The organism is Amycolatopsis sp. NPDC049252 (genome assembly GCF_043197175.1).
Taxonomy (GTDB): Bacteria; Actinomycetota; Actinomycetes; order Mycobacteriales; family Pseudonocardiaceae; genus Amycolatopsis.
The window spans coordinates 1-43,826 of record NZ_JBICSQ010000072.1 but is presented as its reverse complement, the minus strand read 5'-3'; the positions used below and the strand labels follow the sequence as shown (position 1 = coordinate 43,826).

The following is a 43,826-nucleotide window of genomic DNA, read 5'->3' as shown; positions in this document are numbered from 1 at the left end:
TACCGGTTTTTTTTTTGTTTTATGGGGGTCCGGGGCGGGGGGGTGGGCGTGGCCGGGGTCGGCGCGGGGGGGGGGGGGGGGCAAACCGGCCCGGGCCCCACGGCGAGAGCCGGCGCGGGTCCGATGGGGCGATCGGTCGGCCGCGCTCGCCGGACTGGGGGTGGATCAGGCCGTGACCGCGCGACGCGGGTTGACCAGGGCGTGGCGCCCGGTGGTTTCAGCCGGGCTGGCGGCGGGGACCGGACGGCCCTGCGCCGGCACCGGGCTCGTGCGCCGGCCCTGCAGCCCGCGGGCCGCCGGGGCCTGCTGCGGGGCGAGCCCGCCGGCCACCAGGTGCTCGTGCGCGACCTGCCAGACCGAGCACGGCGCCTTGCAGCGGTGCCACCGGGTCGAGCAGGTGGGGCAGTCGCCGCGCTCGTCGGGCTCGTGCATCTTCAGCATCGCGCGCCACGCCTCGGTCAGGCGAGGGAGTTCGGAGCGCGCGACCGAGACGAGCGACTGGGCGTCGGCGCGGTTCGCCAGGTCGGTCAGCATGTCGAGGCGCTCCCAGACCGCATTGCGGAGGACCTGCCCGAGTACCTGATCCATGATCAGCTCACCGTTACCTTTCCGCCATCTTGGCGGCTTCGTTGAGCGCGGCGCGCAGCTGTCCGAGCTGGCCGGACGTCAACCGCGCGGTCTCGCCGGGGGGCGAGACCAGTACCACCTGGTTGTCCTCGACGAAGACCGTCACCGCGCGCTCGCGCTCGATGAGGTCTCCGCACTGCACCCGCCACACGAGCTGTCCGCCTTCGTAGTGGCGGACGGCCGCGGTGCGGGGGTCCACCGCGGCGGCGGGGGTGACCGGACGGACGGCGGAGATGGGAGAGACCACCGGCCGCACGGCGCGAGTGGCCGTACCGGCATGTCCCCCTGCGAACGAGTCCACGAACTCCACGCCCTTCTCCGCTCTGTCGTCCTCTTCGAACTGCCTTCTGCAACATCGCACCTTGCACAACGCTGCGGTTTTCGTAGCTCTCCGTGATCGCTACCGGTGTTCGGGCGGTGACGGAGATCTGACAACTACAGTGAGGTGAAACCGGGTGCGATAGAAGGTCGAAATGGCGTCATAGCGGTGACCGGACTCGGTTCCACGGTAAGCGGTCAACGGACTTCGCCCGGACCGATCAGGGCGTCGTTCGCTCGGTTCACATGGTTCGACAGCTTTGCTTACGCTGTTTCACAGACGCCCGACCGGACAGTGGAGGGGGCGCGATGGACGCCAGTAACGGTGGCGGTGCCGAAGCCCGGCAGAGCCACGCCGTTCCCGCCGACGCGTGGGAGCAGCCCGAGATGAGAGCTGCTCTCGCCACTCGCGAGATCAGCGCCGTCTACCGGCTCCTTCGCAAGCACGGTGTCTCGCAGCGCCAGATCGCCGCGATGACCGGCCAGTCCCAGTCCGAGGTGTCGGAGATCCTCAAGGGTCGCCAGGTCATGGCCTACGACGTCCTCACGCGGATCGCCGACGGCCTGGGTGTCCAACGTGGATACATGGGCCTCGCCTACGACGAGGCCACGGCGATACGCGTCGTCGGCTCCGCCGACGGCCAGCAGGCTGAGGAGGACGAGTCCGTGAAGCGACGGAGGTTCCTCGCGCACGCCGCCCAGGTCACGATGGGTGCGGCGGTGTTCGGTCCGGAATCGGGCACGTGGTCGGCGGGACCGGCGCGGACGCCGGCTCCCGGGCGCATCGGCATGACCGACGTGCGCCAGGTGGAAGCCGCGACGCGCGCCCTGCGCGCCCTGGACTACCAGTACGGCGGCGGGTTCTGCCGCGACGCCGTCGTGGCGCAGCTGTCCTGGGGGCAGCAGATGCTCGAGTCCAACGGCACCGACGTGGTGAAGAACCGGCTGTACGTCGCGCTCGCCGACCTGCACTCGCTGGCCGGCTGGACCTCGTTCGACACCGGGCTGATGGACTCCGCCCGCGGCCACTTCGCGAACGCGCTGGACCTGGCCAAGCAGGGGGACAACCACCCGCTGGTGGCCAACGTGCTGTACCGCATGGGCCGCGTCTACCTGCACCAGGACGCCCCGAACGACGCGCTGAAGCTGTTCCAGCTCGGCCAGATCGCCGCCCAGGAATCCGGCTCCGAGCTGGCCGTCTCCGTGCTCTGCGCGAACGAGGCCTGGGCCTACGCGATGATGGGCAACGAGGAGCAGGCGGTGAAGCTGCTCGGCCGGAGCAAGGACGAGTTCGAGCGCGCCAACCTGGCCGAAGCCGAGTCCTGGGTGAAGTTCTTCACCGAGACCGACGTCTACGCCATGGTCGGCACCGTCCACACCGTCCTCGCGCAAAAGAACGCCGAGCACACCAAGTTCGCCATTCCGGCGCTGACCAGGGCCGTCGACTCCTACGACGACGAGATGGCCCGCTCCAAGACCTTCATGTTGAGCGCGCTGGCCACGAACCACCTGCTGGACGGCGACCTCGACCACGGTTCCAAGGTCGGCGGCAAGGCCATCGACTGCGCCGAGGGCATCAAGTCCGAGCGCGTCAAGGACCGGATGCGGCCCCTCCAGGAGGAGGCCGAGCGCCGCCGCAACAACGCCGACGCGCGTGACCTCGCCGACCGCCTCCACGCTTTCTACGCCGCGTAACGCCGGAACCGTCTTGGACGGACGGTTCACCCCCGGCAAGTTGCGAGGCGTGCTGGCCGAGACCTGCGCGCTGCTCGACCTCGACCCGGCCGGCGCGCGGCTGTTGCGGTTCACCAACAACGCGGTGTACGCGCTGGTCACGGCCCCGGTAGTGGTCCGGATCGTCGGCTCGACCCAGCTCCGGCACCGCGTCGGGACCGTGGTCCGCGTCGCCCGCCACTTCGAAGAGCACGGTGTCCCGGCGATCCGGCTGCTCGACCGCGTCGAGCAGCCGATGGAGGTCGGCGAACACCTCGTGACCGTGTGGCACCAGGTGCCGACCATCGGCCGCCCGGCGACGACCGCCGACCTGGCCCGGCTGCTGCGCCAGGTGCACGCGCTCCCCGCCCCGGAGGGCCTGGCCGAGTGGGCGCCGTTCGCCGCGGTGCGGGCCCGGGTGTCCGACGCCGAGGAGATCAGCGCCGAGGACCGCGCGTTCCTGCTGGAGCGCTGCGCCGAGCTCGAGGCCGCACTGTCCGAACTGGAGTTCCCGCTGCCCCGGGGCCTCGTCCACGGCGACGCGTACCCCGGCAACGTCATCCCCGGCCCGGACGGCCCGGTGCTCTGCGACTTCGACTCCTCGTGCGTCGGCCCGCCGGAATGGGACCTGACGCCGCTGGCCGTCGGCCGTGAGCGGTTCGGGGACCCGCCGGTGCAGTACCGGACGTTCGCCGCGGCGTACGGCTTCGACGTGACCTCCTGGCCCGGCTTCGCGGTGCTCCGGGGGATCCGCGAACTGAAGCTGACGACCAGCGTGCTGCCGATCCTGCGCAGCCGGCCCCAGGTGCGGCCGGAGCTGTTCCGCCGTCTGGACGACCTCCGCAACGGCCGAACGGACGTCCGGTGGACGCGTTACCGCTGAGCCGGAACTGTCACTTCGTGTGACGGGCACCACATTCTGCACGTGCATTCGACGGCTGCGAAAGACCGTTCGTCGCTTCAGGAATAGGGCCTGCTCTGGGTAGAAAGTTCTGCCCGACCGGTCACCTCCAATGGATGCCCAGTCATTCCAATGCGCAAGTTGCAGCTACACGCCGTGACTCCGCACCCGGTTCTACCTGCGTGGACGTGCGATCAGGAGGCGACTACCGGCGCCCGCGTCAGCACGACGGCGAAGCCGAACGCCAATCCCATGACGGTCAGCTCGAGCGTCGCCCACGACGCGAGCGCCGTGCGGTTGTGCCGGACGATCTGCGGCATCAGCCGCCAGCGGAGGTTCGCGCCGAGCAGCGCGATCGCGCCGGTGCAGACGAGCTTGAGGATGAGCAGCTGCCCGTACGGCGTCGTGAAGATCGCCGCCCAGAACCCGATGGTCGGGTTGAGCGAGATCTCGATCAGGCCGTTGAACAGCCCGGTCGCCGCGGAGATGACCAGGCAGAGCGTCGCGAGCTTCGAGAACCGGGGCATCGCGTGCGCGAGCAGCGTCCGGTTCGCCACGAGGAGCACGGTCATCGCGCCGAGGCCGCCGGTCCAGGCGACCGCGCTCATGACGTGCAGCTCCATCGAGATCATCGTGTAGTCGTGGTAGCTCCAGTTCGACGCGTGGCCGGTGACCGGCAGCGGCAGCAGCGCGAACAGCCCGAGCCCGACGCGGACCTCGGCCGGGATCTTCTCGCCGTACCGCAGGGCGAGCGCGCCGATCCCGGCGTGCGCGAGGGACAGCGCGGCGACGATGACGAGTGCCTTCCCCGCGCCGACGTTCGCGATGTAGTCGCCGATGTCGGCCGCCGAGAGCGTCGAGGAGCCGGGTTTGTACTCCGCGGTCTGCAGGATCAGCGCGACGACCGACGTGGTGGCCCAGACGAGCGCGGCCGCGACGCCGGCCGGGCGGGCCAGCCGCATGATCGGCTCGGTGAGCTTCGGCCGGTCGTAGCCGACCAGGACCGAGAGCAGGGACAGGCCGATCGTGGTGACCGCGGCCAGGTCGAGCAGCACCCGGACGATCGGGATGCCGGCCGAGACCACCGCGGCGGGCTGCACCACACCGGGGACCGGGGTGGTGGCGGTGAGCGCGACGCCGATGAGGGCGCCCAGCAGCCCCGCGGTCACGACGCAGAGCAGCGTCGCGTAGCGGGGCTTCGTGGTGGTCTCGGCCTGCGTCATCGTGCTACTTCTTCTCTTCCACGGCCTTGGCTTCCGAACCGCCCGCGCGCAGGGCGACGGTCAGCCCGATCGCCAGCAGGACGACCGCGCCGGCGATCCACACCCAGATCGGCACCCCGGTCGAGGACGACTGCGACGTCGCCTGCGCACCGGAGCCGCCGGGTGACTTCGCCGCGTCCACGGTCGCCGGCGTGCCGGAGCCCGCGGTGGTGAGGGTGAACGAGAGCTCACCCGTCACGGGGTGGCCGTCTGCGGACAGCACCCGGTAGCCGATGGTGTACTTCCCGGCCGGTCCGAGCGGCCGCAGCGGCGCGCTGATGACGTTGTCGACCACGCTGATCGGCCCCTCGGCCCACTGGCCGCCGCCGGGTCCGGTCACCGCGATCTGGTTGACGTCCGCGCCCTGCACGTACTGGTCGAACGTCAAGCTGATCTTCGGCGGCCCGGCCGCGACGGACGAGCCGTTCGCCGGGTCGGCGGAGATCAGCACGTTGTGCGCGAGCGCCGGGGTGGCCGTGCCGAGCACGGCCACCACCGTCAACGCCAGCGCGACGAGCGCCTTGCGCATTTAGCTGGCGCCTCCAGACTTCGCCGTGGCCTTGCGGGCGCGGATGGTCGCGCCGGCACCGACGCCGACGCCGATCGCGCCGACGAGCAGCCCGGCACCGCCGAGCCAGCGCGCCGTGTTGTCGGATGTCGCCGCCGCGGCTTCAGTGTGCTCTCCGGTGGTCGCCGCGGTGTTCGCGCCCATGGCGGCGTGGTCGTCGCCTTCCGCGGCCTTCGCGGCCAGCTTGACGACCGGCGCCGGGTGCTCCGGCTCCTCGCCACCCGCCGGGGTCGGCTGGTTCCAGTCGACGACCTTGCCGTCGCTGTAGGTCTGGTGGGCCGGGAACTCGACCTCGTCCACGTTGGACGGCAACGGGCCGAAGCTGACCTCGAACTCCTGGTAATTGGTGGACTTGAGCTCGCTGCCCGGGGCCGCGGTCCACGTCACCGCGGTGACGGCCTCGGTGATCTGGGTGCCGTTGTCCTTGGTGATCGGGGCCGGCAGCTTCGACTTGGTGACGTCGGCGGTCCAGCCGGGGATCGGCTTGGTCCGCACGCTGCCGATGCCGTAGTCGGCCTTGAAGTCGACGGCGACCTTGGTGGTCATGGTCGTCGGCTCTTCACTCGGCACGCGGAACACGATCGCCGCGTAGCCGCCCTTCGTCGGCTGGGCGCCGTAGACGTTGGCCGTGACGTGCGCGGAGGCGACGCCGGTGCCGAGGAGACCGGCGACACCGATGGTGGCGGCGAGGAAACCGGCGCGCTTGAAGACGTGCTGGGACATGGGTTCACTCCTGATGAACTCAAAAAAGGGGACGGCACGGTTCGGGGACCGGGCCGTGAAGGGGAAAAGTTCGAGGTCAGGAGTGGGCGGGCGGGCCGCGCCGCCCGCGGATCCGGCGCAGGTCGACGCCGACGAGGTGGCTCGGCGCCGCGGTGCGGGCCGGGACGAGGGCGGCGGGCGCGACCGGCACCGGCAGCGGGCCGAGCAGCCGCGGCAGGATCGCGCGCAACGCGGCGAGCAGGGCGAGCAGCGTCTCGTCCGCGCGGGAGAGCAGGAGCGCGGTGAGCACGGTCGCGACGGCGTGCGCGGCGACCATGCCGAGGCCTTCACCCGGCATCGTGTACATGTCGTGGTGCCCGGCGAGCGTCGTGAGCAGCAGGTGCATCACCAGCTGGGCGGCACCCAGGAGAGTGATCGTGGCGACCGGGCCGCGGGCCTTGCGGGCCAGCGCGGTCGCCGTCCAGCCGAACAGCGCGCTCAGCAGCACGGTCATCGCCGGGTCCGGCAGCCCGCCGTCGGCGAGCCGGTGCGCGGTGACGGAAAGCGCTCCCGCGCTCACGCCGAGTGACACTCCGCGCATAGCACCTAGCACGGCGGGACGCCGTCCTGAAGTGCTCATGCCGAGCAGCCTAAGTGACGCCCCGACGGGTGATCTTCCGATCCCGTCAAGTGAGCACACACGAAGTTCACGGTTCCCGGTCGGGATCGGTTCAGGGTTTTTGTTGCCGATCACGCGCGGATACGGAACGGTGTCGGAATCAATGAGGCCTGGGACGGGGGTTTGGCTTCGGAGCACGGTGGGTACTGAGCCGTCGGTCAGGAGCTAGCCCGTTCGGGTGAAGCCTCACGGACGCGGGCGGGAGTGCGGACACGGATGAATCTCTTCGAGTACATCTCGGACCGGGCGAGCAAGTTGTGGCTGGAGGCCTACCTGCACACCAGCCTGGTGGTGCAGTGCACGATCCTGGCGGCGGTCATCGGCGTGCTGATCGGGGTGGCGGTCTACCGCAGCCCGATCGGGTCGGCCGTGGCCACCGCGCTGGCCAGCACGATCCTCACGGTTCCGTCGTTCGCCCTCCTGGGCCTGCTGATCCCGATCTCCGGGCTCGGTCCGACGACGGCCGTCATCGCGCTGGTGCTGTACGGCCTCCTGCCGATCGTCCGGAACACCATCGTGGGGCTCGACGGCGTCGACCCGGCGATCACGGACGCCGCGCGCGGCATCGGGATGAGCCGCTTCGGTGTGCTCACCCGGGTCGAGCTGCGGCTGGCCTGGCCGGCGATCCTCACCGGCATGCGGGTCGCGACGCAGATGCTGATGGGCATCGCGGTGATCTCCGCCTACGCGAAGGGCCCGGGCTTCGGCGCCGAGGTCTTCTCCGGGCTCACGAACGCGGGGAGCACGAACTCCCTCAACCAAGCCGTCACCGGCACGGTCGGGGTGGTCATCCTCGCCCTGATCCTCGACGGCGTCTACGTCCTGATCAAGCGCTTCACCATTTCGAGGGGTGTCCGTGGCTGAGAACGCTGTGACAGAAGAAGACGGGGTCTCCGGCGTCGAGATCGAACTGGAACACGTCACGAAGAAGTACCCCGGCACCCGCGAAGCGGCCGTCGAGGACTTCTCGATGGTCGTGCCCGCCGGGAAGATCGTCGTCTTCGTCGGCCCCTCCGGCTGCGGCAAGACCACCACGATGCGGATGATCAACCGGCTGGTGCAGCCGACGTCGGGCCGGATCACCATCGGCGGCGACGACGCGCTCAAGCTGGACGTCGACACCCTGCGCCGCCGGACCGGCTACGCGATCCAGCAGGCCGGGCTCTTCCCCCACTTCACCGTCGCGCAGAACATCGCGGTCGTGCCGGGCCTGCTCGGCTGGGACAAGAAGCGGGTCAACGACCGGGTCGAAGAGATGATGGACCTGGTCGGCCTCGACCCGTCGGACTTCCGCGAGCGCTTCCCGCGGCAGCTCTCCGGTGGTCAGCAGCAGCGGGTCGGCGTCGCCCGCGCGCTGGCGGCGGACCCGCCGGTGCTGCTGATGGACGAGCCGTTCGGCGCGGTCGACCCGATCACCCGCGGCAACCTGCAGGACGAGCTCCTGCGGCTGCAGACGGAGCTGAAGAAGACGATCGTCTTCGTCACGCACGACTTCGACGAGGCAGTGAAGCTCGGCGACAAGATCGCGGTGCTGGGCAACCAGTCGACGATCCTGCAGTACGACACCCCCGAAGCGATCCTGGCGAACCCGGCCAACGACACGGTCGCCGGCTTCGTCGGGGCGGGCGCGTCGCTGAAGCAGCTGACCCTGCTGCGGGTCCGCGACGTCGAGCTCCAGCAGGACGCGCTGACCGCGACGGTCGACGACGACCCGGCCGAGGTCCGCAAGAAGCTCGAAGACCAGCGCAAGCACTTCGCCCTGGTGCTCGACCAGCGCAAGCGGCCGATCCGCTGGGCGCACGTGCGTGAGCTGACGGCGGGGTCGTCGCTGGCGACCGCCGGACGGCCCCTGCGCGACCTCGTCAGCCTGCAGTCGACGCTGCAGGACGCGCTCGAGGCGATGCTCGCCGAGGGCGGTTCGGTGCCGGTGACCGGCGCGCGCGGCGAGTACGCGGGCACCATCCAGCTGGACACCGTGATCGCGACCATCCAGCACCTGCGTGAAGAGCACACGAACGGTGAGGAGGTGTCCGCATGACGGCTGCCGTCGATACCGGCTTTTCCACCGAATCCGGCTCCAAGCGCGCGGAACGCGTCCGGCTGTTCGCGCAGCCCGTGGTCGTACTGGTGATCGTCGCCGTGACGCTGATCTGGGTGTTCTCGAGCGGCCTGAACGCCACCGAGAAGGAGACGCTCAACGCCACGTCGCTGTTCACGGCGCTGGGCGACCACGTGCTGATGACGCTGGTGGTGACCGCGATCGTCGTACTGGTCGCGGTGCCGCTCGGGGTGATCGTGACGCGGCCGTGGGCGCGGTTCCTCGCGCCGGTCTTCCTGGCGATCGCGAACATCGGCCAGGCCGCGCCCGCGCTCGGTGTGCTGGTGCTGTGGTTCATCGTCACCGGCGCGACCGGCGGGCTGTGGGTGGCGGCGCTGCCGCTGGCCTTCTACTCGCTGCTGCCGGTGCTGCGGAACACGATGGTCGGCATCCAGCAGGTCGACGAGTCGCTCATCGACGCGGGCCGCGGCATCGGGATGTCGGCGGCCGCCGTCCTGTGGCGGGTCGAGATGCCGCTGGCCGTCCCGCTGATCCTGGCCGGTCTCCGCACCTCCCTGGTGCTGGCGGTCGGCACCGCGACGTTCGGCATGTTCGTCAACGCCGGCGGGTTCGGGCTGCTCATCGACACCGGGTACAAGCTGAACCTGACCTCGGTGCTCGTCACCGGTTCGGTGCTGGCCGTGGCGCTCGCGCTGCTGGTCGACTGGCTCGGCGCGGTCGCCGAACAGTTCTTCGGACCGAAGGGGCTGCGATGAAACTCCGCCGATTGAAAGCCCTCTTCGGGGTGGCGGTGCTGGGCGCGACGCTCTCGGCCTGCGGGCTGACCGTCAACCAGGCGGTGCCCTACGACATCCAGCCGGGCACGATCCAGCCGATCCCGTCGCTGCAGGGGCTGAAGGTCACGGTGGGGTCGAAGGACTTCACCGAGAACATCATCCTGGCCTACATGGCCGAGATGGCCCTGACCGCGGCGGGCGCGGACGTCGTCGACCTGTCGGACATCAAGGGGTCCAACTCCTCGCGGCAGGCGCTGCTCACCGGGCAGACCGACGTGACGTGGGAGTACACCGGCACGGGCTGGATCAACTACCAGGGCAACGAGCTCCCGGTGCCCGGTGGTGAGAAGGCCCAGTACGAAGCCACGGCCAAGGCGGACGAAGAGAAGTTCGGCGTCACCTGGCTGAACTACTCGCCGCTCAACGACCAGTACGCCTTCGCCGTCACCGAGGCGTACGGCGCGAAGAACAACCTGAAGACGACGTCGGACCTCGCGGCGTTCCTCAAGCAGAAGCCGGACCAGAACGTGTTCTGCCTGGAGACGGAGTTCACCAGCCGCCAGGACGGGTTCCCGGCCGCGGTGAAGGCCTACGGCTTCCAGAACCCGAAGATCGAGAACTTCGGCATCGGCACGATCTACTCGGCGGTCGCGGGTGGCACGTGCCCGGTCGGCGAGGTGTTCACCACCGACGGCCGGATCTCCGGGCTCAACCTGCGGGTGCTCGAGGACGACAAGAAGGCGTTCCCGCAGTACAACGCGGTCGCGACGCTGCGCACGGACTTCATCAAGGCGCACCCGGACCTGCGCGGCCCGCTGGAGAAGATCAGCGCGGCGATCGACAACGAGCAGATGGTCCAGCTCTGCAAGCAGGTCGACGTCGACGGCCAGGACGCGGGCAAGGTGGCCCACGACTGGATGGTCAAGAAGGGCTTCGTGAAGTAGCCCGCCACGACGGGGAACGGCCGGGCAGCGCACGCTGCCCGGCCGTTTCGCTGTCTCAGGCGGCCGCGCCCGGACCGGGCAGCGGGTCGACGTCGCGGGCGTGCATCGGCTCGCCGCAGTGCGTGCACCGCAGGCCGGCCGCGCTGATCTCGCCGCACCCGTGGTGGCGGTAGACCACCGGCGGTCCCGCCTCGCCGGCGAGCCACTTGTCACCCCAGCCGGCCAGCACCATGAGCAGGTCGACGAGGTCGGTGCCGCGTTCCGTCAGGACGTACTCGTAGCGCGGCCGCTGGTCGTAGGGCCGCCGTTCGAGCACGTCATGCTCCACGAGGTGGTTGAGCCGCTCGGTCAGGACCTTGCGCGAGATGCCGAGGTCCGCCTGGAGCTGCTCGAACCGGGTGAAGCCGACCCAGACGTCGCGCAGGATCAGCGGCGACCAGGGCTCCCCGATGACGTCGAGCGTGCGCGCGATCGAGCACGCCATCCCGCCGAAGTTCGTGCGCTGCATGAACCCAGTCTACCCCTCTGGGTTCCCTTAGGGAACTCTGGCTGCTACGGTTCTGGAGTCTCTTGAAGGAACTCTGGGAGGATGACGAGATGGGCAAGGTCTTCGGCGCTCACGCGGTGTCGGTCGACGGGTACATCACCGGCACCGGGCCGCGCCCCGGCCAGGGGCTCGGCGACGGCGGGACGCTCTTCGACTGGTACTTCGGCGGGGACACGCCCAGTGCGGTGTTCGACGGCTTCAAGCTGAGCGAGCCCAGCGCCCGGGTCTTCGACGCGGCCGCCGGGCGGGTGGGCGCGATCGTCGCGGGCCGGAACACCTACGAGGATTCCGAGCACTTCGGCGGCGGCAGCCCGCACCCGGCGGCTCCGCTCGTCCTGCTCAGCCACCGCCCGGCGCCCGAACTGACCGCCCGGCAGACCCTCGTCACCACCGGCGTCGAGGACGCGATCGCGGCGGCGCGTGAGATCGCGGGCGCCAAGGACGTCGGCCTGATGGGCGGCGGTGTCCTGACCGAGGCGCTCAAGGCGGGTCTGGTCGACGAGGTCGTGCTGCACCAGGTGCCGATCCTGCTCGGCGGCGGCCGCCCGTTCTTCCAGGCGCTGCCCGCGCACGTGGGTCTGCGCCTCCTGGAAGTTGTCCCGGCGCCCGGCGTGACCCATCTTCACTACGCAGTCGAAAACTGAAGGAGCCCAGCACCATGATCAACGACGACGTCCGCGAAATCCTCGATGGCACCCCGATCGCCCACCTCGCGAGCGTGCTGCCCGACGGCGGCCCGCACGCCGTTCCGCTCTGGATCGGCACCCACGGCGACCACATCGCCGTGTTCACCGGCCCGGACTCCCGCAAGGCGCGCAACCTGCGCCGCGACCCGCGGGTCGCGATCTCCCTGACACCGGACGGCAACCCGTTCCAGCCGGTCATCATCCGCGGCAAGGTCGTCGAATGGGTCGACGGCGACGCCGGCTGGGCGATCATCGACCGGATCTCGGAGAAGTACACCGGCGGCCCGTACCCGCGCGAGCAGAACCGGCACGTCGCGCTCATCGAGCCCGAGTACCAGCAGGTGGGGATGCGCTGAGGCCTAGATGCCCAGGCGGTGCAGCAGCTGGCCCTCCAACCGCTCCAGCTCGCCGGCCACCGCGCGGTGCGCCGACTTCCGGCGCGCCGCCGGCATCCGCTCGGCCGCGCGGACCGTCGCCGACAGCTGTTCCAGCGTCCCGAGCGAGTCCTTCGCGAACTCGACGTCCGCGGGCGTGGCCTTTTCGGACTTCTGCAGCTCCCGGCAGCCCTCGGCGATGCCCGCGATCCGGGCGTGCAGGGCCGCGCCACGGCCCGTGTAGTTGCCGAGCTGGTCGACCGCGACCCCGAGCTTGCGTGCCTGGTAGCGGTCGTACACCTCCCGGGCCGCGCCCGCCGCGCGCACGGCGTACGGCGCGACCACGGGGATCACGACCGGCCCGAGCACCTTGGCCACCGCGACCGCGTTCTTCGCCTTCTTGGGGGTGAATCGGCCTTCACCCTCGACCTTGGCCTTGCGCGCCATGGCACCTCCTGCGACGTGTCGAAGTCGAACTTACTGGTCGCCCGGGTGGCGGGCATGTCGGCTCGGCGGTGGGAATCTAGAGTGATCTCCATGAAGGGCGAGGTGGTACTCGACGCGGGAGCGGTCAGCCGCTGCCGGCGGCGCGTGCACCTCGAACACGATCCTTCGATGCGCGAGGTCCCGCTGTCGCCGCCGGACCCGACGGCCCAGCAGCGGATCGCCGACGCCACAGCGCATCGCGAGGACATCGTGCAGCGGCTGATGGCCGCGACCGGTGGTCCGGAACAGTGGGTGAAGATCGACCGCGACCTCTCCGCGGGCGAGCGTGTCGAACGCACCGAGCAGGCCTTCGCCGCCGGGGCGCGCTACATCTGGGGCGCGCTGCTGCCGGTCGATCCGGCCGGGCACCGGCGTGGCGGCATCGACCTGCTCGTCCGGACCGAGCGCGGGTACACCCCGGTGCTCGTGGTGCGCCACCGGATCACCGACCGCGGCACCGGCGCGATCGTCACGGAGATGACCGACCTCGACCCGGCCCACCGCGCGTCCGACGGCGGTCGCAAGGTGCGCTCGCAGCCGCGGGACCAGCTCCGGCTCGTGCACATCCGCCGGATGCTGCAGACGCTCGGGCAGGCCGACGAAAGCCTCGTCCTCGGCGGCGTGATCGGCCTCGACGCCGACGTCGTCGTCTGGCACGACCTCACCGCGGGCACCTGGCCGAACGGGCGCAGCGCGATCACCGAGTACCAGGCCCGGTTCGCCGACCGGCTCGCCATCGCCAACGCCGCCGCGAACGGCGAGGAGCCGCTGGCCGAGCCGTCGCGGGTGCTGGAGTGCCGCCGCTGCCCGTGGTGGCCGACGTGCGAGGCGATGCTCACCGAGACCCGGGACGTCAGTCTTGTGGTGCGCGGCGAGGACGCGATGGAGCTGCGCCGGGCCGGCGTGTCCACTGTGGACAACCTGGCCGCGCTCGACCCGGCGGGCGAAGCGCCGGTGATCAACTGGACCGGCGTGACGTTCCCGGACGCCGTGGTGCTCGCCCGCGCCTGGCTGGCCGGCCTCACGCTCGTCCGCCGCGTCGACCGGGTCGACGTGCCGCGCGGCGACGTCGAGGTCGACGTCGACATGGAGAGCTTCGGCGACGCCGGCGCGTACCTCTGGGGCTGCCTGCTCACCGGCGCGGACATCGGCCTGGAGCCGGGTTACCGCGCGTTCGCGACGTGGGACCCGCTGCCGACCGGCGACGAGGCCCGCTCCTTCGCCGAGTTCTGGGCCTGGCTGACCGACGTCCGCGAGCGCACCGAAGCGGCGGGGCTGACGTTCCGCGCCTACTGCTACAACGCGCTCGCCGAGAACCGCTGGCTCTTCGGTTCGGTCGAGCGCTTCGGCGACCACCTGGGCATTCCCACGAAGAAGGAAGTCCAGTCCTTTGTGGACTCCGAGGAGTGGGTCGACCTCTTCCGCAGCGTCACCGACCAGTTCCTGTGCTCCCAGGGCAAGGGCCTGAAGGTGATCGCGCCGGCCGCCGGGTTCTCCTGGCGTGATCCGGAGGCGGGCGGTGAGGCGTCGATGCGCTGGTACCGCGACGCCGTCGGCATGGACGGCGAGGTACCGGACGACAGCCAGCGCGAGCGGCTCCTGCGTTACAACGAGGACGACGTCCTCGCGACCCGGGCCCTGCGCGAGTGGATCAGCGAGCGCGCCCAGGCCGAGATCCCGTACATGTTCGACATCTGATTGTTTCGTCTACTAAGACACTTGCCTGCTGGCGCGTCTTGCGTATATTCGTCCACGAGTATTCGTTGACGAGGAGGCAGCGTGAAGCGGCGGAAGGTCGGCAACATGCTCGGGCTGGCCGTGCTGTCCGTCGTGCTCGAACGCCCGATGCACCCGTACGAGATGGCGGCCGTGCTGAAGCACCGCGGCAAGGACGCCGACATGCCGATCAAGTGGGGCTCGCTCTACACGGTCGTCGCGAACCTGGAGAAACACGGCTTCCTCGAGACCGTCGAGAGCGTCAAGGACGGTGGGCGGCCCGAGCGGACCGTCTACGGCATCACCGACGCCGGGCGCGCGGAGTTCGAGGACTGGGTCCGCGAGCTCGTCGGCACGGTCGAGCCGGAGCCCCCGCGGTTCCAGGCCGGCCTGTCGATGCTGGGGGCGCTCGGCCCGGACCAGACGATCAGCCTGCTGCGGCAGCGGATCGCGCAGCTCGACGACCACGTCGAGGCCCAGCGGACGACGCTCGAGCAGCTGCGCCCGACGATGCCCCGGCTGTTCCTGGTGGAGGTCGAGTACAACCTGGCCATGACGCTCGCCGAGGTGGACTGGACGCGAGCCTTCCTGGCCGACCTGACCGGCGGCGCCCTGCCCGGCATCGACGCCTGGCGGCGCTTCTACGAGACCGGCGAACTCCCCGACGACCTGGGGGAGCTCGTGGAAAAAGAGAAGTAGCACGGACCCCGGGAGGTGCTGGCACACCGCCCGGGGTCCTCGACCCCGAACCGAGCACGCCCGGTCACGAGGTGGCACCGGCAAGGATAACCGGGCGGCTCTTCGGTTCGGCTCAACCGAAGAGGAGAGATCCATGGAGACGACCCGCAAGCACAAAGTGCCCGAGATGGAGGGCTTCCAGGCCCGCTGGTACGCGAAGAACCGGGGGACCGACGCCCAGCTGAAGCAGTACCGGCGGCAGGCGGCCGAGGTCACGGCCGGGCTGGCGGCCGGCGCCGAGATCCTGGAGGTGGCGCCCGGACCCGGGTTCTTCGCCGTCGAACTGGCGAAGCTCGGCTACCGCGTCACCGGGCTCGACATCAGCCACACGATGGTCGAGATCGCCCTCGAAGAGGCACGGAAAGCCGGCGTGGAGATCGCTTTCCGGCAGGGGGACGTCACGACGGCGCCGTTCGCCGACGAGTCGTTCGACCTGCTGGTCTGCCAGGCCGCGTTCAAGAACTTCCGGCAGCCGGTGACGGCGTTGAACGAGATGCGCCGGGTGCTGCGGCCGGGTGGGTTCGCGGTGATCCACGACCTCAACCACGAGGCCACGAGCGCGGACATCAACCGTGAGGTCGACTCGATGAACGTGGGCGTGATCAGCGGCTTCACCGTGCGCCAGACGCTCGGCTGGCTGCGGCGCCGCGCGTTCACCCCGGCGCAGTTCGAGGCGCTGGCCGCGGAAAGCGATTTCGGCGGCTGTTCCGTCACGCAGGCGGGGGTCGGCCTGGAGGTCCGTCTCACCCGCTGACCACGACCGCCGGGGCACCCAGCGTGCCCCGGCGGGGCAGGTCAGCGCGGGGCCATGCGGAGCGAGCCGTCCATGCGGACGACCTCGCCGTTCAGGTAGTCGTGGTCGATCAGCGACAGCGCGAGCTGCGCGTACTCGTCCGGGCGCGCGAGGCGCTTCGGGAACGGGACGCCGGCGGCGAGCGACGCGCGGAAGTCGTCGCTGACCGTGGCGAGCATCGGGGTGTCGACGATGCCGGGCGCGATGGTCAGCACGCGGATGCCGTGCGAGGCCAGGTCGCGGGCCGCGGGCAGCGTCATGCCGACGATGCCGCCCTTGGACGACGAGTAGGCGACCTGCCCGATCTGGCCGTCGAAGGCGGCGATGGACGCGGTGTTGACGATGACGCCGCGGGCGCCCTCGTCGAGGGGCTCGGTCTGCGCGATCGCCTCGGCCGCGATCGTCAGCACGTTGAACGAGCCGATCAGGTTGATCTGCACGACCTTCGCGTAGAGCGCCAGGTCGTGGCGGCCCTTCTTGGACAGGATCCGCGCGGACGGCCCGATGCCGGCGCAGTTCACCACGGTCCGCAGCGGCACCCCCGACCCGGCCGCGGTCGCGACGGCGGCCTCGACCTGCTCGACGTCGGTGACGTCAGCTTCGACGTAGGTGATGCCGTCGACCTGCTCGGCTTTCTCGATCGACGGCGCCAGGTCGAGCGCGAACACCCGCGCGCCCTTGGCCGCGAGGGCCTTCGCCGTCGCCCCGCCGAGGCCGGACGCGCCCCCGGTGACAAGTGCGGCCGTGTCCGTGATCTGCATGTATGCGGTCCCTTCGTCCTTCGATTCGCCCAAGGTTAACGCTCGTTCGCATCGCGGGGGTTCGTGTCTTCGCTCACCGCTCCCGAGGGCGACCGGTTCCGTTAGCGCGGTGGTCAACTCCGGCTGTCACCTTCAGCAGCATGACGCCTGCTCGGATCGTGGTGGTGGGAACGGGTTACGTCGGACTGACCACGGGCGCTTGCCTGGCCAGTCTTGGTCATTACGTCACCTGTGTGGACGTCGACCGCGCGAAGGTGTCGAGGCTGCGCGCCGGCCGCGTGGACATTCTCGAACCGGGGCTGGCGGAGCTGGTCGGCCGCGGTGTCGCCGCCGGGCGCCTCCAGTTCGTCGTCGGCGCGCGGGACGCGGTCCGCGCCGCGGAAGCCGTCTTCCTCTGCGTGCCGACGCCGATGGGCGCCGGCGGCTCCGCCGACCTGCGCGCGGTGGAGGCGGTGGCCGCCGAGATCGGTGACGTCCTGCCCGCCGGCTGCGCGCTGGTCACCAAGTCGACCGTGCCGGTCGGCACGTCGAAGCGGATCGAACGGATGCTCGGCCGCACCGACGTCCCGGTGGTGTCGAACCCCGAATTCCTGCGCGAGGGCACCGCGGTCGCGGACTTCCTGGGCCCGGACCGGATCGTCGTCGGCTCGGACGACCTCGCGGCCGCCCGCTGGGTCGGCGACCTGTACGCGGACCTCGCGGCGCCGGTCGTCGTCTCCGACGCGGCGAGCGCGGAGCTGGTGAAGTACGCCGCGAACTGCTACCTCGCGCTGAAGCTGTCCTACGTGAACTCGATCGCCGAGCTGTGCGAGCGGCTGGGCGCGGACATCAACCTCGTCACCGAGGGCATGGGCTACGACCGGCGGATCGGGCGGACGTTCCTCAAGCCCGGCCCGGGCTGGGGCGGTTCGTGCCTGCCGAAGGACACAAGTGCGCTGGTCAAGGTCGCGGAGTCGGTGAACTACGACTTCAAGATGCTGACCTCGGCCATCGACGAGAACATCGCCCAGCGCGACCGGATCGTCGCGAAGATCGCCGGCGCGGTCGGCGGCACGCTGGCCGGCGCCCGGATCGGCGTGCTGGGCCTGGCCTTCAAGGCCGGCACGAACGACCTGCGCGACTCGCCCGCGCTCGCCGTGTCCTCGGTGCTGTGCGCGCTCGGCGCGGAGCTGGTCGCCTACGACCCGGCGGTGGACAGCGAACTGCCCGGGATGACCGTGGTCGACGACGCCTACCAGGTCGCGAAGGACGCCGACGTGGTCGTCGTGCTGACCGAATGGGACGAGTTCAAGCGCCTCGACTGGACCGCGATGGCCGAGCTGATGGACGGCATCGACGTCGTCGACACGCGCAACCTGCTGGACCCGCGGGTGATCGTCGAGGCCGGGCTGTCCTGGCAGGGTGTCGGGCGGCCGCGGGCGGCGGCGCGAATCAAGGTCGCCTGAGCGCGTCTCGCTGGCTAAGATCGTCGGCACGGCATCGCGTGTCGGTCACCGGCTGGGTGAGGCATGGAGGTGGCGGGAGTGCCCCGGAGGCATTTCAACCGTGTCAGTATCCGTTTCCGTTGAATTGAACCATCTGATCGTCCCGTCCCGGAACAACCGGAAATCCGCCGAATTCCTGGCGAACCTGCTCGGCCTCGAGGTCGGGGAGGAATGGGGCCCGTTCATCCCGGTCGAGGTCCGCAACGGCGTCCGTCTGGACTTCGCGACCATCCCTGAGCAGGACCTTCGCCTGCAGCACTACTGTTTCCTGGTTCCCGAGGACGCTTTCGACGCCGTCTTCGCGCGGCTCGTCGAAACCGGTGTGACCTACCACGCCGATCCGCAGGGGAAGCAGGTCGGCGAAATCAACCACAACCACGGCGGCCGTGGCGTCTACTTCCTCGATCCCGGCGGCAACGGGATGGAGATCATCACGCAGCCGTACGAGCCGGAGCGGCGTCGTCCAGCCTCTTGGTAATTCGTTAGCAGTGCGTACTATCGGGGCATGTTCACGACGAGGCCCGAGCTGGCCGGCACCTTCGGGATGGTGGCATCAACCCACTGGCTGGCTTCGGCCACCGGGATGGCGGTGCTGGAAGACGGCGGCAACGCGTTCGACGCGGCGGTCGCCGCCGGGTTCGTCCTGCAGGTCGCCGAGCCGCACCTCTGCGGACCGGCGGGCCAGGTACCCGGCCTCTTCGTGACCGCGGACGACCCGACCCCGCGGGCGCTGGCCAGTCAAGGCCCGTCGCCCGCGGGGGCCACGCCGGAGCACTTCGCCTCGCTCGGGCTGGACCTCATCCCCGGCAGCGGCCTGCTCCCGGCGACCGTCCCGGGGGCCTGGGACGGCTGGCTCCTGCTGCTGCGCGACTACGGCACGAAGTCGCTTCGCACGGTGCTGTCGTACGCGATCGGCTACGCGCGCAACGGCGTCCCGCTGGTCCCGCGGGTCGGGGACACGATCCGCGCCGTCGAGCGGCTGTTCGTCGAGCACTGGCCGACGTCGGCGGAGCTGTGGCTGCCGGGCGGCAAACCGGCGTCCGGGCTGCACCGCAACCCGGCGCTGGCGGACACCTGGGAGCGTCTGCTGCGCGAGGCCGAGGCCGTCTCCGGCCGTGAGGCGCAGCTCGACGCGGGCCGGCGTGCCTGGTCACAGGGTTTTGTCGCCGAGGAGATCGACGCGTTCAGCCGTCAGGCGTTCCGCGACGACTCCGGCCGCGACCACGCGGGCCTGCTCACCGGCGACGACCTGGCGTCGTGGTCGGCCGGTTACGAGGACCCGGTCTCGGTCGACGTCGACGACTGGCGGCTGGTGAAGATGGGCGGCTGGACGCAGGGGCCGGCTTTGTTGCAGCAGGCCCTGCTGATGCACGGCTTCCGCGACGAGCTGTCCTTTGTGGATGGCGTGGCGTCGGAGCGCACCGTGCACCTGGCCGTCGAAGCGGCGAAGCTCGCCTTCGCGGACCGCGAGGCCTGGTACGGCGACACGGACGTCCCGCTGGACGTGCTGCTTTCCGCGTCCTACACGGATTCCCGGCGCGCGCTGATCACCGACGAGGCGTCCCCTGCGCTTCGACCCGGTGACGCCCGTGGACCCGCGCGTCTCCCGGCGATCCTGGACTCGCTGCAGGGCCTTCGCGCGGAAGGCGGCGCGACGGGCGAGCCGACGGTCGGCCCCCAGGGCGAGACGCGCGGCGACACGGTCCACCTGGACGTCGTCGACGCGGCGGGCAACCTGGTGTCGCTGACGCCGTCCGGCGGCTGGCTGCAGTCGAGCCCGGCGATCCCGTCGCTGGGCTTCTGCCTGGATTCGCGCGGGCAGATGTTCTGGCTGGAGCAGGGCCTCCCGAACTCCCTGGCGCCGCGCAAGCGCCCGCGCATCACGCTGTCGCCGTCCCTGGCCCTGCGCGACGGCGTCCCGACGCTCGCCTTCGGCACCCCGGGCGGCGACCAGCAGGACCAGTGGCAGCTGTGCTTCTGGCTGGCACACGTCTACGGCGGCCTGAACCTCCAGGAGTCGATCGATTCGCCGGCCTGGCACACGACGGCGTTCCCGAGCTCGTTCTACCCACGTTCCTGGAACCCGCGCGAGCTGGTGGTGGAGTCCCGGCTCGGAGCGTCCACATTGGACGGCCTGCGCGCCCGCGGTCACCAGCTCGTGGACGCGGGCGACTGGTCCCTCGGCCGCCTGTCGGCGGTCTCCCGCGCGGACGGCCTGCTCCACGCGGCGGCCAACGCCCGCGGCATGCAGGGCTACGCGGCGGGTCGTTAGTGGCGCGCGTCTTCCACGCGGGAACGTCCGCACCCCGCCGGCGAGGTCGGCGAACCCGGCGAGATCGCCGTGCAGCAGGGCGAGCCGCTCCCCGTCGAGGGGCGCGGGTGGGCGCTGGGTAGGTGACCCAGACAGGCCTCCCCGGCGGGAACCCGCGGCGGGAATCGTCAGCTGGCCGGCTGCTCCCAGAGCCAGAACTCGATGCCCTGGTTGTCGGTGCAGTCCGCCGTGAAGCCGTACGGGTGGTTCTCGATCTCGCCCGCCTGGCCGCCCTGCTCGCGGACCCGCGTCAGGGCCGCTTCCAGGTTGTCCACCGCGAACATCAGCTTCCAGCCGACCTGGCGGCCCGGGCCGCCCCACAGGCCGCCCGGGCGGCCGTGGCCTTCGATGCCCCACGCTCCTTCGACCGAGCCCGGGGTGAACTGCCAGCCCAGCACCGCGCCGTAGAACGTCTTCGCGGGCTCGGCGTCCGGGACCTGGAACGTGAAGTACATCGATTCGCCCGGCTTCGGCTGCGGCTCGGGCTTCGCCACCGCCTGAGACACCAGCCAGCGCTGGCCGAACGGGTCGCGGAACGCACCGCCGCGGCCGTACGGCGAGTCGCTCACCGCGCGGATCAGCGTCGCGCCCAGTTCCAGCGCCCGCGTCACGCTGACGTCCGCGTCCGGCACCTCGACCCGCACCGACGCCCCACCCTCGGCCGCGACGTGCCCGATCTCCGGGTACTCCTCGGCGAGCATCAACACCGCGTCGCCGATGGCCAGCTCGGCGTGCCCGATGCGGCCGTCGTCCATCAGGATCGGCTCACCGCGCCGGGTCGCGCCGAAGACGTCGACGTAGAAGTCGAGCGCGGCGCGGGCGTCGGACACGGCCAGGTAGGGCGTCAGCGAACGTAGTTCGGCGTTCGAAACCGGTGTTTCGGTGGTGGTCATGTCGGCTCCGTTCAAGATCGCGCGACGCAGGTTGTCGCGCAGTTCGTCGGCGAAGTCCGGGTCGGGGTCGACCCGCTCGGAGGGCCGGCGGAGCGCGTCGAACGGCTCAGGCATCGCGACCCTCCTTCTCCTGGTAGACGCGCCGGAACGCGGCGCGGGCCCGCGTGAGCAACGCCTCGGTGGCGTGCACGCTGCGACCCAGGTGGCCGGCGACCTCGGGCACCCCGAGGCCGTCGACGTAGCGCAGGGTCAGCGCCGCTTGGTGGTGCGGCCCGAGGGATTCGAGCACCTGTCTCGCGCGCAGGGCGTCGAGCCGCTCGTCCCACGGGTCCTCGACGTCCGGTTCACTGTCGTGAACCAGCCGCAACCCGCGTTCCTCACGTTCTCTGCGCCGCCAGTGGTCGGCGAGCTTGTGCCGGGCGACGCCGATCAGCCACCCGGTGCTCACTGGAGGTGCGTACTCCTTGCGACAGGCGGCGACCGCCCCGAGGAACGTCTCGGACGTCAGTTCCTCGGCGAGCGTGCGGTCGCCGCACCGGGACAGCAGGTACCCGTAGACCTCCGGCAGCGCGGTCTCGTAGAGCCCGAGCAGCGCGAAGGCCGGGTCCGGTCGTACCCGAGGTTCCGTCACACCCTCATCGTCGCTCGGGAGCGCACTTTTCCGACGGGTGAATTTGCGACGGCCTCAGACCCGCGGGTCCGGCAGGCGCCGCGCGGTGATCGCGACGACCGCCGCCAGGACCGCCACCAGGCCGATGACCAGCGCGAACGCGTCACGCACGCCCATCGCGCCCGGTGCCGAGAGCGCCGCGTACAAGCTCCCGAGAACAGCCACGCCCAGTGCCAGTGACGTCTGCTGGGTCGTCGTCATCACGCCGGAGCCGACCCCGGCCAGGTCCGTCGGCACGTGGGACAGCACGATCCGGAACAAGGTCGTCATCGCCAGCGCGTTGCCGACACCGATCGCGACCATGGCCGGCGCCAGGTCGAGGATCGTCAGGTTCGGCCACTGCGCCAGCGACGTGCACAGCAGCGTCACCATGCCGACCGCCGTGATCAGGCCGCCGACCGCGACGACCTTCTGGCCGTAGCGCGTCACCAGCCGGCTGCTCAGCATCGACACGACGAAGTACACGACCGCCAGCGGCGTCAGCACGGCGCCCGCGCCCAGCGGCCCGAAGTGCAGGCCCTCCTGCAGCGTCATCGCGAACACGAACATGAACGCGCCGAACGCGCCGAAGAACGGGACGCCCACCGTCAGGCCGCGGCGGACACTCGGCAGGCGCATCACCGACGGCGGCAGCAGCGGCGTCCCGCCCCGCCGTTCCAGCCGCCGCTCGACGTGCACGAACGCCGCCGCGGCGAACGGCGAAAGCGCCAGCAGCACGATGGTCCACACCGGCCAGCCCAGCGCGCGGCCTTCCATCAGCGGCACCAGGAACGACAGCAGCGTCACGGCCAGCAGCGCCGTCCCGAGCCGGTCGACGCCCAGCGGGTTGTGCGCGCGGCTCTCCGGCAGCCGGCGCGCCAGCACCAGCACGACCAGCCCGATCGGGACGTTCACCAGGAAGATCGGCCGCCAGCCCGTGCCGAACAGGTTCGCCGCCACCAGCGCGCCGCCGGCGAGCTGGCCGACGACCGTCGAGAGGCCGCCCGTCGCGCCGAACAGGCCGAGCGCACGGGATCGCTCTTCGCCGGACGTCGTCGCCTGGATGATCGAGAGCACCTGCGGCAGCAGCAGGGCCGACGCCGCTCCCTGCGCCGCGCGGGCGATCACCAGCGTCGTCGCCGTCGGGGCGATTCCGCAGGCCAGGGACGTCAGGGTGAACAGCCAGAGGCCGGCGAGGAACAGCCGCCGCCTGCCGAACGAGTCGCCGAGGCGGCCGCCGACCACCAGCAGCACCGCGTACGCGATGCCGTAGGCGGCGACGACCAGCTCCAGCGTCGCCGTCGACGCGTGGAGATCGGCGTCGATCGTCGGGAGCGCGACGTTGACGATGAAGAAGTCGATGATCGGGAGTGCCGCCCCCAGCAGCACGGTGACCAGGCCGGCGGGGGTCAGTCCCGGCCGGGAGGGGACGCCGGTGGTGTTCGGCGCGAGTTCGGTCGTGGTCATGAGTACTACGATCGACCTCGATTTAACCTGGTACCAGTTGTTGTTTATCCGGGTACTGTCAGTACCTGGTACCAGGTTCGAGCGCGTGTCATCCTGGCACCATGACCGCCGCCGTCGAATCCGAACTCCGCCGCCAGGAGCTGGCGAGGTTCCTGCGCAGCCGGCGTGAGCGGATCACGCCCGAGCAGGTCGGCCTGCCGCTCGTGGGCCGCCGCCGGACGCCGGGGCTGCGCCGCGAAGAGGTCGCACAGCTCGCCGGGGTCGGTGTCACCTGGTACACGTGGCTCGAGCAGGGCCGCGACATCAACGCGTCCGAGCAGGTGCTGCTGGCGATCGCGCGCACGCTGCGCCTCGACCCGCACGAGCACACCCACCTCTTCCGGCTGGCCGGCGCCCCGGAGCCGGACGGCGAGAAGGACTGCCAGGTCCTCTCGCCGCAGCTGGAGCTGATGCTGAAGAAGCTCGAGCCGTACCCGGTCGCGGTGCGCAACGCCCGCTGTGACCTGCTGGGCTACAACCGCGGCTACAGCTGGCTGATGGGCGACGTCGACGCGATCCCGTTCGAGGACCGCAACACCCTCGTCCAGTGCCTGCTCAACCCGGAGTGGCGCAGGCGGATGCTGGACTGGGACACGAACATCCCGCGCGTCATCGCGTCGTTCCGCGCGGCGATGGCCGAGCACGTCGCCGAGCCGGCGTGGAAGCAGCTGGTCAAGCGGCTGAAGGCGGAGTCGCCGCTGTTCGCCGAGCTCTGGCCGCACCACGACGTCAACTCCGAGCCGATCCGCACGAAGCGGTACCTGCACCCCGAGGCCGGGTTGCTGTGCTTCAACTTCACCTACCTCTACTACGGCCGCCGCTCGGAGATCACCGTGTCGACCTACACCCCGGCCGACGAGGAGACGGCGTCCAAGCTGCCGCTCATGTTCGGCTGACTACGGCGCCGGACGTACGCGGAGAGTCGCTTCAGGACGGACGCGCCGCGGCCGGGCGACCGGTAGTTTTCGCAGCATGAGATGGCCGCCGCAGACACGCGTGTCCCCGTGGGTGGGGCGCGTCGTGCGCACGGTCGTCGTCACCGGCTTCGTGCTCGGCGCGACCAGTGGCGCGTCGCGGTGGCAGCCCGGGGGACCGCAGATGACGCCGGCCGCCGGCGCCTGGCTCGTCGCCACCACGCTGACGCTGCTGCTCGTCCACCGCTTCCCGCTGACGCTCTTCCTGGTCACGACGGCGTCCGCGTTCGGCTACTACGCCTCGGGGTTCCCCGGCGGGCCCGTCATCATCGTGCCGACGATCGCCCTGTTCGTGCTCACCCGGCAGCGCGGCCCGCTCGTCGCCGGGATCACCGGCGCCAGTGCGCTGGCCGCGCTCTACCTGGGACACATCGTCACGTCGGGGTCGTTCGCGCTGGAGTTCGGCGCCGGGTTCCTCGTCGTCTGGCTGACGGCGGTGGTCGGGATCGGCACGGCCGTGCGCTACCAGCTCGACGCGCTCGCCGCCCGGCGCGAGCAGGCCGACGAGCACCGCCACCGGCTCGCCGAACAGGAACGGCTGCGGATCGCCCGCGAGGTGCACGACGTCGTCGCGCACAGCCTCGCCATGATCAACGTCCAGGCCGGCGTCGCCGCGCACGTCGCCGACCGGCGGCCCGAGCAGGCGAAGGAGGCGCTGCTCAACATCAAGGAGGCCAGCGCGTCCGCCCTCAAGGACCTGCGCGCGACCCTGGCCGTGCTGCGGTCCGGGGAGGACAAGGCGCCCGCGCCGAGCCTCGCCCAGGCCGCCGAGCTGCTGGCCCACGCGCGTGATGCGGGGCTGACCGTCGACGTCCAAGGCGAGCCGGGCGAGCTCCCGGCACCGGTCGACGCCGCCGGGTACCGGATCCTGCAGGAGTCGCTGACCAACGTGGTGCGGCATGCCGACCAGGCGACCCACGTCGACGTCCGGTTCGAGCGCCGGCCGGGTGCCTTCACGCTGCGGGTGCGCGACGACGGCCGCGGCGCCGCCCAGCCGACGCCGGGCCACGGCCTGCGCGGCATGTCGGAACGCGCCGCGGCGCTCGGCGGGCGCTTCACGGCCCAGCCGGCCGGAACCGGCTTCGAAGTGTTCGTCGAACTGCCGATCGAGGGAGAAGCATGATCCGCGTCCTGCTGGCCGACGACCAGGTGCTGGTCCGCGCCGGGTTCCGGGTGCTGCTGGAGACCGAGGACGGTTTCGACGTCTGCGGCGAGGCGGGTGACGGCGAGCAGGCCGTCGCGCTCGCCGTCGAGCACAAACCCGACATCGTCGTGATGGACATCCGGATGCCCGGTGTCGACGGCCTCGAAGCCACTCGCCGGATCTCCGCGAACCCCGAGCTGGCCGCGACGAAGGTGCTGGTACTGACCACTTTCGACATCGACGAGTACGTCTACGAGGCGCTGCGCGCGGGCGCCAGCGGGTTCCTCCTCAAGGACACCGAGCCGGTCGAGCTGCTGCGCGCGCTGCGGGTCGTCGCCAGCGGGGAGGCCCTGCTGGCGCCGACGGTGACGCGCCGGCTGATCCAGGAGTTCGTCGGCCGCCCGGAGAACCGGCGGATCGACACCAGCGCCGTCCGGGAGATCACCGATCGCGAACGCGAGGTGCTCGGCCTGGTCGCGGGCGGCATGTCGAACGACGAGATCGCCGCCCACCTGGTGATTTCGACGGCGACCGCGCGCACCCACGTCAGCCGCATCATGACGAAGATCGGCGCCCGCGACCGCGCCCAGCTGGTCGTGCTCGCCTACGAGTCCGGGCTGGTCACTCCACGTCGGCCGTGACGCGGGAGCGGCGCAGCGCGACGAAGACGTTCAGCAGGAAGACCAGCAGCAGCAAGCTCACCGACAGCCAGAAGCCGAGCCGCAGCTCGACGGCGGCGACGGCCTCGTCCTCGGCGTTGGTGCCCTGTCCCGAAGACAGCGACGAGACGGTGGCCGAGATCAGGCGCGCGTTGTCGGTGAGGTTCCCCAGCGCGAACACCTCGGTCACCACGAGCAGCACGGCGCCCGCCCCGGACACGACGACCGCCGTCAACGCCCGGGCCTTCGGGGTCCGCAGCAACGCCGTCCCCAGCCCGAGGACCAGCAGCACCCCGGCGACGATGGCCAGGACCTGGACCAGAGCGGGCATGTCGAACTTGTCCGCCACGGCCGTTCGCTGCGCCGGGGTCAGGCCGAGGCCGTCGACACCGGTGATCTTCTGCTGGCCGGTGACCAGGTCGGCGCCGGAGTAGCTGACCTCGGTCCGGGTGCCGTCCGGCGTGTCGCAGGACGCGGCCAGGCACGGCAGGAAGAGGAAGAGCAGCAGGGCGAGCAGGAAACCGGCCGGCGTGATCCGGCGCGTCACGAGCTGGGGCACGCGGTCGACCCAACCACAGATCAGCCGCGCCGGACCCGTCGCACCACGCGGAACGCCCGCACCAGGAACACGACGGCGAGGACGGCGACCAGGCAGATCCAGATCACGGCGCCTCCTTCCCGGCCGATGCTCTGCTCAGTAGGCGTCCGGGGGTGGGACGACGTTCACCGACACGGCGGACGTCACACCTTCGGGCTAACGACCGCCCGATGTCCGGTTACCCGCTGGGAGTCTCCACAAAGGCCGCTTCTTCCGCTACGTTGCGGATCAACCACAAACCGCAATCTCGCAGGTCGGCCCTCCGTGCCAGACTGATGCCCCGAACGGTGGATGGGGGTCGAACATGAGCTGGCAGGAAGATCTGCGCCGACTCGACGCGGACCTGGCAGCCGGGCGGATCGAGCCGTCCGCGCACCGCAAGCAGCGTGACGAGCTCCTCGCCGCCGCCTCCGGCGCCACCGTGCCGTCACCGGTGCCTTCGCCGTTGCGCCGGCCGACGGAACGCACCTGGCAGAGCGCGAATCCCGGGTTCGGCAGGCTCTCCGAGCCGACCTCGGAGCCGCGTCCGGTGCCGAAGCCGCCGACGCCCGCCGAACGGCCGTGGATGCGCACCCAGCAGCCGGGCGCGAAGACGCACCCGCCGATCCCGGCGCTGCCGGACCACATGACCACCGCGCCGAGCCCGGCCGACATCACCCCGACCCGCTACCTGCGCGTCGACGGGCCGAGCGCGCACCACACCACACCGAGCCGGTTCCCGCCCGTCGTGTCGGAGGGCTCGGCGCCACCGCTGGATCCTCCGGAACCGGACGCCCGCGGCAAACACCGGTGGGAGCACCTGGGAGCCGACGACGCCGAGGGGTCGTCGCGCCGGCCGACCTGGCTCTTCCTGACCCTCGGTGTCGTGCTGGTGCTCGCCCTGATCGTCGGCGGTACCTACTGGCTGGGCACCCGGTCCGACGAACCCTCCGAAGCCGCGCTGCCACCGACGACGCCGCCGCCGGTGCCGTCGTTGACGTTGCCGTCGGCGACGAACGGCGCGATCGATCCCTCCGTCTCGCTCGAGCAGCGGTTGCCCGCACTGCCCGGCAAGCCGAACGCCGACAACTCGACGATGTCGATCGACAAGGCGCTCGAGGCGAAGGTGATCACCGAGGCCGACGCGGCGCAGATCCGGAACAACAACGCCAAGGAGATCATCTTCCGGGCGTCGTCCGACACCGGGAAGCCCCGTGACGGCAACCTGATGATGGCGATCCCGACGTTGTCGGTCTTCGACGCGAAACACCTCGCGGCGGGCCTGCGGCAGAACCTCTCCGGCGCGAAGCTGGCCGCGACCCGGCTCGGGCCCACGGAGGACGACCTGATGTACACCCAGCGCGGGAACGACAACTGGGTCGGCATCCTCTGGTACTCCTCGGGAGCGGTGGTCGTCGGCATCGGCGTGTCCCAGGCGGGCACCGCCGATTCGACCGGTCTGCGGTCCCGGCTCAAGGCGATCCAGGAGAGCGTCGTGGCCGTTCTGCCGCCCGGCTGAGCGGTTGCTTGCGAAGGTCAGGTGACAATCCGACCCGCGGGGCGGCCGGGCACCTCAGAAGTGCACAATGTGCATGTCAGTTGAACAGGCGAGGCCGTGTCGGTCGGCTCGTGGCCGATCGATCAGACTGGAAAAAGGGGGCTCCTGGTGTCCTGGCAGGAGGAGCTGCGTCGGCTGGACGAGGAGCTCGCGGCGGGACAGCTGTCCGCCGACGAGTATCGGACCCGACGTGACCAGGTGCTTTCGTCAGCGGTGGGCGTGCAGGACCCGCAACCGCAGCAACCGCCGTCACCCGGCGCCGACGAGACGCAGGTGATCGCGCCGGTCAGCCCGCCCGGCGGGATCCCGCAGCCGCACCAGCAGCAGCCGGGTGACGCCGAGCGCACGCAGGCCGTTTCGTGGCAGGCACAGCAGCCCCACGCCGGCGCGACCGCGTTCGTGCCGCCGGCGCAGCCGTTCTCACCGCCCGGCGGGTTCGCGTCGCCGCCGCAGCCGGTCGACGACAACCCGGAGCGCACCCAGGTTGTGCGCAACACCGGGGAGTACCAGCCGAACTACCAGGGCTACTCGCAGCAGCCCCCGCCCCCGCAGGCCGGCTGGAACCAGGTGCCGCCCGGCGCCGCCGCGCCGCCGTGGGGTGCCGACGACGCCACACCGCAGCACGACGCGAACTGGATGCGCCAGGGACCCGAGTCCTACTTCGAGACCAAGAAGAGCTCTGGCAAGAAAAAGGGCATCACCATCGTCGCGGCGGTGCTGGTGGTCCTGCTCGCCGGCTTCGCGATCTGGTGGTTCGGCCTGCGCGGCGACTCGAACAACAACGTCGCGGACCCGACGTCGTCCGGCAGCCCCACGTCGGCGGCGCCGAGCACCACGCCGCCCCCGCCGAGCGTCGCGCCCACCCGCGTGCCGCCGATGCCGGGCAAGGCCAGCTCCAAGAACGGCACGATGAGTATCGACGAGGCCGTGCAGAACGAGTTCCTGGTCGCCGCCGAGGCCACCGCGGTCAAGGCCGCCGGCTCCGCGTACATAACGTGTCAGGCGTCGACGAACTCCCCGTTCGACTACACGGTGCTGCTCGTCAACACCCCGAGCGTCGCGGACGCCAACCGGCTGGCGCAGTCCCTGCAGAAGCCCGCCGGCAGCACCGGTCTCCAGCCGGTCGCCGACCACTCCGGGCTCCCGCAGTCGGTCTCGGTCTTCAAGGCGGTCCAATCCGACCACACGACCTACCGCGCGGTGTACGTCTCGGGTGTCGCCGTGGTGCGCGTCGACGTCAACCAGGCCCCGGCCACCGACACGGCCGTGACCAAGGAGTTCGAGGGCGTCATGAAGGCGATGCTGGAGAACGTTCCGAACTCGTGACCGGAGCCCAGGTGACCACGCCACTCCGGTCCCGGGTCGACCAGGACGAGTACGGCTGCACGGTGTTGTCCACCGGCGTCTCCGACTACGCGGACGGCGCCGAGGATCTGGTCACCGCCCTGCTGGAAAACGCGCAGGACCGCGGGTCGCTCAGTGACGAGCTGACCCTCGCCGCGCGGACCTGGCCCGAGCGCTACCACCTCGACCACGGCCGCGCGAACGTGCTGCGGACGCTGCGGCTGCCGCCCGAAGCGGCGGTGCTGGAGATCGGCTGCGGCACCGGCGCGGTGACGAGCTACCTCGCCGAACGCTGCCGGTCCGTGGACGCCGTCGAGCCGGTGGCGAGCCGTGCGCGCGGGGCGCGGGCCCGCACCCGCGACCTCGGTGACGTCGAGGTCTTCGTCGGCGGGATCGACGACGTCCCGGCGGTCGAGGCGTACGACGTCGTGGTCGTCATCGGCGTGCTCGAGTACGTCGGTGCCGGCGGTGACGAAGACGAGGTCTACACCGGCTTCCTGCGTGCCGCGCACGCCCGGCTGCGCCCGGGCGGGACGCTGGTGCTCGCGATCGAAAACCAGCTGGGCGTCAAGTACCTCTGCGGTGCCGCGGAAGACCACACCGGGATCCCGTGGGACGGCGTCACCGGGTACCCGGCGGGCGGGGTCGCCCGGACGTTCTCCCGCAAGCGGCTCCTCGGTCTGGTGGGCAGCGCCGGGTTCGCCGGGACGACCGTGCTCGGCGCCTTCCCGGACTACAAGCTCACGCGGGCCCTGCTTTCCGACGAACTGCTCGCGACGCGGCCGCGGCTGGCCGCCCAGCTCCCCAGCTTCCCCAGCCCGGACTGGGCGGGCGCGGGGGAACGCGTGGCGGACGAGCACCGCGTGTGGACCGAGCTGGTCGACGCCGGCCTGGCCGCGCACCACAGCAACTCGTTCCTCGTGCTGGCCGCGAAAGACGGCGACCAGCGGCTGTGGCCGGACGGCGTGCTGGCGTCGTTCTTCAGCACCGACCGCGCCGCCGACTTCTGCACCCAGTCCGTTGTGGAGCGTGAAGGCGACACCCTGCGCGTGCGCCGGGCGCCGCTGGCCGCGCACCCCGCGCCGGCACACGGCGTCCGCATCGTGTCCACTGTGGACGACGTCGTCGACGCGCCGACCCTGCTCGGGCTCGCGCGGAAACACCCCGAGCGGCTGACCGAGCTGCTCGGGCGCTGGCGTGCTCTCGTGGTCGCCCGCGCCGGGGAGTTCGGCCCGCGGCTGTGGGACCTGACGCCGCAGAACGTCCTCGTGACGACGTCCGGGCTCGTCCCGATCGACCTCGAATGGCACGTCGACGGCTGCACGGCGGACGACGTCGTGCACCGCGGAGTGCTGATCACCGCCGACGAACTCGCTCGCGGTGGCCACCCGGTGGGGCCGACCGTCGCCGACGTCGTGCGCGACCTGTGCGGCAGGCTGGGCGTCGAGGAAGCGGCGGTGCTGCGGGGCGTGACGGCGGAGGCCCGTTTCCAAGCCGTCCGCCAGGCGGGCCGCAGTGACCCCGAATACCTGGCCGAGCGGACCGCCGAGCTGGAGCGGGCCTGGACGGTCCGGCTGGCCGAACCGTCCCAGGGCTGACGGCCCTCAGGCCCGCATCGACTCCGGCAGCATCCGCCGCATCGCGCGCCGGGTCGGCTCCTCGAAGAAGCGGTGCAGGACGTGGGCGATCAGCACCGTCAGGGCGAGGAAGCCGAGCACGATCAGCCGGTACTCCCAGCTCGTCGGCATGTCCGTGATGTGCAGCTTGGTCTGGATGACGTGCCGCATCACGTCGATGCAGAGCCAGTGCACGAGGTACAGCGCGAACGAGATCTTCCCGCCCCAGATCAGGAGCTTCGTCCGGAGCAGCCACGCCATCGGTTCCCGGGTGCTGATGGCCAGCGAGCCGATCAGCAGCAGGAACAACGGCACCACGATCACCGTCTCGGCCGAGCCCCACATCAGGTGCCCGTTGATGCGCCAGTCGAGTCCCATGTTGTAGCGGCGGAACGGGTCGAAGTGCTGCACCAGGAAGATCACCGCGACGATCACCACGAAGACCACCGTCGGGCGCAGGAACCACGGCAGCCGCGCGGCGCGGCCGCAGCGCATCACGATCAGCGCCGTGAACGCGCCGCCGAAGAACTCCGTCAGGACGCGCAGCGGGATCATCCCCGGCACCAGCGCGTTGTGGAACAGCAGCAGGTCGCTGCCGTCCTCCATGGTCACCCCGATCGCGACGACCGGGAACACCGAGACCAGCGCGCACAGGATCAGCGAGCGCAGGCGCACGGTCTGCAGCATCTTCGCGAGCACCGCGATCGCGACGCTGAAGACCAGGTACGCCAGCCACTCCGCGCTCAGCGACCAGTCCACCGGGTTCCACTGGTCCGGTTCGATGAACCAGCCCTGGATCAGGAGCACGTGCTCGAGGAACCGGGCCGGGCTGGCCGCGGCCTGGATGCTCGCGTCGGCGTTGGCCTGCAGCGAGTACGCGCGGTACAGCGCCCAGCCCAGCAGCACCAGAAACATCACCGGCCAGATCCGGCTCAGCCGCAGCCAGAGGAACCCGAGCGCCTTGCGCGGGGTCCACGGCTCGGTCATCCGGTCGAGGTGGGTGTAGGTCATGATGAAGCCGCTGAGCACGAAGAACAGGTCCACGCCGAGGTGCCCGGCGTCGAACAGGGGCGCCAGCCGGCCGAGGAACGGGAACGACGAAACCAGCTCCGGGCGGAAGTGGAACGCCAGCACCCACAGCGCCGCCAGGGCGCGGACGCCGGTCAGCTGCGGGATGAACGACGGCAGCGGCCCGCTTTCCCGGGTTTCCGCGGCCGCCGGCTTGGCGGGTGCCTCCGGCGGGCGGTGCCCGGGCGTGATCGCCGGGAGCACGTCCGTGGTCTCGGTGCTGTCCATGTCCTACCGTTTCGCGTTCGTCGCGGCCCAGGCGCGCTGGGGATCGAGGTCGACCGGCCGGGCCGGCGGGTCGGGCACCACGCGGGACAGCAGGACCTGCTGCACCAGTTCCGTGCGGTCGCCCCGGTCGGCCACCCCGAGCCAGAAGCCGTGGTGTTCCAGGCCTTCCGACCACGGGTCTTCCGGCCAGCCGCCGAGCTCCTCGAGCACGGTCCGCCGCACCAGGTAGCCACTCCCGAGGTAGGGCAGCCGCGCCAGCCGCCGCGCCTCCGGGGGAAGTGCGCCGACGAGCCCCAGCTGGGCGTCCGCGACCGGGCAGTGGGCCAGGTCCGCGCCCGCCCGCACCGCGGTGAGCAGGCGTGCCACGAGGTGGGGGGAGCATCGCATACCGGCGTCGAGCACCAGCAGCAGGTCGGCCCGTGACCCGGCCAGGAGCCGGTTGTACGCGTGGCCGGCGCCGCGGGGGACCGGGTGGTGGAGCACGTCGTAGGGCTTCGGGCCGGCGGGCTCGACGGTGCCGTCTTCGCAGACGAACACCCCCGCGGGCACCGTCGTCCCGCGGGCGAGGTCGTCGACCAGCGCGGCGACCCCGGGGTCGCCGATCCGCCGCACGATCAGCGCGTCCACGTCGTCCGCCCGCGGGCCGCCGCTCGGCGCGAGCGGCAGCGCGGCCGGGGGGCGGACCACGCGGTCCGTGCGCCGCGCGGTTTCCGTGCGTTCCACGGTGAGCCGGGCGGCGAGCCGCCGGTCGGCCCCGGGGTCGGCGCCGAGGGACTCCGCACCGCGGAACCGGGGGTCCCAGCTCGGGGTGTCGACGGCCAGCGGCCCGTCGGCCGGGACGGCGACGGCGGCCGTTGTCCGCACCGGGCGGTCGGAGCGGGCCGGCGCCGGGTGCCGCTCCGCCAGCTCGGCCGCCAGGTCCACCAGCGCGTGGGCCGACGGGGTCATGTCCAGCTCTTCGCGGACGAAGCGGTAGGCCTCGGCGCGGATCGAGCGTTCGAGCTCGCCGTCGCGCAGCATCGCCGCGGTGGCCGCGCCGACAACGGTCTCCCGGGCCACCAGCAGGTGCTGCCCGGCGGTGAACGGCGCGAGGTCGCGGCTGGGCTCGGTGACCACGACGCAGCCGTTGCAGGCCGCTTCCAGCACCCGCACCCATTCGAGGGCCTTCGAGGCTTCGCGGTGCAGGTTCAGCAGCACGCGGCTGCGGGCCAGGTGCTCGTGCTTCGCCCGGCCCATCAGGAAGTCCGGGCGCGGCTTCACCATCGGTTCGTGCGGCGGGGTGAGCAGCCGCACCTCGAGACCGTCGAGGTCGCGGGCGGCCCGGGCCAGCAACGCCGAGCGCCGGTGCTCGGCCGTGCCCAGGTACGTGACGTCGATGTCACGCGGGCTGTCGAGGTCACCGCCCCACCGGTCCCACAGCGGGGTGTAGCCGAGCTGGAACCGGCGGACGTCGTGGCCGCGCCGCACCAGCTCGTCGGTGGAGTCGGCGTTGATGTCCACCACGCCGCCGAACCGCGGCAGCAGGCCGGCGCTCGTGTCGAAGGTGCGCGTGCCGGGGTGCTCGACGCAGAACGCGATGGTCCGGCGCAGCTGGTCCGGGCGCGGGCGCTGCTTCTCGGGCAGCACCACCAGGTACTCGTGCGGGACGACGACGAACACCGTGTCGTCGTCGTCCTCGGGCAGCGGCCCGGTGTGCGTCTCGGCCCGGCCGCCCACCGAACGCACCGCGTCGGCGACGACCTCGAAGAGCTCCTCCATGAAGGCGCTGCCACCCGGCGCGGACGCCAGCACCAGTCGGGGTGCGGCCACCGTCAGCGGGTCTTACGGCGGACGGTGCGCAGGGGCGCGGTGACCTTCCAGCTGAGGGTCTGGCGGTGCGCGTCGAGCTCCTGCGAGAGGTCGGCGACCTGGCGGCGCAGCTGCTCCGCCTCCCGGTGGTCGTGCTCGACGACCTCGGGCAGGTCGGCGCCGTGCAGGGCGAGCTCGGCCTGCAGCAGGTCCATCCGCAGCTGGTCGCGCTCGGTGCGGGTGCGTTCCAGCTCCTGGCGGGCGAGGTCGCGGTCGCGGCGCAGGGCGTCCAGCTCGACGCGGGCCTCCGAGGCCTCGTCGACCTGACGGCGCAGGTCGTCGTTGGCGCGGGCGTCCTCGACGAGCCGCTCCTGCACGCGAAGGGCTTCGCGCAGGTCCGCGTCGGCGCCGCGGAGCCGGCCCAGTAGCCGCTCGCGCTCGGCCATCAGCACCGAGCGCTCGGCCCGCAGCTGCAGCAGCTCGGCCCGCACCGACGCCGGAACGGCGTACTCGACCGGCTCGCCCGGTTCGTCGTCGCGCGGGGCCGGGTTCTTCGGGCCTTCTTCGGAGCTCATGCGTCCCGTTCCTCGGTACCGGTGCCTCGGGCGAGGCCTTTCAGGATGGTGGAGAACTCCTGCCCGTAGTGCGTGGAGTCCAGGAAGGCGCCGACGCCGGCCAGCGCCCGCTCGGCGATCCGCTCGCGGGCCGCGGGCGGGGTGTCCAGGGCCCGCAGCAGCCCGACCGTGAGGGCGCTGAGGTCGTTGGGCACGAACAGCCAGCCGCTCTCGCTGTCGCTGATGATCTCGCGGGTGCCGAACACGTCGGCGGCGACGACCGGCACCCGGAACGCCATCGCTTCGAGGATCGAGCGCGGCAGCGACTCGATGTCCGAGCTGTTGACGAACAAGTCCGCCGCGCGCAGCCACCGCAGCGGGTCGCGGACGATCGGCACCAGGCTGACCGAGCCGGTCAGCCCGGCCGCCTCGACGTAGTCCTCGAGGGCGTCGCAGTACGGCGACTCGTGCATCCCGACGATCACCAGGTGGGCGTCCGGGTGCGTCGAGCGCACCTGCTCGAAGGCCAGCAGCAGCGGGGCGTGGCCCTTGCGCGGCTCGCTGACGCCGATGTTGAGCAGCACGGTCGCGTCTTCCGGCAGGCCCAGCTCGCGCCGGACCGCTTCCTTCGAGTCGTACTGCGCCTGCTTGACCGGGACGAGGTCGATGCCGTACCGGACGGTGACGCACCGCCGCGACCGCGACCGCGGCAGGAACATCTCGCGCGTGGCGTCGGCGACGAACACGAGCTGGTCCGCGTCCGCCAGGCAGTGCTCCCAGCGCTCCCGCACCAGCGGGTCGAGGCCGTCCATGCCCCAGTTCAGGTAGGCGAAGTCCTCGAGGCTGAAGCTCTCGTGGATCACCCACGCCACCGGCAGCCCCGCGCGCATCGCCGCGTCGACCCCGGCGAACATGCCGAGCGTGTTCACCAGCACGACCCCGGCGCCGGTCGCGGTGGCCAGCATGGCCAGCTCCCCGACGTAGGCGGCGTACTGCACCGCGTCCTGGACCCGGTGGTGGCCGGTGACGTGCACGGTGACGCCCAGGTCCTCCAGCTCCGCGCGCAGCGGGCCGTCCTCGGGCGAGACCAGGGTGACCTTGTGGCCGTGCGGGCCCGACAGGTGGCGCAGCAGCTCGCTGAGCCAGAACTGGCCGCCGCCGACACGCAGGCTGTGCGTGACGACCAGGACGTGGTCGGTGTCCACGGCGGCCTTGACCCGGGCCAGCAGCTCGTCGGTGAACGCCGACGCGCGGGCGGCGGCTTCGGCGTCGCGCCGGTCGGCCGGGCGCCGCCGCAACGTCGCGTACCGGGTCGGCGAGCTCCACTCGCGGCCGTCGCGGGTCCAGGCCCGCACCCGGAAGGTGATCTTCCGCCGGTCGCCCGGCGCCATCGGCAGGGGCACGCGGGCTTCGTAGCCGCTCAGCCCGGCCTGCCGGATCGAGCCGGGCAGCGCGCTGGTGACGTCCGGCCGAGGCAGCATCAGCCGGGCGCGCTGCGGCGCGGCGCCGTCGATCTCCACCTCGATCCGGCTGGGCAGCTTGCCGTCGAGCAGCAGCCAGCCCGAAACGACCATGAGGTCACCGGTGAGCTCGGCGTCCACGGCCGGGAAGTCGATCTCGCCCAGCGGCGACGGCTCCCGGAAGGTGCTCTCCGGCCAGACCGCGGTGCGGCCGAGCTCGGTGCCGTCGGGCGCGGTGATCGTCACCTCCGCGCCGACCGGCTGGTCCACCTCGGCCTCCGCCCGCCACACCCAGGTCGGCCAGTCCGGCGGCACCCCGGGCACGGCGGTGGTGCCGCGCTCCCAGTGCACCCTGGCGACCTGCCCGCCGAGCCGGACGGTGCTGCCGTCCGGGCCGGTCGGGGAGACGAGCCAGCCGCCGACCGAGATCCGGTCGGCCGTGACCGAGGCACTGCCGGCGTCCACACCGGCGAGCCACGGCAGCTCCCGCACGATCATCCGATTCCTTCGTTTCTGCGCTGTGACGCGCTCATCGCCTGGGGTGTTTCGCGAGCTGCTCGCTCAGCGTCTTCACCACGGCCGGGGCCAGGATAGGGCTTTGCCCGCCGATGAGGTTGCGTTCCGCGATTTCGAGGACGATCACGTCGCTGCCGGCGAGCTTCGCGGCGGCCGCGTCCGTGTCCTGCTGGACGTAGTCCGAGTGCATGATCGTCATGTCGGTGAACGTGGCGGCGAGGTACATGTTGGCGAAACCGGTGAACGAGTCGCCGATCATCGCGACCTTGTCGGGGACGGTGCCGACGGTCGCGCCGCCGTGCAGCTCGATCGGCACGGTGTTCGGTTGGCCGAAGAACGTGCGGGTCCGGTCGGCGCCGCCGTCCGGGGCCAGGCTCTCCAGCTCGGCGGGCTCGCTGCCGGTGCGCCCGATCAGCGGCGGCAGGTCGGTCTGCTTGTCGAACTTCTCCTTGGGCGCGGTCCGCCAGGTGCTCGTCACGCCGGGCCGCAGGTCTTCGGCCAGGGCCCGGACCATCGTCAGGCCGCCGTGGAACTGCCAGTGCGTGTCCTGCTTGAAGTAGATCGGCGAACCCTGCCGCTGCGACTCGGCGAGCAGCGGCTGCCGCAGGTCCAGGTAGCCGACGTCGGTGTTCAGCCGCTGCCACATCGTCCGGGCGGCGACCGGCGCGCAGTCCTTCCCGGCGTACTGGTCCGGCAGGAACTGCGGGAAGATGTCCGACTTGTCCGGCGGCACGATCAGCACCAGCCGCCGCCCCGACGCCTCGACGGCCTTGCGGAACCCGATCAGCTCGTCGATCACGGTCGCGGCCGGGATCATCGGGTTGCACTTGGCGTACAGGTCGTTGCCCAGGTACAGCCAGCCGTCGCGGCCTTCGACCACCGGCGGGTAGTTGCTGTTCGTCTGGCCTTGGGACTGGCCGGTTTCCGGGAGGGCGGGCGGCTGGCCGGTCACCGGTCCGACGCCGGGTTGGGCCGGTTTCGCGCCGAGCGCGGGCGGCTCGCCGAAGACGCCGCGGCTGATCCCGTCCTCGGCCTGCACCGCGGCCTGGCGGCCGGGCAGCCAGTCGGTGGCCCACTGACTGAGCCCGGCGAAGAAGCCCCAGCCCTCGGACAGGCTCGGGAAGTCGTGGAGCTGGTGGTTTTCGAACTCCGCGGGACGGCCGAACAGGCCGAGCGACACCACCGGCGTCAGGAAGAAGGCGACCGCGCAGATCAGGGCGGCCCGCTGGCGGCCGTGGCGCGGGCGGTACATCGAGTGGTCCCGGGGCAGCCAGGCCTCGTGGACCGTGAGGGGCTGGGGCGGTTTCTCCGGCTTCTCCGGTTTCCCGTCCCTCAAGTGCACCGACACCCGTTCACCATAGCCGACCCCCGGTTGGCCGACCCCTCACCACCGCGGCCGGCGGCTGTCACCCGTCAAGCCCCCGAAAACTGTCGTACATATGTTCTAAAATGGGCGTTGTACAGGGGAGATGCCGCCCGCGACCGCGGGCGGTGTGATGGAGGAAGGCAGGGCCATGGCCTACATCACCCTGCCCACGTTCGTGGGCTACAGCGCCAGCACCGGACCGTCGCGGTCGTCGTTCGTCCGGCGGCAGCGCCGGTTGTACGAGGACCCGGCGCGGGCCGCGTTCAACTACTACCGGCGGGCGGCCAACGCCGTGCGCTCCGGACGGGCGGCGAACCAGGACGAAGTGGCGCTCCGGGCGCTCGTCAACGCGGCGGACGAAAGGACGAAACCGCACTACAGCGCCATCGCCGAAGGCTGGCTGCGCTACCTCGGCCGCAAGTCGCCGCGGCTGGTCGAGGTCGGCCGCGGCCGGTGCCGGCTCGGCGACCTCGAGATCGGCGTCAGCCCGCAGCTCGGCCTGCGCAAGAGCGACGGCCGCCGCTACGCGACCTGGCTCTACTTCAAGGAGGAGCCGCTGAGCAAGGCGTCGGCCCAGCTCGCGCTGTGGGTGCTGGAACAGGCGATGCCGGACATCCTCCCGGGCGGCGAGGCGCTGGTGATCGACGTCCGCCGCGCGAAGGAGTACCAGCTCTCGGCGCGTGACCGCGAACGGCTGCGGCCCTGGGCCCGCAGTGAGGCCTCGGCGTTCCTGACCCTCTGGGACGCCGCCTGAGACCGGGGAGGCGCCGGGCCCTCTCCCGGCGCCTCCTTGGTCGTCTTCTACCATCGCCCCCCGAGCGCTCAGGGGGGCGACGATGAGACTGATCGCTGGCAGGTACGCGATTTCGGCCGAGCTGGGCCGGGGCGGGATGGGCGTCGTCTGGCGCGGCGAGGACCAGTTCCTCGGGCGGCCGGTGGCCCTGAAGGAGCTGGCCACGCCGCCGGGCGCCTCGCCGGTGCACCTCGAGCGCGTCCTGCGCGAAGCCCGCACCGCGGGGCGGCTCAACCACCCCGGCGTCGTCACGGTGTACGACGTCGTCAGCGAGCACGGCGCCACGTTCATCGTGATGGAGCTGGTGGTCGCGCCGACGCTCGCCGACGTCGTCGGGCGTGAGGGGCCGCTGTCGGGCGATCGCGTCGCCGAGATCGGCCTGCAGGTGCTGAGCGCGCTGGAGAACGCGCACGCGGCCGGGATCGTGCACCGGGACGTCAAGCCCAGCAACATCATGGTGCTGCCCGGCGACCGGGTGAAGCTCGCCGACTTCGGCATCGCGCGGGCGATGGACGACCCGGGCCTGACCCAGACCGGTGGCGTCATGGGCTCACCCGGCTACATGCCGCCCGAGCTGTTCGCCGGGGCCGGCCCGTCACCCGCGTCCGACCTCTGGTCGCTCGGCGCGACCCTGTTCCACGCCGCCGAAGGCCGGGCGCCGTTCCAGCGGACGACGACGGCCGCGACGCTGCACGCGATCATGTACGACCGCCCGGTGCCGGAGCGCTGCCGCGGCCCCCTCGCCGACGCCGTACTCGGGCTGCTGACCCAGTCCACTTCGGACCGTCTCGACGCGGCCGGACTGCGGCCGCTGCTGGAAACCGCGCGCACCACGATCACCGACGCCCCGACGCGGGCCGTCGACCCGGGCGACCTTCCGACAATCGTCTTGGAGCCGGTGACGGCGAAGGTCGCCGCGCCGTCACCGACCACAGTGGACTGGGAGCGGCCGCGGAAGCGGCGCCTGCCGTGGGTGCTGTCGGGCGCCGCGGTGGTGGTGGTCGCCGCGCTGGCCGCGGTCTTCCTGCTCAAGCCGGACGCCACGACCCCGGTCGCCGCGGGTGCGCCGGGTCCCACGCCGACGTCTTCCACGAAGCCGGCGACCACCAAGCACAGCAGCAAGAAGCCCACGCCGTCGCCGAGCACGTCCCCGGGTTCCACCGCGCCGACGTCGACCGCGGGGAAACCGGATCCGGCCAAGGTGCCGCTGGTCCGCTTCCACCACCCGGACGGCGGGCACTTCAGCGGGACGAAGAAGGTCGGGCCGCCGGCCGGCTTCAAGCTGGAGGGCCTCTTCGGCGAGCTGGTCGCGACGGCCGAGCCCGGCACGCGGAAGCTGTTCGCCTGCAGGGTGAAGGACCAGAAGGACTGGTTCACCTCGCCCGACCAGAGCGGCAAGTGCGAGGGCCAGCAGCCGCTCGGCTTCCTCGGCTACATCTACGCCGACCCGCCGGGCTGGTCCGGTTCGCGGGCGCTCTACCGCTGCAACGCCGGGGCGAGCCACTTCGACTCGCTCGACGGCCGCTGCGAGGGCAAGACGAAGGAGTTCGTGCTGGGCTACGTCGTCGTCTGAGCCAGCAGGACGCCGGCCACCAGGTCCGGCCGCGTGACGAACGGGTGGTGCGGCACGTCCAGCTCGACGACGTCGGTCGCGCGTGCCGCGTGCTTCCGCTGCGTTTCGGGCCGGGTCGCGAGGTCGCCGGCGCAGAGGACGTACGTCGACGGGATCTCCCGCCAGGCCGCCGCCGTCGCCGGCTGGCCGAACACCGCCTCGTTCTGGGCGGTGAGCCGGGCGGCGGCTCCACCGTAGGTGGCGTCGTCGAAGTCCTGCGCGAACCGCGGCCGGACGAACTCCTCCCGGACGCTTGCCGTGCCGTCACCGTGGCTGACGTGCCACGGCGGTGGCTCGCCGGTGCCGAAGTCCGCGAGCGCCTCGCCGGCGTCGGGCAGGAACGACGTCACGTAGAAGAGGCGGTGCACCGCGGGGTGCCCGGCGGCGGCCTCGGAGATCACCATTCCGCCGTACGAGTGACCGACGAGCAGCGCAGGTTCGTCCGACGCGTCGAGCAGGGCGCGGACCGCCGCGGCGTCGTCGTGGAGGTCACCGCGCGGGTCGGCTTCGCAGCTCGGCAACACCGCCGCCGAGCTGCGCAAACCGTGCTCGGCGACGACGTCGGCCGTCGGTTGCCACCACCAGGCGCCGTCGCGGACGAAGGCCCCGTGGACGAAGATGATCCGCATGGTGACAACCTGACAGAACCCACCCGGTCGAGTGACACAGTTCGCGCGGAGCGGACGAGGACTGGACAAACCGGAGACCGAACACGAAGCTTTCGCGTGTTCTTTCGTGCCTGGCCAAGTCAGAGGTCGAAACAGTGAATGCAGCCTGGGAAGCCGTCTCCCGCGTCGCCGACGAGCCCGCCTGGTACTGGGTGTACGACAAGCTGGCGTTCTGGCCGAGCACGTACGCCCACGCCTGGCCCGGGTTCCGCGAGCCGGCGCCGTCGCGCACCTGGGACCTCTCGCCCGGCGACCTCGACCGCTCGTCGGCCGAGTTCCGCCTGGGCCCGTGGGCGGTCGACGAGCACCAGGTCGCGTCGGTCGCGCAGGCCGCGTTCCGCGAGGTCTGCGGCCCGGACGACTGGCTGTGGGCGCTGCACTGGCAGCACCAGTCCTACCGCGTCCGGCCGCACCTGATGACCGAAGGCGCCCGCTGGCCGGTGCCGGTGTTCCCGCGTGCGGACTACCACCTGTTCCTGGCCAGGGACTTCTCGTTCGGCACCCTCGGGCACCCGTGGGAGCGCACGCTCTGCGTGTTCGGCGAGCCGCTCGTGTCGGCGTTCGAGCGTCTCGGCGAAGGGGTGCTGAGCAACGTCCTGCGCCGCGACGGGAAGCCCTCCGCGCTGGCCCGCTGAGCCCGGCATCTGCGCTGGTTGATCTCTTGCTACCGTTCTCCGGGTGTTCGAATACCACGGCTGGGTGACCATCCAGGCGACCGCGAGCGGCGATGACGACGCGGCGCTCCTGGAGCGCCTGGTCGACCGCGTGCACCGCGCGATCCGCGATGCGGGCGACTTCGACCTGGTCGATCTCCGCTGGAGCGCGGGCATGCCGATGCTGCACTTCGGCGGCTTCGACAAGCACGGCGGCGAACTCGCCCCGGACCTGCTGGAGATGTTCACCAGGGTCGGCGAGCTGGCCGCGGGTTCGTACGGCCTGCTGTACGTCTGGGACGACCAGGACACCGAGCACGACAACGACTTCCGCGTCTACCGCATGGCCCGAGGCCAGGTGACGGAGCGCGAAGACCCGCACCTGACCCCGGTGGCCCCCACGGTCCTGGACGTCTACGAGCTGTAGCCGCATCGCAATCCGGGCTGAGTAGTACTGCTCAAGACATCCGTGGGCGATCGGCGAGACCGTGGTCACATGACCAAGTCCGGTTCGTCCGCAGCTTCCCCCACCACCACCGCGTTCTACGCGCAGGCCGCCCTCTCCTTCGGGCTCGCCCTCGTCGCGGTCACCGCCGGGATCGTGTATCTGCCCGTCAACGGCTGGGTTCGCGGGTTCCTCGCGCTCGGCATGCTCTACCTGGTCACCTCGGCGTTCACGCTCGCCAAGTGCGTGCGGGACAGACAGGAGGAGACGTCCGTGGTCTCCCGCGTCGACCAGGCCCGGCTCGACAAGCTGCTCGCCGAGCACGACCCCTTCAAAACCACCACTGGCTGAGGAAAGACGGCCACCAGCACGAACCAGCTCAGAAAGTGACGTCCGAGCACTGGTAGAACGCGTTGGCCGTGTCGGCGATGTCCCAGACGGCGAGAATCATGTGCCGTCCGCTCTTGCCGGACGGCAGCTTGCCGCTGTGCGACACCGTCGTGCCGGGTCGCTGCCCGTTGAACGGCACGGTCAGGAACGGCGTGGTGTCCAGCTGTGCCCGGGTGAGCGGCGCCGAGGGGTTCCAGCCGTTCTTGGTGACGAAGTAGCGGAACGACGTCGTCGCGTGCGCGGCCGTCAGGGTCCAGGTGAAGGTGTAGGTCGCGCCACTGGTCAGCTTGGTGGCCGGCCAGGTGCCACCGCGTTGGTCGTCGAGCTCGGCGAAGCGGGCGACACCGGCGGAGCAGAGTTTCCCGTCGGCGGGGCCGCCGCCGGGGAAGTTCTTCGGGCCTTCGGTGCTCTGCGGTTCGTACTGGATGGCCCCGCAGTTCGTCACGGCCCCGGTCTTGCACTTGTACGCCCGGCTGGGGGGCGTGGTGGTGTACCCGTGTCCCCAGGCGACGCCGGTGACCAGGAACGGAAGAGCGAGAGCGGCGACAACGGCGAGAACGAGCTTCTTGACCATGTGACTCCTCTCACAACAAGTACTCACCAGTGTGGAGAATTCACCTGAATGGTTCAGACCACTGTCCGGCCGAACTTCGCAACCGGTCAACTACGGCGATTGGTCCAGACAAGGGACCAAAAGACGCAAGGAGTGTCGCCCACCGGAACACGGCAGGGCCGGGCGCCTGGCAACGGCACCGTGGGGGTCCGGGGGCTCGGCCCCCGGGTGAAACGGCGAGAGGGCTGTATCGGCGCTTTCTGCCGATACAGCCCTCTCGCACTCGAGCGGATGACGGGATTCGAACCCGCGACCCTCACCTTGGCAAGGTGATGCGCTACCAGCTGCGCTACATCCGCGTACAGCG

The 43,826-nt window shown here is 71.3% G+C and carries 45 protein-coding genes and 1 tRNA gene; 25 read left to right on the top strand and 21 right to left on the bottom strand.

The genetic code is table 11. The annotated features are described in order from the left end of the window. Positions 1–165: 165 nt before the first annotated feature. The gene (locus ACGFMK_RS39675; RefSeq protein ID WP_392774425.1) at positions 166–588 is read right to left on the bottom strand and encodes a hypothetical protein; all 423 of its coding nucleotides are present in this window, start codon (positions 586–588) and stop codon (positions 166–168) included. Between the two features lie 13 nt (positions 589–601). After that, positions 602–937, bottom strand: a complete 336-nt coding sequence (locus ACGFMK_RS39670; protein ID WP_323325419.1) for a hypothetical protein — start codon at positions 935–937, stop codon at positions 602–604. Positions 938–1,254: 317 nt separating this feature from the next. Here ACGFMK_RS39670 and ACGFMK_RS39665 point away from each other — a divergent pair, with 317 nt between their 5' ends. Further along, complete coding sequence (locus tag ACGFMK_RS39665) at positions 1,255–2,640, top strand: tetratricopeptide repeat protein (RefSeq protein ID WP_392774423.1); 1,386 nt, start codon at positions 1,255–1,257, stop codon at positions 2,638–2,640. Positions 2,641–2,653: 13 nt separating this feature from the next. Beyond that, positions 2,654–3,541 carry a phosphotransferase family protein gene (locus ACGFMK_RS39660; protein ID WP_392774421.1) on the top strand — a complete coding sequence of 296 codons (888 nt, stop codon included), beginning with the start codon at positions 2,654–2,656 and terminating at the stop codon, positions 3,539–3,541. A 212-nt stretch (positions 3,542–3,753) separates the two neighbouring features. On the opposite strand, the gene ACGFMK_RS39655 is transcribed toward ACGFMK_RS39660, so the two are convergent. The 4 genes from ACGFMK_RS39655 to ACGFMK_RS39640 all read right to left on the bottom strand — a co-directional run bounded on the left by ACGFMK_RS39655 (position 3,754) and on the right by ACGFMK_RS39640 (position 6,692). Beyond that, the gene (locus ACGFMK_RS39655; protein WP_392774419.1) at positions 3,754–4,782 is read right to left on the bottom strand and encodes a copper resistance D family protein; all 1,029 of its coding nucleotides are present in this window, start codon (positions 4,780–4,782) and stop codon (positions 3,754–3,756) included. Positions 4,783–4,786: 4 nt separating this feature from the next. After that, on the bottom strand, positions 4,787–5,350 hold the full coding sequence (locus ACGFMK_RS39650) for a copper resistance protein CopC (protein ID WP_392774417.1): 564 nt from the start codon (positions 5,348–5,350) through the stop codon (positions 4,787–4,789). Then, entirely contained in the window at positions 5,351–6,112 is a 762-nt protein-coding gene (locus ACGFMK_RS39645) for a YcnI family protein (RefSeq protein ID WP_392774415.1), read from the bottom strand. A gap of 76 nt (positions 6,113–6,188) precedes the next feature. After that, positions 6,189–6,692: a hypothetical protein gene (locus tag ACGFMK_RS39640; protein WP_392774413.1), complete on the bottom strand. Its 504-nt coding sequence runs from the start codon at positions 6,690–6,692 to the stop codon at positions 6,189–6,191. 294 nt (positions 6,693–6,986) lie between these two features. Here ACGFMK_RS39640 and ACGFMK_RS39635 point away from each other — a divergent pair, with 294 nt between their 5' ends. From ACGFMK_RS39635 to ACGFMK_RS39620, 4 genes are read left to right on the top strand one after another with little or no spacing between them, the layout of a single operon-like run. Next, on the top strand, positions 6,987–7,634 hold the full coding sequence (locus tag ACGFMK_RS39635) for an ABC transporter permease (RefSeq protein ID WP_392774412.1): 648 nt from the start codon (positions 6,987–6,989) through the stop codon (positions 7,632–7,634). Continuing rightward, positions 7,621–8,808, top strand: coding sequence for an ABC transporter ATP-binding protein (locus ACGFMK_RS39630; protein WP_392774410.1), 1,188 nt, complete (start codon positions 7,621–7,623; stop codon positions 8,806–8,808). Before ACGFMK_RS39635 ends, ACGFMK_RS39630 begins: the two co-directional genes overlap by 14 nt. Beyond that, on the top strand, positions 8,805–9,584 hold the full coding sequence (locus ACGFMK_RS39625) for an ABC transporter permease (protein WP_392774408.1): 780 nt from the start codon (positions 8,805–8,807) through the stop codon (positions 9,582–9,584). Before ACGFMK_RS39630 ends, ACGFMK_RS39625 begins: the two co-directional genes overlap by 4 nt. Next, the gene (locus tag ACGFMK_RS39620) at positions 9,581–10,549 is read left to right on the top strand and encodes a glycine betaine ABC transporter substrate-binding protein (RefSeq protein ID WP_392774406.1); all 969 of its coding nucleotides are present in this window, start codon (positions 9,581–9,583) and stop codon (positions 10,547–10,549) included. Before ACGFMK_RS39625 ends, ACGFMK_RS39620 begins: the two co-directional genes overlap by 4 nt. A 55-nt stretch (positions 10,550–10,604) precedes the next feature. Here the strand turns inward: ACGFMK_RS39620 and ACGFMK_RS39615 are convergent, their stop codons facing one another. After that, positions 10,605–11,057 (bottom strand): winged helix-turn-helix transcriptional regulator, encoded by a 453-nt coding sequence (locus ACGFMK_RS39615; protein WP_392774405.1) that lies wholly within the window; start codon positions 11,055–11,057, stop codon positions 10,605–10,607. Between the two features lie 89 nt (positions 11,058–11,146). On the opposite strand from ACGFMK_RS39615, the gene ACGFMK_RS39610 reads away from it, so the two are divergent. Both ACGFMK_RS39610 and ACGFMK_RS39605 read left to right on the top strand, forming a co-directional pair. Further along, positions 11,147–11,740 (top strand): dihydrofolate reductase family protein, encoded by a 594-nt coding sequence (locus tag ACGFMK_RS39610; protein WP_392774427.1) that lies wholly within the window; start codon positions 11,147–11,149, stop codon positions 11,738–11,740. A gap of 14 nt (positions 11,741–11,754) precedes the next feature. Continuing rightward, the gene (locus ACGFMK_RS39605; protein ID WP_392774403.1) at positions 11,755–12,138 is read left to right on the top strand and encodes a PPOX class F420-dependent oxidoreductase; all 384 of its coding nucleotides are present in this window, start codon (positions 11,755–11,757) and stop codon (positions 12,136–12,138) included. 3 nt (positions 12,139–12,141) lie between these two features. Here the strand turns inward: ACGFMK_RS39605 and ACGFMK_RS39600 are convergent, their stop codons facing one another. Beyond that, positions 12,142–12,603 (bottom strand): DUF6474 family protein, encoded by a 462-nt coding sequence (locus ACGFMK_RS39600; protein WP_392774401.1) that lies wholly within the window; start codon positions 12,601–12,603, stop codon positions 12,142–12,144. Positions 12,604–12,693: 90 nt separating this feature from the next. On the opposite strand from ACGFMK_RS39600, the gene ACGFMK_RS39595 reads away from it, so the two are divergent. The 3 genes from ACGFMK_RS39595 (at position 12,694) to ACGFMK_RS39585 (ending at position 15,850) form a co-directional block, all read left to right on the top strand. Further along, positions 12,694–14,340, top strand: a complete 1,647-nt coding sequence (locus tag ACGFMK_RS39595) for a TM0106 family RecB-like putative nuclease (RefSeq protein WP_392774399.1) — start codon at positions 12,694–12,696, stop codon at positions 14,338–14,340. An 81-nt stretch (positions 14,341–14,421) separates the two neighbouring features. Then, positions 14,422–15,057, top strand: coding sequence for a PadR family transcriptional regulator (locus tag ACGFMK_RS39590; RefSeq protein WP_392774397.1), 636 nt, complete (start codon positions 14,422–14,424; stop codon positions 15,055–15,057). Between the two features lie 133 nt (positions 15,058–15,190). Continuing rightward, positions 15,191–15,850, top strand: a complete 660-nt coding sequence (locus tag ACGFMK_RS39585; protein WP_392774395.1) for a class I SAM-dependent methyltransferase — start codon at positions 15,191–15,193, stop codon at positions 15,848–15,850. Positions 15,851–15,891: 41 nt separating this feature from the next. Here the strand turns inward: ACGFMK_RS39585 and ACGFMK_RS39580 are convergent, their stop codons facing one another. Continuing rightward, the gene (locus tag ACGFMK_RS39580) at positions 15,892–16,650 is read right to left on the bottom strand and encodes an SDR family NAD(P)-dependent oxidoreductase (RefSeq protein WP_323325443.1); all 759 of its coding nucleotides are present in this window, start codon (positions 16,648–16,650) and stop codon (positions 15,892–15,894) included. Positions 16,651–16,790: 140 nt separating this feature from the next. On the opposite strand from ACGFMK_RS39580, the gene ACGFMK_RS39575 reads away from it, so the two are divergent. From ACGFMK_RS39575 to ACGFMK_RS39565, 3 genes are all read left to right on the top strand, one after another. Beyond that, positions 16,791–18,095, top strand: a complete 1,305-nt coding sequence (locus tag ACGFMK_RS39575) for a UDP-glucose dehydrogenase family protein (protein ID WP_392774393.1) — start codon at positions 16,791–16,793, stop codon at positions 18,093–18,095. Positions 18,096–18,219: 124 nt separating this feature from the next. Beyond that, entirely contained in the window at positions 18,220–18,612 is a 393-nt protein-coding gene (locus ACGFMK_RS39570) for a VOC family protein (protein WP_392774391.1), read from the top strand. A gap of 27 nt (positions 18,613–18,639) precedes the next feature. After that, positions 18,640–20,406: a gamma-glutamyltransferase family protein gene (locus ACGFMK_RS39565; RefSeq protein ID WP_392774389.1), complete on the top strand. Its 1,767-nt coding sequence runs from the start codon at positions 18,640–18,642 to the stop codon at positions 20,404–20,406. A 167-nt stretch (positions 20,407–20,573) separates the two neighbouring features. On the opposite strand, the gene ACGFMK_RS39560 is transcribed toward ACGFMK_RS39565, so the two are convergent. Genes ACGFMK_RS39560 through ACGFMK_RS39550 form a run of 3 tightly spaced genes read right to left on the bottom strand, consistent with a single transcriptional unit; the run spans position 20,574 to position 23,454 of the window. Next, the gene (locus ACGFMK_RS39560; protein WP_392774388.1) at positions 20,574–21,452 is read right to left on the bottom strand and encodes a VOC family protein; all 879 of its coding nucleotides are present in this window, start codon (positions 21,450–21,452) and stop codon (positions 20,574–20,576) included. After that, a complete protein-coding gene (locus tag ACGFMK_RS39555; RefSeq protein WP_392774386.1) occupies positions 21,445–21,969 on the bottom strand; it encodes an RNA polymerase sigma factor in 525 nt (174 codons plus the stop codon). The genes ACGFMK_RS39560 and ACGFMK_RS39555 overlap by 8 nt, the downstream gene beginning before the upstream one ends. Positions 21,970–22,023: 54 nt before the next feature. Then, the gene (locus ACGFMK_RS39550) at positions 22,024–23,454 is read right to left on the bottom strand and encodes an MFS transporter (protein ID WP_392774384.1); all 1,431 of its coding nucleotides are present in this window, start codon (positions 23,452–23,454) and stop codon (positions 22,024–22,026) included. Positions 23,455–23,555: 101 nt separating this feature from the next. On the opposite strand from ACGFMK_RS39550, the gene ACGFMK_RS39545 reads away from it, so the two are divergent. The 3 genes from ACGFMK_RS39545 to ACGFMK_RS39535 all read left to right on the top strand — a co-directional run bounded on the left by ACGFMK_RS39545 (position 23,556) and on the right by ACGFMK_RS39535 (position 26,252). Continuing rightward, on the top strand, positions 23,556–24,389 hold the full coding sequence (locus tag ACGFMK_RS39545; RefSeq protein WP_392774383.1) for a helix-turn-helix transcriptional regulator: 834 nt from the start codon (positions 23,556–23,558) through the stop codon (positions 24,387–24,389). A 76-nt stretch (positions 24,390–24,465) separates the two neighbouring features. After that, positions 24,466–25,590 (top strand): sensor histidine kinase, encoded by a 1,125-nt coding sequence (locus ACGFMK_RS39540; protein WP_392774381.1) that lies wholly within the window; start codon positions 24,466–24,468, stop codon positions 25,588–25,590. Further along, entirely contained in the window at positions 25,587–26,252 is a 666-nt protein-coding gene (locus ACGFMK_RS39535) for a response regulator (RefSeq protein WP_392774379.1), read from the top strand. The genes ACGFMK_RS39540 and ACGFMK_RS39535 overlap by 4 nt, the downstream gene beginning before the upstream one ends. Here ACGFMK_RS39535 and ACGFMK_RS39530 read toward each other — a convergent pair. Next, positions 26,233–26,829 (bottom strand): hypothetical protein, encoded by a 597-nt coding sequence (locus tag ACGFMK_RS39530; RefSeq protein WP_392774377.1) that lies wholly within the window; start codon positions 26,827–26,829, stop codon positions 26,233–26,235. The genes ACGFMK_RS39535 and ACGFMK_RS39530 overlap by 20 nt on opposite strands. A 343-nt stretch (positions 26,830–27,172) precedes the next feature. On the opposite strand from ACGFMK_RS39530, the gene ACGFMK_RS39525 reads away from it, so the two are divergent. From ACGFMK_RS39525 to ACGFMK_RS39515, 3 genes are all read left to right on the top strand, one after another. Next, entirely contained in the window at positions 27,173–28,366 is a 1,194-nt protein-coding gene (locus tag ACGFMK_RS39525; RefSeq protein WP_392774375.1) for a hypothetical protein, read from the top strand. Positions 28,367–28,513: 147 nt separating this feature from the next. Next, positions 28,514–29,731, top strand: coding sequence for a hypothetical protein (locus ACGFMK_RS39520; RefSeq protein WP_392774373.1), 1,218 nt, complete (start codon positions 28,514–28,516; stop codon positions 29,729–29,731). A gap of 11 nt (positions 29,732–29,742) precedes the next feature. Then, the gene (locus ACGFMK_RS39515) at positions 29,743–31,347 is read left to right on the top strand and encodes an SAM-dependent methyltransferase (protein WP_392774371.1); all 1,605 of its coding nucleotides are present in this window, start codon (positions 29,743–29,745) and stop codon (positions 31,345–31,347) included. 6 nt (positions 31,348–31,353) lie between these two features. Here the strand turns inward: ACGFMK_RS39515 and ACGFMK_RS39510 are convergent, their stop codons facing one another. Genes ACGFMK_RS39510 through ACGFMK_RS39490 form a run of 5 tightly spaced genes read right to left on the bottom strand, consistent with a single transcriptional unit; the run spans position 31,354 to position 38,327 of the window. Further along, entirely contained in the window at positions 31,354–32,661 is a 1,308-nt protein-coding gene (locus tag ACGFMK_RS39510) for an acyltransferase family protein (protein WP_392774369.1), read from the bottom strand. A gap of 3 nt (positions 32,662–32,664) precedes the next feature. Next, positions 32,665–34,470: a glycosyltransferase gene (locus ACGFMK_RS39505; protein WP_392774367.1), complete on the bottom strand. Its 1,806-nt coding sequence runs from the start codon at positions 34,468–34,470 to the stop codon at positions 32,665–32,667. 2 nt (positions 34,471–34,472) lie between these two features. After that, a complete protein-coding gene (locus tag ACGFMK_RS39500; RefSeq protein WP_392774366.1) occupies positions 34,473–35,024 on the bottom strand; it encodes a hypothetical protein in 552 nt (183 codons plus the stop codon). Continuing rightward, the gene (locus ACGFMK_RS39495) at positions 35,021–36,961 is read right to left on the bottom strand and encodes a glycosyltransferase family 4 protein (protein ID WP_392774365.1); all 1,941 of its coding nucleotides are present in this window, start codon (positions 36,959–36,961) and stop codon (positions 35,021–35,023) included. Before ACGFMK_RS39495 ends, ACGFMK_RS39500 begins: the two co-directional genes overlap by 4 nt. Before the next feature lie 31 nt (positions 36,962–36,992). Next, positions 36,993–38,327, bottom strand: a complete 1,335-nt coding sequence (locus ACGFMK_RS39490; RefSeq protein WP_392774363.1) for a hypothetical protein — start codon at positions 38,325–38,327, stop codon at positions 36,993–36,995. Positions 38,328–38,493: 166 nt separating this feature from the next. Between ACGFMK_RS39490 and ACGFMK_RS39485 the strand changes: the two genes are divergently transcribed. Beyond that, positions 38,494–39,099, top strand: a complete 606-nt coding sequence (locus ACGFMK_RS39485) for a hypothetical protein (RefSeq protein WP_392774362.1) — start codon at positions 38,494–38,496, stop codon at positions 39,097–39,099. Between the two features lie 82 nt (positions 39,100–39,181). After that, positions 39,182–40,711, top strand: coding sequence for a protein kinase (locus ACGFMK_RS39480; protein ID WP_392774360.1), 1,530 nt, complete (start codon positions 39,182–39,184; stop codon positions 40,709–40,711). Here the strand turns inward: ACGFMK_RS39480 and ACGFMK_RS39475 are convergent. Beyond that, the gene (locus ACGFMK_RS39475; RefSeq protein ID WP_392774358.1) at positions 40,696–41,379 is read right to left on the bottom strand and encodes an alpha/beta fold hydrolase; all 684 of its coding nucleotides are present in this window, start codon (positions 41,377–41,379) and stop codon (positions 40,696–40,698) included. The genes ACGFMK_RS39480 and ACGFMK_RS39475 overlap by 16 nt on opposite strands. Before the next feature lie 134 nt (positions 41,380–41,513). Here ACGFMK_RS39475 and ACGFMK_RS39470 point away from each other — a divergent pair, with 134 nt between their 5' ends. The 3 genes from ACGFMK_RS39470 to ACGFMK_RS39460 all read left to right on the top strand — a co-directional run bounded on the left by ACGFMK_RS39470 (position 41,514) and on the right by ACGFMK_RS39460 (position 42,867). Next, positions 41,514–42,053, top strand: a complete 540-nt coding sequence (locus ACGFMK_RS39470; RefSeq protein ID WP_392774356.1) for a DUF2716 domain-containing protein — start codon at positions 41,514–41,516, stop codon at positions 42,051–42,053. Between the two features lie 43 nt (positions 42,054–42,096). Further along, a complete protein-coding gene (locus ACGFMK_RS39465) occupies positions 42,097–42,498 on the top strand; it encodes an immunity 7 family protein (RefSeq protein WP_328446500.1) in 402 nt (133 codons plus the stop codon). A gap of 69 nt (positions 42,499–42,567) precedes the next feature. Continuing rightward, positions 42,568–42,867: a YiaA/YiaB family inner membrane protein gene (locus ACGFMK_RS39460; RefSeq protein WP_392774354.1), complete on the top strand. Its 300-nt coding sequence runs from the start codon at positions 42,568–42,570 to the stop codon at positions 42,865–42,867. Positions 42,868–42,895: 28 nt separating this feature from the next. Here the strand turns inward: ACGFMK_RS39460 and ACGFMK_RS39455 are convergent, their stop codons facing one another. After that, positions 42,896–43,480 carry a lytic polysaccharide monooxygenase gene (locus ACGFMK_RS39455; RefSeq protein WP_392774352.1) on the bottom strand — a complete coding sequence of 195 codons (585 nt, stop codon included), beginning with the start codon at positions 43,478–43,480 and terminating at the stop codon, positions 42,896–42,898. Positions 43,481–43,745: 265 nt separating this feature from the next. Beyond that, a tRNA-Gly gene (locus tag ACGFMK_RS39450) sits at positions 43,746–43,818 on the bottom strand. Between the last annotated feature and the right edge of the window lie 8 nt (positions 43,819–43,826).

What these genes read in the sequence shown, in the direction of transcription:
- ACGFMK_RS39675 (WP_392774425.1), bottom strand. Translation starts at nt 588, where the DNA reads ATGGATCAGGTACTCGGGCAGGTCCTCCGCAATGCGGTCTGGGAGCGC.
- ACGFMK_RS39665 (WP_392774423.1), top strand. Translation starts at nt 1,255, where the DNA reads ATGGACGCCAGTAACGGTGGCGGTGCCGAAGCCCGGCAGAGCCACGCC.
- ACGFMK_RS39655 (WP_392774419.1), bottom strand. Translation starts at nt 4,782, where the DNA reads ATGACGCAGGCCGAGACCACCACGAAGCCCCGCTACGCGACGCTGCTC.
- ACGFMK_RS39650 (WP_392774417.1), bottom strand. Translation starts at nt 5,350, where the DNA reads ATGCGCAAGGCGCTCGTCGCGCTGGCGTTGACGGTGGTGGCCGTGCTC.
- ACGFMK_RS39645 (WP_392774415.1), bottom strand. Translation starts at nt 6,112, where the DNA reads ATGTCCCAGCACGTCTTCAAGCGCGCCGGTTTCCTCGCCGCCACCATC.
- ACGFMK_RS39640 (WP_392774413.1), bottom strand. Translation starts at nt 6,692, where the DNA reads ATGCGCGGAGTGTCACTCGGCGTGAGCGCGGGAGCGCTTTCCGTCACC.
- ACGFMK_RS39635 (WP_392774412.1), top strand. Translation starts at nt 6,987, where the DNA reads ATGAATCTCTTCGAGTACATCTCGGACCGGGCGAGCAAGTTGTGGCTG.
- ACGFMK_RS39625 (WP_392774408.1), top strand. Translation starts at nt 8,805, where the DNA reads ATGACGGCTGCCGTCGATACCGGCTTTTCCACCGAATCCGGCTCCAAG.
- ACGFMK_RS39620 (WP_392774406.1), top strand. Translation starts at nt 9,581, where the DNA reads ATGAAACTCCGCCGATTGAAAGCCCTCTTCGGGGTGGCGGTGCTGGGC.
- ACGFMK_RS39615 (WP_392774405.1), bottom strand. Translation starts at nt 11,057, where the DNA reads ATGCAGCGCACGAACTTCGGCGGGATGGCGTGCTCGATCGCGCGCACG.
- ACGFMK_RS39610 (WP_392774427.1), top strand. Translation starts at nt 11,147, where the DNA reads ATGGGCAAGGTCTTCGGCGCTCACGCGGTGTCGGTCGACGGGTACATC.
- ACGFMK_RS39605 (WP_392774403.1), top strand. Translation starts at nt 11,755, where the DNA reads ATGATCAACGACGACGTCCGCGAAATCCTCGATGGCACCCCGATCGCC.
- ACGFMK_RS39600 (WP_392774401.1), bottom strand. Translation starts at nt 12,603, where the DNA reads ATGGCGCGCAAGGCCAAGGTCGAGGGTGAAGGCCGATTCACCCCCAAG.
- ACGFMK_RS39595 (WP_392774399.1), top strand. Translation starts at nt 12,694, where the DNA reads ATGAAGGGCGAGGTGGTACTCGACGCGGGAGCGGTCAGCCGCTGCCGG.
- ACGFMK_RS39585 (WP_392774395.1), top strand. Translation starts at nt 15,191, where the DNA reads ATGGAGACGACCCGCAAGCACAAAGTGCCCGAGATGGAGGGCTTCCAG.
- ACGFMK_RS39580 (WP_323325443.1), bottom strand. Translation starts at nt 16,650, where the DNA reads ATGCAGATCACGGACACGGCCGCACTTGTCACCGGGGGCGCGTCCGGC.
- ACGFMK_RS39575 (WP_392774393.1), top strand. Translation starts at nt 16,791, where the DNA reads ATGACGCCTGCTCGGATCGTGGTGGTGGGAACGGGTTACGTCGGACTG.
- ACGFMK_RS39565 (WP_392774389.1), top strand. Translation starts at nt 18,640, where the DNA reads ATGTTCACGACGAGGCCCGAGCTGGCCGGCACCTTCGGGATGGTGGCA.
- ACGFMK_RS39560 (WP_392774388.1), bottom strand. Translation starts at nt 21,452, where the DNA reads ATGCCTGAGCCGTTCGACGCGCTCCGCCGGCCCTCCGAGCGGGTCGAC.
- ACGFMK_RS39550 (WP_392774384.1), bottom strand. Translation starts at nt 23,454, where the DNA reads ATGACCACGACCGAACTCGCGCCGAACACCACCGGCGTCCCCTCCCGG.
- ACGFMK_RS39545 (WP_392774383.1), top strand. Translation starts at nt 23,556, where the DNA reads ATGACCGCCGCCGTCGAATCCGAACTCCGCCGCCAGGAGCTGGCGAGG.
- ACGFMK_RS39540 (WP_392774381.1), top strand. Translation starts at nt 24,466, where the DNA reads ATGAGATGGCCGCCGCAGACACGCGTGTCCCCGTGGGTGGGGCGCGTC.
- ACGFMK_RS39535 (WP_392774379.1), top strand. Translation starts at nt 25,587, where the DNA reads ATGATCCGCGTCCTGCTGGCCGACGACCAGGTGCTGGTCCGCGCCGGG.
- ACGFMK_RS39525 (WP_392774375.1), top strand. Translation starts at nt 27,173, where the DNA reads ATGAGCTGGCAGGAAGATCTGCGCCGACTCGACGCGGACCTGGCAGCC.
- ACGFMK_RS39510 (WP_392774369.1), bottom strand. Translation starts at nt 32,661, where the DNA reads ATGGACAGCACCGAGACCACGGACGTGCTCCCGGCGATCACGCCCGGG.
- ACGFMK_RS39500 (WP_392774366.1), bottom strand. Translation starts at nt 35,024, where the DNA reads ATGAGCTCCGAAGAAGGCCCGAAGAACCCGGCCCCGCGCGACGACGAA.
- ACGFMK_RS39495 (WP_392774365.1), bottom strand. Translation starts at nt 36,961, where the DNA reads ATGATCGTGCGGGAGCTGCCGTGGCTCGCCGGTGTGGACGCCGGCAGT.
- ACGFMK_RS39485 (WP_392774362.1), top strand. Translation starts at nt 38,494, where the DNA reads ATGGCCTACATCACCCTGCCCACGTTCGTGGGCTACAGCGCCAGCACC.
- ACGFMK_RS39480 (WP_392774360.1), top strand. Translation starts at nt 39,182, where the DNA reads ATGAGACTGATCGCTGGCAGGTACGCGATTTCGGCCGAGCTGGGCCGG.
- ACGFMK_RS39475 (WP_392774358.1), bottom strand. Translation starts at nt 41,379, where the DNA reads ATGCGGATCATCTTCGTCCACGGGGCCTTCGTCCGCGACGGCGCCTGG.
- ACGFMK_RS39460 (WP_392774354.1), top strand. Translation starts at nt 42,568, where the DNA reads ATGACCAAGTCCGGTTCGTCCGCAGCTTCCCCCACCACCACCGCGTTC.
- ACGFMK_RS39455 (WP_392774352.1), bottom strand. Translation starts at nt 43,480, where the DNA reads ATGGTCAAGAAGCTCGTTCTCGCCGTTGTCGCCGCTCTCGCTCTTCCG.